The following is a 54,315-nucleotide window of genomic DNA, read 5'->3' as shown; positions in this document are numbered from 1 at the left end:
GCGTCGCCGGCGCCGTGGCCGAGGCTATCGTTGATGCGCGACAGGCGGTCGACGTTAAATAAAAGCAATGCGAGTTGGCTGGCGTCCTGGCGCGCCGCCGCCAGCGCCTGCTGCATGCGGTCGTTGAACAGCGAGCGGTTCGGCAGCTGGGTCAGCACATCGTGGTTGGACAGGAAGTCGAGCTTGTAGTGCGCGGCCTTCAGCGCCGACAGGTCGGTCGAGACGCCGACATAGGCCGTCAGTTCGCCTTCCTCGTTGCGCACCGCGCTGATACTCATGCTGGCCGGATAGATCTCACCGTTCTTGCGACGATTCCAGATTTCGCCGCGCCACTTGCCGTCCTTCTCCAGGCATTTCCACATGCCGGCATAGAAGCAGGCGTCGTGCTGGCCGGATTTCATCATCCTGGGGTTGTGGCCCATCACCTCGGCTTCGCGATAGCCGGTGATTTCCTCGAAAGCCGGATTGACGGCGACGATGGTAGCGTCGGCGTCGGTCATGACGATGGCTTCCTGGGTGCTGTCGAATACCTGGCGCGCCAGCTGCAGGCGGTGCTCGCTGCTCTTCAAGGCCGCGTCGGCGTCGGCGCGCGCCAGCGCTTCCAGCTGCAGCTGGGCGGCGTGGCGCTGGACGACGTCGTACAGGTTCTGGTTCTCGTGCGCCACCGCCAGCTGCGCCGCCAGCGCGGTGGCCCAGCGTTCCTCTTCGTCCGAGAAGGGCGCAGCGTCCGGACCACGTCCGCAATACAGCCAGCCGTGCGGATGATGCAGGTCGTGCACCTGAAGCCCCAGCAGATAGCCGACCGGCGGATGGCCGGCGGGGAGGGTGGCGAGCAGGGCATCGTCGCCGGCGAGGCGCACCGGCGCGCGGGCGCTCAGCAGCATCGCCGGCAGGTCGTCCCCGGTCAGCGCATAATCGTTGAGCAGGGCACCGTCGACGCCCCAGGCGCTCAGGTGGCAGACGCTGCGTTCGGTGCTGTCGAGCAGGCACAGGGCGACGCAGTCGGCGTTCAGCACGCGCCGTGCGGCGTCGACAAAGGCGTCGGCCAGGGCTTCGACCCGCCGTTCGCCCACCAGCGCCAGGCACATGCGTTCCAGTTCCGACAGGCGCGCGCACAGGTCGAACGGCAGCGCACGCTCATTGTCCGCTGCGCTGTCGCCACCCGTCAGGCGGCGCCGTTCGGGCAGCACCGGCGCCGGTGCGCCGCGCGCCGCAGCCAGCTCGGCGTTGACGGCGGCCAGCACTTGGCCGGCATCGGCCGGTTTGCCCAGCACCGTGGTCACGCCGCAGCGCGCCGCCATGGCGATGGTTTCGCGTTCAGAATAGACCGCCGACATGAAAATCACGCGTGTGCCGTGCAATTGCGGATCGGCGCGCACCTGCTGGACGAATTCATAGCCGTCCATGGTCGGCATCAGGATGTCGGTGATGATCAGGTCGGGATGCTCGGCACGGCTCATGGCCAGTGCCTTGGCGCCGTCTTCGGCCTGCAGCAGGCGATGTTCGGAGTAGCCGAGCAGGGCCGCCAGATACGTGCGGTTGCTGGGACGGTCGTCGACAATCAGGATGGTAGCCATCAACACCGCCTTTTCCGGAAAGCGGAGTGCTTACAACAGATATCGAGAACTACCGGCATGGCAACTCCGAGAAATAAAGGCTTCCGCACGCTCCGGATGGGTGCGGTAACGATGCTTTTATCATAATGCACTCGGGGCTTGGCACAGTAGGATGTTGCATCGTAAAAAGCTTTTGCTTAACAATTTACGGTTTTAAAGCCATCGCGGTTGCGTAAGGGCAACAGGCGGCAGGCAAACCAGTGCATTCGGCGCGGCGCTTTTGGTCATCGGCAGCCTCCGAATGCGGTTGAAAGCCTGCAAATCCTTTAAAATAGCGGATTACGCACAACCCCTCCCGTATCAAGGAATCCGTATGTCTATTTCAAGCACCGAGGAAATCGTTGCCGAACTTCGTGCCGGCCGCATGGTCATCCTGGTCGACGAGGAAGATCGCGAGAACGAAGGCGACCTCGTGCTTGCGGCCGACTTCGTCACGCCCGAGGCGATCAACTTCATGATCCGCCATGCGCGCGGCCTGGTGTGCCTGACCCTGTCCGAGGAAATTTGCGACCGCCTGGCGCTGCCGATGATGACCTCGCGCAACGGCACCTCGTTCGGCACCAATTTCACGGTCTCGATCGAAGCGGCCGAAGGCGTCACCACCGGCATCTCGGCGGCCGACCGCGCCCGCACCATCCAGGTGGCCGTGGCCAGGGATGCGTCGCCGGACGACCTGGTGCAGCCGGGCCACATCTTCCCGCTGCGCGCCCAGAAGGGCGGCGTGCTGATGCGCGCCGGCCACACCGAAGCCGGCTGCGACCTGACCCAGATGGCAGGCCTGACCCCGGCCTCGGTGATCTGCGAGATCATCAAGGAGGACGGCACCATGGCGCGCCTGCCGGACCTGATCGAGTTCGCCAAAGAGCACAAGCTGAAGATCGGCACCATCGCCGACCTGATCCATTACCGCAGCCAGAACGAATGCCTGGTCGAGCGCGTGGCCGAGCGCCAGCTGTCGACCGAGCACGGCGAATTCAAGCTGGTCGCCTTCCGCGACGGCCCGAGCGGCGCGGCGCACCTGGCGCTGGTGCACGGCGAATTGTCGCCGGAGAAGGAAGCGCTGGTGCGCGTGCACCAGCCGGTGTCGATCCTCGACCTGCTGGAAAACCGCGCCACCACCCACTCGTGGGACATGGCGTCGGCGATGCGCACCATCCAGGCCAGCGATGCGGGCGTGATCGTGCTGCTCAACTGTGGCGAAAGCGCCGACGAGCTGTTCGCGCAGTTTGCGCCTAGCGATGCCAAGGCCGCCAAGGCGGGCGCACGCGCGGCGTCGATGGACCTGCGCACCTACGGCATCGGCGCCCAGATCCTGCGCGCGCTGGGTGTGGGCAAGATGCAGCTGCTGGCCAATCCGCGCAAGATGCCGTCGATGACCGGGTTCGACCTGGAAGTCACGGGCTACGTGCCGCGCCCGAGCGTCTGAACCGGCCCCGGGCCGGTTCGAACAATCATTTAATACACACAAGATAAAGAGGTCAGCCATGACGGTAGGAACTTTTGAAAGCAATCTGCAGGGCGAAGGCCTGCGCATCGGTATCGTGCAAGCCCGTTTCAACGCCGACGTCGGCCACGGCCTGCTGTCGTCCTGCCTGGCTGAACTGAAGCGCCTGGGCGTGGCCGACGAAGACATCCTGCACATCACCGTGCCGGGCGCGCTGGAAGTGCCGCTGGCGCTGCAGCGCATGGCCGTCACCGAGCAGTTCGACGCGCTGATCGCGCTGGGCGCGGTGATCCGCGGCGAGACTTATCACTTCGAGCTGGTCTCGAACGAGTCGGGCGCCGGCATCACCCGCATCGGCCTGGACTACGGCATGCCGATCGCCAACGCGATCCTGACCACCGAAAACGACGAGCAGGCCGAAGCCCGCATGGCAGAAAAGGGCGCCGACGCGGCGCGCGTGGCGGTCGAGATGTCGAACCTGCTGATCGCGCTCGACGAGCTGGTGCCTGAAGACGAGTAAATAGAAAAGGCAAGAACACAATGACTGACAAGACCACGCACGCCAACCCCAGCAAGAACCGCACGCCGCGCCACCGCGCGCGCGAGTTCGCGCTCCAGGGCCTGTACCAGTGGCTGCTGAACAATGAATCGGCACGCACCGTGTCGACCAACATCCGCGGCGCCCACGGTTTCGACAAGGCCGACGGCGAATTCTTCTCGGCGCTGCTGAATGGCACCATCAGCACCTCGGTCGAGCTGCGCGAGACCATCGCACCGCTGATCGACCGCGCGATCACCGAACTGTCGCCGATCGAGCACGCCGTGCTGCTGCTGGGCGCGTACGAGCTGAAGAACCACCCGGAGATTCCGTATCGCGTCGTGATCAACGAGGCGGTCGAGCTGACCAAGTCGTTTGGCGGGATCGATGGGCACAAGTACGTCAATGGCGTGCTGGACAAGCTGGCGTCGAGGATGCGGCCGGATGAAGTGTCGGCGGATGGGCGTCGCTGATCTGCTTACTGCGTCATGATGAGAAAGCCACCTTCGGGTGGCTTTTTTATTTGTGGTTTTACAACGGAGGATTGCTGCTAACGCTCCGGTCATATTAAAAAATTGACAACACTCGATGCGTGACGATAGATTGGGCTGGCTGTACATACAAAGCCGATCAATGGTCGTCCGTTCAGGGGAGAGCTAGCATGCAGCATTCCGTGGCACCGTTTCGTTTCAGAACAGCAGTCTGTCAGGGCTTCTTGATTGTCGTCTTCATGTTGCTTGCGGGGTGTTCCGGCCCGTTGGTGAAGAGTGCGATCACTTCCAATATCGTGCAGGAAGAGGCGCACAACGCGTTCCTTTTTCTGAATATCATTCGCGCTCAAGAGCGGATGCCGATGCACTTCACTCAGGTGGATACAGTGCGCGCGGGTCCGGGTGGAATTGGTATCGGGAAGCCAAGTCTCGGGTTAGAACTTCCTTTCGGTGGCGGCGCCACTAATCAATTCCAGTTCAAGCCAACATTTGAACTGTCTTCAAACATTGATTCAATCAGCCTGGTGTCTCAGGAATTCATGCGAGGTATTACCACTCCGGTTAATGAGAGACTCATGGTCTACTTCGCCAATCAAGGTTGGCCGCATGCAATGATCCTGCATCTTTTCGTAGGGGCTATCGAAGTCACGGATCGAGACGGAAGGGTAATTTATAGTGCGCATAACAGCGTCTATGATGCCAACACCTTCAACATCTTCAGGCAGGTCGTGAAGGAACTCGATCAATGCACACCCACCTTAATCGAAAAGAAGAATCACACGTTTTATAGCCGCATACTACGTGAAGCCGATTTGAAGCTGGAGGAAATGGCTGCGATGAAGGGGGCTGGTCTCGAACTTGTGGAGGTGGACACGAATGGCAACGCCACAAACGATTTGCCGGTAGTCAGGACAAAGCTCGCGCGATTTGCAACCGTATCTAAAGATTATGTCCTAGCATTTACCGAAACACAAAAGCAGCCAGCAGCAAATCCTGTCGCATGCAGTGTTGGAAATATTGAAAAAGCTGAAACTGAGTTAGATAAGTTGAGGAAAGCGTTTTATGAACAGAACAAAGCTAACTTGGCGTCAAGGTCGTTGGCACCTTCGTCCATGCACGTAAGATTCGTAATGCGTTCAACTCAGTCAATGCTCTATTTTCTAGGTGAGCTGAGTCGGAATCGAAACGCGGAAGCGTTGACGATCCCTATTCGCGGTAACAGAGAGGCTGCGTTGTTCGTAACCACTTGCTGTGACAAGCCTGCTGCAACATCCGTCTCGGTGGAATACCAAGCAAAGCACTATAGCCTTCGTCCAAGTAACTCCACCTTGGAAAATGGTGTTGAAGACCGCAGCTTGCAGACGCTGGCTTTAGTTTCACTAGTGTACGGATTGCAGAACCGAAGCGGCGAGGCGCCATCCATCCGCAACGTCCGCGTCATTCCCTGAGCAGCAGCCCACCAAGCAAAAAAGCCACCGCATAAGCGGTGGCATCCAAGGGCAACTTCAAACCTTGTGTCTTACAGCCCGGCCAGCTCCGGCGTCGAAGCGTGGGTTTCGGCCGCGGTGGCCGCCGGCGCCGGCTTGGCTTCCGGCTTGGTCGCTTGCGGCTCGGCCGGCTTGCTGGCCACCACGGTGGCCGGCGCCGGACGGGTGAAGGTCGGCACGTTCTGGCCCTTCGCCACCTGTTTCAGGCGACGGTATTCGGCCAGCACTTTCGAGCCGTAGCCCGAATCGGTTTCCAGGTCGGCGGCGCCGACGTAGGTCTTCAGGCCGCCTTCGACCGAACCGGTGCGGTTGACGTAATCCTTCAGGATCAGGGCGCCGACACGGATGTTGGCGACCGGATTCAGGGCAGCCTGCGGGCCGCCGACTTCCTCGAACTTGTCGTGATGGACCTTGGCCATGACCTGCATCAGGCCCTTGGCGCCCATCGGGCTTTCGGCGAACGGGTTCAGGCCCGATTCGATCGCCATCACCGCCAGGATCAGCAGTGGGTCGAGCTTGACCTCATGCGCCGTGATGTAGGCGGTCGAGACCAGCATGTTGGCCGCGTCGCTGGCGACGCGGTAGCGCTTCGACAGCCAGTTGGTGACCCATTGCTGCTGCTTGGCGTTGCCGAGCGTCGGATGCGGTTCGCCCGCGTGCATGACGCTGTGCGTGGTTTCCACGGCCACCGCTTCGGCGACAGGCGCCATCACTGGCGTGGCAACTGCGGGTGCGCTGGCCACGACGGCCGGCTTCGGATGCAGCATTTCGGAGACGCGCTTGGCGAAACCTTCGTTGGTGTACAGCACCGCGAGCATCGCGACTGCGGTCAGACCGAAAACGGTCAGGGTGTAACGTGCGGTGTTCATGATACCGCGTGCCGCTTTCATCACGGAAAACCACGTGATTGGCTGGCTGGCCATGGATTGCATGAGCCTTGCGCTCACGATGAAACGATGAAACATCGAATTCCCCTTTGTCGCGGCAAAAGCGGCCCCGTCGGCAGGCTCTAAGCATGTCGTTGGGTAGACTATTGCCGTGCATCAGAAATATCGTCTGTCGCCGTCACGCGGCCGACTAACGCCGTCATTGCTTTGCTTCAGCTGGCTGCCGACCGTAAGTCGGGGACCAGTAGCTCAACAACTGTCTCGGGGGAGTGGGCAGACGCCCGTTGAAAACACTCCTTAAAATGTCATGTGGGGCCCCGACCCCGTAAATGCATGAGAACAGCTAAAATCATGTCAAAAAGACTTGCCTGTCTCATCAAGTAGGACGGATTGTAGGGGCGAGCTTATATCAAGTCAACCCTAGCACGTCCGCGCCTTATTACTTTTAGTTCTGATAGGCTTGAGGTAGAACGGGAATCGCTTGACGAATCAATCACTTGGAGTTGACTTTTAACTAACCTCCAACACTAGAAGAAAAGATCAGAACTTGATGAAATATACAGATTTGCGCGATTTTTTAGCCCAGCTCGACCGCATGGGCGACCTGAAACGGATTGACATTCCGGTTTCGCCCAACCTTGAAATGACCGAAATTGCCGACCGGACGCTGCGTGCGGGCGGTCCGGCGCTGCTGTTCAAGCAGCCGACCGGCCACTCGATCCCGGTATTGGCCAACCTGTTCGGCACGCCGAAGCGGGTGGCGCTGGGCATGGGCGCCGACGACGTGAGCGAACTGCGCCGCATTGGCCACGTGCTCGCGCGCCTCAAGGAGCCGGAGCCGCCCAAGGGCGTGAAGGACATCATGGGCATGGGTTCGCTCGTGAAAGCGGTGTGGGACATGGCGCCGAAGGAAGTAAAGGGCGCGCCGTGCCAGGAAATCGTCTGGGAAGGCGCCGACGTCGACCTCGGCCGGCTGCCGATCCAGCACTGCTGGCCGGGCGACATCGCGCCCCTGATTACCTGGGGCCTGGTGATTACCAAGGGGCCGAACAAGAAGCGCCAGAACCTGGGCATCTACCGCCAGCAGGTGCTGGGGCCGAACAAGGTGATCATGCGCTGGCTGGCCCACCGCGGCGGCGCGCTCGACTTCCGTGAACACGCACTGAGCAATCCGGGCCAGCCGTATCCGATCGCGGTGGCGCTGGGCGCCGACCCGGCCACCATCCTGGGCGCGGTGACGCCGGTGCCGGACAGCCTGTCCGAATACCAGTTCGCCGGTCTGCTGCGCGGCAGCCGCACCACGCTGACCAAGGCCATCGGCAGTGAACTGCGGGTGCCCGCGTCCGCCGAGATCGTGCTGGAAGGGCATATCTATCCGGATGCGAACCACCCGTCCGGCTTCGAGCACGCGCTCGAGGGGCCGTATGGCGACCACACCGGCTATTACAATGAGCAGGACAGCTTCCCGGTGTTCACGATCGACCGCATCACCATGCGCCGCGATCCGATCTATCACTCGACCTATACCGGCAAACCGCCGGACGAGCCGGCCGTGCTGGGCGTGGCGCTGAACGAGGTCTTCATTCCGCTGCTGCAGAAGCAGTTCAGCGAAATCACCGACTTCTACCTGCCGCCCGAGGGCTGCAGCTACCGCATGGCGGTGGTGCAGATGAAAAAGCAGTACGCGGGGCACGCCAAACGCGTGATGTTCGGGGTGTGGAGCTTCCTGCGCCAGTTCATGTATACCAAGTTCATCGTGGTGGTGGACGAGGATGTCAACGTGCGCGACTGGAAAGAAGTGATCTGGGCCATCACGACCCGGGTCGATCCGACCCGCGACACGGTCATGGTGGATAACACCCCGATCGATTATCTGGACTTCGCGTCGCCGATCAGCGGGCTGGGCAGCAAGATGGGGATCGACGCCACCAACAAGTGGCCGGGCGAAACCAATCGCGAGTGGGGGACGCCGATCGTGATGGAGCCGGCGGTCAAGGCGAAGATCGATGCGATCTGGGATCAGCTGGGAATATAAGAAGGCAGGCCGCAATGCGCTCGCCGGCGGTCGGGCAGGCCGCCGGCGGCCAATTTCCCCAAACCTCACGCCGTCAGGTATAATTCACCCCGGCGGGCCCCTGCGCATTGTGGCATGGTTTACCTGGTCAGGTCGGGAACGAAGCAGCCAAAGCCGTTCACCGCAAGTGCCGCAGATCAGGCTCGCCTCTTCCTTTCGCTTCCAGCGTCGCAGTCCCAGCTCTTCCTCAGTTCTCCCGTCGTTCTCAAGTCGTACCATTCCAACAGTCTCCCGCACGATCCCGTGATCCGCGTCCGGCATCGCGACGAACCGCGTTTCAATTCCGCTGTTGCGCCCGCTTATGCGCCCCGGCTCGGCTGCGGATTGTTCGCGGTCGCGGCCAACTGCGGTAAAATCGCTGTATGTCCTATCAAGTCCTCGCCCGCAAATACCGTCCCAAGAACTTCGAAACGCTGGTCGGCCAGGAGCACGTGGTTCGTGCCCTGACCCACGCCCTGCGTACCGGACGGCTGCACCACGCCTATCTGTTCACGGGCACGCGCGGGGTCGGCAAGACTACGCTGTCGCGCATCCTGGCCAAGTCGCTCAACTGCACCGGCCCGGACGGGCAGGGCGAGATCACGGCCGAGCCGTGCGGCGTGTGCGAGGCGTGTCGCGCGATCGATGCCGGCCGCTTCGTCGACTACATCGAGATGGACGCGGCCTCGAACCGCGGCGTCGACGAGATGGCACAGCTGCTGGAGCAGGCGGTGTACGCGCCGAGCAATGCGCGCTTCAAGGTCTATATGATCGACGAGGTGCACATGCTCACCAACCACGCGTTCAACGCGATGCTCAAGACGCTCGAAGAGCCGCCGCCGCACGTCAAGTTCATCCTGGCCACCACCGACCCGCAGAAGATTCCCGTGACGGTGCTGTCGCGCTGCCTGCAGTTCAACCTCAAGCAGATGCCGCCGGGTCATATCGTCGGTCACCTCGAGAACATCCTCGGCCAGGAAAACGTCACCTTCGAACAACCCGCGCTGCGCCTGCTGGCGCAAGGCGCGCACGGCTCGATGCGCGACGCGCTGTCGCTCACCGACCAGGCGATCGCCTATGCCGCCGGCCAGGTGACGCTGGACGCGGTGCAGGGCATGCTCGGCGCGCTCGACCAGTCGTACCTGGTGCGCCTGCTCGACGCGCTGGCCAAACAGGACGGCGCCGACCTGATGGCGGTGGCCGACGAGATGGCCAGCCGCAGCCTGTCGTACAACGGCGCGCTGCAAGACCTGGGCACGCTGCTGCACCGGGTCGCGCTGGCGCAGTCGGTGCCGGGCGCGGTGCCGCAAGACCTGCCCGAACTGGCCGACATCATGCGCCTGGCCACGCTGTTCGAGCCGCAGGAAGTGCAACTGTATTACCAGATCGCCGTCCACGGCCGCAACGAGATCGGCCTGGCGCCGGACGAGTACGCAGGCTTCACCATGACGCTGCTGCGCATGCTGGCGTTCCGTCCGGGACAGGGCGGCGCGGAAGCCTCGGCCGCGCCGCCGGCCGCCGCGCCGATGGCGGCGCCGGGCGCCCGCGCTGCTGCCGCCGCGACCGCCAGCCATGCCGCGGTGACGCCCCGTCCTCCCCCTGCCGCTGCCGCTGCTCCGGCCCGTCCGGCGCAGGGCGGCGCAGCGCATCAGGCGCCGCCTGCACCGGGCGCTCCGCAAGGTGGCGGCCCGGCCCCGGCCCCGGCCCCGGCCCCGGCCGCCGCCGCGCCGGCCGCGCCGGCGATGACTTCGGCCCGCGCCGCGATCAACGCCGCGCTCGAAGCGGCGCGCGCCGCCTCGGGCATGCGCCAGGCGCCGAAGCGTCCGGGCGCGGATGCGGCCGCCGCAGCGCCTGCACCGGCGCCGAGCGCGCCGCCACCACCGCCGCCGCCTGCCGCTCCCGGTCCGTCGGCCTCGATGCCGTCGGCACCGCAGATGCGCCAGGCCGCGCCGGCGGTCGGCCCGTCGGGCACGCCGCCGTGGGACAACGGCCAGCCGCAGGCGATGGCGCGTCCGCAGCCGGCCATGCGCGCGCAGCCGGCGGACGATGAGCCGCCGTCGTGGGTCACCGAGTTTTCCGACGACACCGCCGTCGCCTCCGAAGCGCCGGCCGTGGTGGCGCCGGTGCCGGCCGCGCCGGTGCGTGCGCCGGCCAAGCCGCCGCATGCCTACGTCATCACGCCGGTGCCGCAGATCGGCTGGGACGGCAACTGGCCGGCCTTGGCCGGCAGCCTGCCGCTGCGCGGCGTGGCCCAGCAGCTGGCGCTGCAGACCGAACTGATCGGCTGCACGGCGCAGGACCGCGCCGTCACCTTCCGCCTGCGCGTGCCGGTCGACACGCTGCGCGCCAGCGGCAACACCGAGAAACTGACGGCCGCCCTGCAGGAGCATTTCCCCGATCTGCGCGTGACCGTGGAATCCGAGATCGGCCCGGTGTGGTACACCGCCAGCGCCGAGCAGAAGGCGGCGCGCGAAGAGCGCCAGCGCCTGGCCGAATCGATCGTTGCGGCCGACCCGTTCGTGCAAGAACTGGAGCAGCGTTTCGACGCGTTCGTCGTGCCCGGCTCGGTGAAGGTCGCCTGAGGCGGCAGCGCCTGACAAGATATCACCGGCGCAGTATCGCCACGCAGTGAAGCCAGACTATTAACCATTCGACTTTTGGAGAATCGCACCATGATGAAAAACCAGCTCGCAGGCCTGATGAAGCAAGCCCAGGCAATGCAGGACAATATGAAGAAGGCGCAGGAGCAGCTGGCTCAGATCGAGGTCGAAGGCCAGTCCGGCGCCGGCCTGGTCAAGGTCGTCATGACCTGCAAGAACGACGTCAAGCGCGTCACCATCGACCCGTCGCTGCTGGGCGACGACCGCGACATGCTGGAAGACCTGGTCGCGGCCGCGTTCAACGACGCCGTGCGCAAGGCCGAAGCCACCGCCGCCGAAAAAATGAGCGGCCTGACCGCCGGCATGCCGGGCCTGCCGCCTGGCTTCAAGATGCCTTTCTAATGTGAGGCCACGGTCCCGCCGCCATGCGTGGCGGGACGCACCCTATGTCGACATCGCTCGAATTTCTCATCGAATCGCTGCGGCGCCTGCCGGGCATCGGCCCCAAGTCGGCCCAGCGCATGGCATTCCACCTGCTGCAGCATGACCGCGAGGGCGCCGCGCAACTGTCGCGCGCGCTGTACCAGGCGGTCGACACGGTGCATCACTGCGCCAAGTGCAATACCTTTTCGGACACTGAAGTCTGCGACCTGTGCGCGGACGAGGAGCGCGACCACACGCTGCTGTGCGTGGTCGAGACCCCGGCCGACCAGATCATGATCGAGCAGACGCTGACCTGGCGCGGCCTGTACTTCGTGCTGATGGGACGGCTGTCGCCGCTGGACGGGATCGGTCCGCGCGACCTGCACCTGGACAAGCTGACGGCGCGCGCCACCGACGGCGTGGTCGGCGAAGTGGTCCTGGCGACCAATTTCACCAACGAGGGCGAAGCCACCGCGCACTACATCAGCGAGATGCTCAAGGCGCGCGGACTGAAGGTCAGCCGCCTGGCGCGCGGGGTGCCGGTGGGTGGCGAACTCGAGTACGTGGATGCGGGCACGATCGCGCGCGCGATGCTGGACCGGCGTACTGCCTGAGGCGGGTAAAGTCGGGCGGCTGTGCTGACACGTCAGCACCTGCCCGCATCTTCACGCTGCACGAGCACCACCTACACCTTACCGTTCGCGTTCATGCTGTGCGTGCGCGCAAGCCATCCGCAAATCGCGCTGCTATCGTGGTTTTTTCAGCGGACCGCGTCGCCATGCACCTCGTCGACCTTACGATGTTCTACGCCGCCGAAGGGGGTGGCGTCAGCACCTACCTGAACGCCAAGTCGCGCTGGCTGGCGCGCCAGGGCCGCATGCGCCATACCATCCTCAGTCCCAACGTCGATGCCGCCGAAGCGCCCGCGCGCCTGCGCGTGCCGGGCCTGGCGCTGCCCGGCATCCACGGCTATCGCATGCCCTTGTCGGTGGCCACGATCGCGCGCCGGCTGCGTTCGCTGCGGCCAGACCTGATCGAGGCCGGCGACGCCGGTCATTGCGCCTGGGCCGCGCTGCGCGCGCGCGACCGGCTCGGCGTGCCGGCGGTTGCCTTCTATCATTCCGACTTGCCGCGCCTGCTGCAGAACCGCTTCGGCGGCGCGGCGGCGGCAATGGGCGCGCGCTACCTGGCGCAACTGTACGCGCGCTTCGACCTGGTGCTGGCGCCCAGCCGGCGCATGGTCGAGCAGTTGCAGGCGATGGGCGTGCACGGCGCGCTGCACCAGCCGCTCGGCATCGACAGCGCCGTGTTCCATCCGCGCCGGCGCGACCCCGGCCTGCGCGCGCGGCTCGGACTGGCGCCCGATGTGTGCCTGCTGGTGTATGCGGGCCGCTTCACCGCCGACAAAAAGCTGGATGTGTTACTTGAAGCGATGCGCCGGCTCGGCCGCGGCTACCACCTGTTGCTGGTGGGCGGCGGCGAACCATTGCCGGTGGCGGCCGGCGCCACGCTGCTGCCGTTCCAGCGCGACCAGCGCGCGCTGGCGCGCATCCTCGCCAGCTGCGACTTGCTGGTGCATCCGGGCGACTGCGAAACCTTCGGCCTGATCGTGCTGGAAGCGATGGGCTGCGGCTTGCCGGTGGTGGTCACCACCGGCGGCGGCATCGCCGAACTGGTCGCCGACGATACCGGGGTGCTGGCTGAACCAAACTGCGCCGACAGCCTGGCCGCTGCGGTGCGCACGGCCTGCGCGCGCGACCTGGCCGCGCTCGGCGCGCAGGCGCGGCGCAAGGTGGAAAGCTGTTTCGACTGGAACCGGGTGTTCGCCCAGCTGATGGCGCGCTACGACCACCTGCTGGCAAGCCATGCCGGTACGGGACGGCATAAAGGCCGGGGCAGGCCAGTGTTTTCCGCCGATGCGCCGGCCATCGGCGTCGGCGCCGGCGCCATCGTCAGCGACGATCGGACCGAGATAGGCTTTCGCGGCTGACGCTGCCGTCATCGGCGATGGTGACACGCGCACAGGTGTTCCCAACCTGGTCGCCGGCAAGCCTATCCGGCTTCAAACCGCCTACCAGTACGGCCCCCAATACCCGCCGCCACGCCAGCCACCCGGTCCCCAGCCGCCGTAGTAACTGCTGGCATTGCCCATGCGCTGCAATTCCTCGCGCGTGCTCAGGTGCAGCACGCACTGGCGCCATGGGTCGCTGTTGGCCGCGTAGCCGAGCTGGGCGCAGGCGGGGCCGTAGATGGCGATCAATTGCGTCATCTCGGCCTGCATGCGCGCCGCGCGTTCCTGCGGCGTGGTGCAGGCGCCGGCCAGCAAGGCCAGGCCCAGCACGCTGATGATGTGGATGACGCTGCGCATGATGTCGCTCCTCCCGCCGCTGTGCGCGACGCTGTGCCAGCATAGGTCCGGGGCCGGTCTTGAATCTGCGCTAGATCAATCGTGCGCCCGGCACGGAATCGCCTGTCGCCCCGCCACTAAATAAGGTTTCTCTGGCAAGATACGCCCGCTTGATACGAGGAGACGACATGCGCAAGCGTGGATGGAAGACCTGGACCCTGCGCGGTCTGGGAGCGTTGCTGGCGCTGCTCGCGCTGGCGTGCCTGGCCGCCTGGCTGTACCTGCGCGCCAGCCTGGCCCAGCTCGACGGCGAGCGGCAGGCCGCCGGCCTGACCGGCGAGGTGAGGGTCGAGCGCGACGCCGGCGGCGTGCCGCTGATCAGCGGCGCCAGCCGGCTCGACGTCGCCTATGCCACCGGCTTCGTGCACGCCCAGGAGCGCTTCTTCCAGATGGACCTGCTGCGCCGCACGGCGGCCGGCGAGCTGGCCGAACTGTTCGGTCCCAAGGCCTTGCCGCTCGATCGCGGCAACCGCCTGCACCGCTTCCGCGCCCGCGCGCAGCAGGTGTTCGCGCGCTTGCCGGCGGCGGATCGTGCGCTGCTCGAGCGCTATGCCGCCGGGGTCAACGAAGGCCTGCATGCGCTCGCCGCGCGGCCGTTCGAATACGCGCTGACCGGCTCCACGCCGCGCTCCTGGCGCGGACCCGACTCGCTGCTGGTGATCTGGGCCATGTACATCGACCTGCAGGGCGCCCAGGCGCCGCGCGAACTGGCGCGCGGCTGGCTGCGCGAGCACAGCGACGCCGCCCAGCTGGCCTTTCTGCTGCCCGAAGCGACCGCCTTCGACCTCACGCTCGACGGCGGCGCCGCGCCGGCAGCCGCGCCGTTGCCGCGACGCGCGCCGCAGTGGTGGGGCGCGCAGCCGGCGGCGCCGGTGCGGCTGGCCGGCACGGACTTCGCCGATTCGGTCGGCAGCAACAACTACGCGCTGGCCGGCAGCCGCAGCACGAGCGGCGCGGCGATCGTCTCGGACGACATGCACCTCGGGCTGCAACTGCCGAACATCTGGTACCGGCTGGCGCTGCGCTTCCCGGACCCTGGCGCGCCCGGCGGCCAGCGGCGTCTGGTCGGCGTCACCTTGCCGGGGGCGCCGCCGTCGGTGATCGCCGGCAGCAACGGCCAGGTGGCGTGGGCCTTCACCAACAGCTATGCCGACCTGCTCGACCTGGTGGAGCTGGGCGCCGACCCGGCGCGTCCCGGCCAGGTGCGCACGCCCTCGGGCTGGGAGACGCCGCGCGAGCACGTCGAGCTGATCGCGGTGAAGGGTCTGGAAGCCGAGCGCATGACGGTGCGCGAGACCTCGCTCGGCCCGATCCGCCAGGTCGGCGCGCGCAGCTACGCGGTGCGCTGGATCGCGCACGACCCGGCTGCGCTGAACCTCAATCACATCAAGCTGGAAAACGTCGGCACGGTCGAACAGGCGCTGGCGGCGGCGGCCAGCGACGGCATCCCGGCGCAGAATTTCGTCGCCGGCGACGCCGCCGGCAATATCGGCTGGACTGTCGCCGGCCTGCTGCCGCAGCGTTCCACCGCGCCGCTCGCGGCCAGCTTCCCGCTGGCGCTGGACGGTGGCGTCGCGACCTGGAGGGGCGCGCTGCCGTACGCCGCGCATCCGCGCCTGCTCAATCCCGGCGCGGGCCAGATCACCACCGCCAACAGCCGCCAGCTGATGGGCGACGGCTACGCGCTGCTGGGCGACGGCGGCTACGACCTCGGCATGCGCAACCGCCAGCTGCACGAGGGCTTGCTGGCGCTGGATGGCAAGGCCGGCGTGCGTCAGGTGTTCGACGCTGCGCTGGACGATCGCGCGCTGTTCGTCGGCGCCTGGCGCGAACGCGCGCTGGCTGCGCTCGACGCCGACGCGCTGGACGGGCACCCGCGCCGCGCCGAATTCCGGCGTCTGCTCGAAACCAGCTGGGACGGCCGCGCCAGCGTCGACACGGTGGGCTACCGCCTGGCGCGCGACTTCATGTGGGCGCTGTACGACCTGCTGTACGGCCGCGCCAACGCCGAACTCAAGGAACTCGATCCGAAGGCCAGCGCGGTCGCCGCCAGCCCGCGCTGGCCGGCAGTGGTGGCGCGCCTGCTCGACGAGCGGTCGGCGGGCTGGCTGCCGGCCGGTCACGCCGACTGGAAGGCGCTGCAGGTGGCGGCGGTCGACCGCGTGATCGCGGCGCTCGACGAAGACGGCACGCCGCTGGCTGAAGCGACCTGGGGACGCCGCAATACCGCCAACGTCGCGCATCCGATCAGCATGGCGGTGCCGGCGTTGCGGCCCTTGCTGGGCGCGCCGGGCGACCCGCTGCCGGGCGACGCCCACATGCCGCGCGTGGCGGGGCCGAAGTTCGGCCAGTCGGAACGGCTGACCGTGTCGCCGGGGCGCGAGGAGGAGGGGCTGTACAACATGCCGGGCGGGCAGAGCGGACATCCGCTGTCGCCGTTCTTCCTGGGCGACCACAAGGCGTGGGTCGAGGGCAGGCGGGCGCCGCTGTTGCCGGGGGCGGTGCGGCATACCTTGCGGTTCGTGCCTTGAGGTGACATGCTACGGCGCGCGGAAAGCTTCTTCCGCGCCCGGCCCGTCACTTGGCCGGCAACGCCAGCTGCGCATTGCGCAGCATCTCGGTGATCGCCTCCGCGCTCGACGGATGCCCCAGATAGTAGCCCTGCACCATATCGCAGCCGTACTCCTCGAGCATCAGCAGCTGCTCGCCGGTCTCCACTCCTTCGGCCACCACCACCATTTTCAACCCGTGCGCCATGGCGATGATGGCGCGCGTGATCGCCGCATTCTCGGAATCCTGCGGCAAGCCTGAAATAAAACTGCGGTCGATCTTCAGTGCACGCACGTCGAAGCGCTTCAGGTAATTCATCGACGAGTAGCCGGTGCCGAAATCGTCGATCGACAGGTGCACCCCGATGCCGCGCAGCTGCTCCAGCGTGGCCAGGGTGGCGCGGGCGTCGTCCATCAGCGTGCCTTCGGTCAGCTCCAGCTCCAGCAGACGCGGCTCGAGGCCGGTGTCGTGCAGCGCCGAGAGCACGATCTGCGACAGGTTCTCGTCCTTGAACTGCTTGGCGGACAGGTTGACCGCGACCCGCAGCGTGCGCCGCGTCAGGCGCTGCCAGGCGCGCGCCTGGCGGCAGGCGGTGCGCAGCACCCATTCGCCGATCGGGACGATCAGGCCGGTCTCTTCGGCCAGCGGAATGAATTCGGTCGGCGGCACCAGCCCGCGCTCGGGATGGCGCCAGCGCACCAGCGCTTCGACGCCGACGATCTCGGAGGTGCGCACGTCGCGCTGCGGCTGGTAGACCAGGTACAGCTCGTCGTTCTGCAGCGCTTTTCGAAGCCCGACCTCCAGCTTCACGTGGCTCATGATCTGCATGGTCAGCGAAGAACTGTACAACTTGGCGTTGTTCTTGCCGCAGTTCTTGGCGTGGTACATCGCGGTATCGGCGAATTTGAGCAGCGAGCCGCAGTCGTCGCCATCCTCGGGGAACAGCGAGATGCCGATGCTGGCGGTGACAAAAATCTCGTTGCCTTCGATGAGGAAGGAACGCCGCATCGCTTCCTTGACGCGGGTGGCGACGTTCAGCGCGTGCTCGACCCGTTCCAGGTCGGGAATCAGGATCGTGAACTCGTCGCCGCCCAGGCGCGCGAGGTTGCTGGCGCCGCCGGCATCCGCCGGGCCATCCCCGCGCGACACCAGGTCGCTCGGCCGCGTGGTCTCGCGCAGGCGTTCGGACACCATCTTGAGCAGCTGGTCGCCGGCGTTGTGGCCGAGCGTATCGTTGATGCGCTTGAACGCGTCCAGATCCATGAACAGCACCGCGAACTTCTTGTTGCCGATCCTGGCCCGCTGCAGTTCGCGTTCCAGCGTTTCGAGAAAGGCCTGGCGGTTGGGGATGCCGGTCAGGCTGTCGCAGTAGGCCAGGCGCCGGATCTGTTCCTCGGCGCGTTTGCGTTCGCTGATGTCGCGCACCAGACCCAGCACCTGCGAGGCGCCGGTGGCGACCAGGCGCGCCTCGTAATGCTGGACTTCGCCGCAGTCGAGCAATTCGTATTCGACCGAGCGCACCTGCTGGGTGGCCAGCACCGCCTTCATCTGCTCCAGCATGCGGGTGGCGATCTCGCTCGGCAGCACGTCCGAGATGTGCTTCCCGATGAACTGGCTGGCGCCGGACGGCGCCGCCGCATGCACGGTCGGGCAGCCGGGGCCGGGGCCAGAAGCGGGGCGGTCCTGGCCCGGCTCGTAGTCGAGATAGAAGCCGTCGGCGTCGAGCCGGAAGAAGGTGTCGGGGATCGCTTCCAGCACCGCGCGGTTCTGGGCGTCGGCAATGCGCAGGCGCGCGATGGCGTCGCTGGCGCGCAGCACGTACAGCACGCGGTGGCCGAGGATAGGCCAGTTGATCGGCTTGGAGACGAAGTCGGTGGCGCCCACTTCGTAGGCGTGGGTGACGGCTTCGATGTCGTCGCTGCCGGTGACCATCACGATCGGCACGCAGGCGCCGTCGCGCTCGGCCTTGCGGATCGCGCCGCAGGCCGCGAAGCCGTCCATGCGCGGCATGTCGACGTCCATCAGCACCAGGTCGGGCTTTTTCGACTGGGCCAGGGCCACGGCCTCGATGCCGTCCTGCGCTTCGATCGCGTCCAGCCCTACCTGGGCCAGCATCTCGAGCATCAGCAGGCGCATCACCGGGTCGTCGTCCGCGACCAGGACCGTGCCGCGCGCGGGTTGGGAAGAAGCGGGCATCTCAGGATTCCTTTTCAAGCAGGGCATGCAGCGACTGGCGCACCGACACGAATTCGCGCTCCATGTCGTAGAGGAGGGGGGCGGCGCCGTCGACGCTGCCGGCGCGTCCCAGCTGTTCGAGCTCGCGGCACAGCGTCGCCAGGCGCGCCGCGCCGATGTTGGCGCTGCTCGACTTGAGGCTGTGCGCGACCCGGCGCACGCTTTCGGCGTCCAAGCCGCCCAGCGCCTGGCGCAGCGCGTGCAGGTGGCGCGGGGTGTCGCCCATATAGGCGGTGACCACTTTGTGCACCAGGGCGTCGCCGCTGTCGCGGCTGAGCGAGCGGATGTTGTCGAGGGCGCTGCGGTTGACGGCGTCGGGCTGCTCGGCCGCGACCGCGGGCGATCGCGCCGGCGCTGCCTGGGGACGAGCGACAGAGACCGGCCGCGAAGACAGCGGCATCGCCGGCGCCACCTCGAGCGCCAGCTCCTCGGCCAGGCCGGATGCCGAGGCTGGCGCCGACGGCAACGCCACCCAGCGCCGCATCACGGCCGCCAGCTGCTGCTGGGTGAACGGTTTCGACAGGTAGTCATCCATGCCGGCCGCCAGGCAGGCTTCGCGGTCGCCCTGCAGCGCGTTGGCGGTGATCGCGATCACCGGCAAGGTGCGCGCGCGGCCGAGCTCGCGCTCATGGCGGCGGATCTCGGAAGTGGCCGCGAAGCCGTCCATCACCGGCATCTGGCAATCCATCAGCACCACGTCCCAGCCGCCTTCCTGCACCGCGTTCAAGGCTTCCTCGCCGTTGCGCGCGCAATGCGTTTCCAGGCCCAGGCTTTCCAGCATCGCCCGCGCCACCTCGACGTTGACCGGATTGTCCTCGGCCAGCAGCACGCGTTTGGCGCGGCGCGGACCGGTTTGTGCGCGCGTGCCATGGGCATGTGCGCTGACGGGCGACGCCGGCGCATGGGGGGCTGTCGCCGGCCCGTGCAGCCGCGCCGCGCGCACCGCCAGGCAGGCATACAGGTCGGCCGCGCGCGCCGGCTTGACCAGCTGGTACGCGACGCCCGCTTCGCGCCGCTGCACCGGATCGGCGGCCAGCCGTTCGGGCGAGAGCAGGATCAGGTGCGTGCCGCGCGCCAGCGGTTCGGCGCGGATCGCGGCGGCCAGCGCCAGGCCGCTGGTCTGGGCCAATTCCATGTCGAGCAGGGCGGCGTCGTACGGCTTGCCGGCGCGCGCCGCGCCCATCAGGCGCTCGAACGCGCTGTTGGCGCTGGCCACGCCGTCGCAGCTGGCGCTCCAGGCTTCCAGCTGGTGCACCAGGTCGTCGCGGCTGGCGTCCTGCTCTTCGACCACCAGCACGCGCAGGCCACCCAAGGTATGCTCCTGGTGGCCCGGCGCATCCGGGTCGACACGGCGCTTGTCGAAGGCCAGCGTGAACCAGAAGATCGAGCCGCGCTGCTGCGCGTTCTCGACCCCGATCGTGCCCTTCATGAGTTCCACCAGCTGTTTCGAGATCGCCAGCCCCAGGCCGGTGCCGCCGAACTTGCGGGTGGTGGAGTCGTCGGCCTGCGAGAAGGCATCAAAAATGCGCGCACGCGCCTCGCGCGAGATGCCGATGCCGGTGTCGTGCACCTCGAAGCGCAGCTCGACCTTCTGCGCATCCTCGCCGGCCACGCGCACGCGCGCCATGATGCGGCCGTTCTCGGTGAACTTGATGGCGTTGCCCAGCAGGTTGGCCAGGATCTGGCGCAGGCGGTTCGGGTCGCCGCAGATCGCCACCGGAATATCGTTGGCGATGTCGAAGTCGAAGCCCAGGCCCTTGTTGGCGGCCTGCGGCGTGTAGACGTTGTGGATGTCGTCCAGCAGGTCCCACAGGTTGAAGTTGATGTACTCGATGGTCAGCTTGCCGGCCTCGATCTTGGAAAAGTCGAGGATGTCGTTGATGATCACCAGCAGGTGTTCGCCCGAGCGCTTGACCAGGGTGGTGTAGTTGCGCTGGGCCTCCGAGAGTTCGGTGGCGAGCAGCATCTCGGTCATGCCCAGCACGCCGTTCATCGGGGTGCGGATCTCGTGGCTCATGGTGGCCAGGAAGCCGCTCTTGGCGCGGCTGGCCGCTTCGGCTGCGTTCTTGGCCTTTTCCAGCTGTTCGGTGCGCACGCCCACCTGGCGTTCCAGTTCGTCGCGGTGGTGCAGCAGGGCTGCGCCGCGGTCCTCGATCTGGGCCAGCATGGTGTTGAAGCTGTCGATCAGCGTGCCCAGTTCGTCGCGCCGCTGGTGCGGCACGCGCAGGCCGTAGTTCTGGCTGGCCGAGACCTTTTGCGCGGCCTGGATCAGGCACGCCACCGGCTCGGCGATGCTGCGTTTCAGGCTGCCCGCCAGCCCGAGCGACACCAGCAGCGACGCCCCCATCGCCAGCCCGATCACGCACAAGCTGGCCACGATGTCGATCCACATCGGCAGCGAGTCGGCCTCGATCATCACCACCCCGACCACGATGTCGCCGTGGCGCACCTCGTGCATCACGCGCATGTAGCGCGCCAGCAGGCGCCGGCCTTCCTGGTTGGCGCGCTCCAGCGCTTGCGGCTCGACGCTGTCGAGCGCCTGCAGCACGGCGTCGGCGCGCGCCCTGGACCCATATGCCGCCAGCGGCCGGCCGAAGCGGTCGTACAGCACCGCCGCCGAAATCCCGCGCTGGGCGTCGAGCGCGGCCAGGGTGCCGGAAGCCCTGGTGCGGTCGACCAGCATCAGGTCGGCCGCGCTGGCGGCGCCGATCACGCGCGCGAACGAGGCCAGCTGCATGGCCTCGGCCTGGCGCCCGTTGACGACCGAGGTGACGGCGAAGGCCACGAACACGAACAGCAGGGCGGTCGCCGTCGTGAGCAGCGAGATCAGGGTCAGTTTCTGGTTCAGGCTCGAGCGCTCGAAGTTCGGCATCGCGGCTTTCGGCTGGAGGACACTGCGGAGATGGCGGAACGGACCGGCTGCGACGCGGGTCCTCCTTGCGGGCAACTTCCCGCAGGAAAAAAATATACGGCGCGGGGAAAGGCGCAGCCTTGCGCCATCGCAAGCGTGGCAGGCAATACAACAGTTGGCAGCGAGATCATCCGGCCCGTAGGGTTGGCGGCTGTGCCGCCGACGCGGTGATTCCTATCGGCTCCGATACCGGACCGGATGATCTTGCTGCAAACGATCACCGCGTCGGCGGCGAAGCCGCCAACCCTACGACGATAAAAAAGGGACGCCGCAGCGTCCCTTCGTTCAAGCCTCTCGCCGCATCAGCAGCACGACGCCCGGCTCCCCCCATAGCGCGCCTCCTGGCGCTCGCGGAAGAACTCCTCGTAGCTCATCGGCGCCTGGTCCGGATGGGTCTTCTCCATGTGCGCCAGATAGGTGTCGTACTCGGGCAGGCCGACCATCAGCCGCAGGCTCTGCCCGAGATACTTGCCGGCCTGTGCCAGGGTGCCGAACATCACGGCACCTGAGCGGTCGGCATGGCGACGTACGGCGACTCTTTCGCGCTCGGCCCTGACTTCTCGCGCGCCGCCAGCACGGTGCGGATACCGTACAGCAGCACCGCCAGCACCACGAAGATGAAGAAGCCCGCCAGCGTGGCGTTGACGTAGTCGTTGAAGATGATGCGCTCCATGTCGGCGATCGACTTGGCCGGGGCCAGGATGGTGCCCGCGTCGTGCGCCGCCTGGTACTTCTGGGCGTGCGCCACGAAGCCGACTTTCGGATCGCTGTGGAAGATCTTCTGCCAGCCGGCGGTGAGCGTACAGGCCAGCAGCCACACGGTCGGCAGCGCGGTGACCCATGCGTACTTGGCGCGCTTCATCTTGAACAGCACGCAGGTGCCCAGCATCAGCGCGATCCCGGCCAGCATCTGGTTGGCGATGCCGAACAGCGGCCACAGGGTGTTGATGCCGCCCAGCGGATCGACCACGCCCTGGTACAGGAAGTAGCCCCAGGCCGCCACGCACAGGGCGGTCGCCAGCAGGTTGGCCGGGAGAGAATCAGTGCGCTTGAGCGACGGCGCGAACGCGCCCAGCAAATCCTGCAGCATGAAGCGGCCGGCACGGGTGCCCGCGTCCACCGCGGTCAGGATGAACAGCGCCTCGAACAGGATCGCGAAGTGGTACCAGAACGCCATCATGGCCGGGCCGCCCACCACGTTGGAGAGGATGTGGGCCATGCCCACGGCCAGGGTCGGGGCGCCGCCGGCGCGCGAGATGATGGTGTGCTCGCCGACGTCGCGCGCCATCTGCTCGAGCGACTCGGGCGTGATCACGAAGCCCATCTTCGATACCGCTTCGGCCGCGGTCTGCGCGGTGGTGCCGAGCAGGGCGGCCGGGCTGTTCATGGCGAAATAGACGCCCGGGTCGATGGTCGATGCCGCCACCAGCGCCATGATGGCGACAAACGATTCCATCAGCATGCCGCCGTAGCCGATGAAGCGGGCGTGCGACTCGTTCTCGATCATCTTCGGCGTGGTGCCCGACGAGATCAGCGCGTGGAAGCCCGACACCGCGCCGCAGGCGATGGTGATGAACAGGAACGGGAACACATTGCCCGACCAGACCGGGCCGGAGCCGTCGATGAACTTGGTCACGGCCGGCATCTTCAGGTCCGGCGCCACGACCAGGATGCCGACCGCGAGGGCGACGATGGTGCCGATCTTGAGGAAGGTGGACAGGTAATCGCGCGGCGCCAGCAGCAGCCACACCGGGATGGTGGCGGCAACGAAGCCGTAGCCAATCAGCATCCAGGTCAGTTCGGTGCCGGTGAAGGTGAACATCGGGCCCAAGGTCGGCGAATCGTGCACCCACTGGCCGCCGATGATGGCCAGCATCAGCAAGACGAAGCCGATCAGCGAGATCTCGCCGATGCGCCCGACGCGCACGTAGCGCGAATACAGGCCCATGAACAGCGCGATAGGGATCGTCGCCATCACGGTGAAGGTGCCCCACGGCGAGCCGGTCAGGGCCTTCACCACGATCAGCGCCAGCACCGCCAGGATGATCACCATGATCATGAAGGTGCCGAGCAGGGCGATCATGCCGGGGATCTCTCCCATCTCGGACTTGATCAGGTCGCCCAGCGAGCGGCCGTCGCGGCGGGTCGACATGAACAGCACCATGAAATCCTGCACCGCGCCGGCGAACACGACGCCGGCCAGGATCCACATCATGCCCGGCAGGTAGCCCATCTGGGCCGCCAGCACCGGGCCGACCAGCGGGCCGGCGCCGGCGATCGCGGCGAAGTGGTGGCCGAACAGCACGTACTTGTTGGTGGGGACGTAGTCGAGGCCGTCGTTGAACTTGTAGGCCGGGGTCTGGCGCGTGGCGTCGAGGCCCATCACCTTGGTCGCGATGTACAGCGAATAGAAGCGGTATGCGATCAGGTAGACGCAGACTGCGGCCATGACGATCCAGATGGCATTGATGGTTTCGCCGCGCTTGACCGCGATGAATCCGAGCGAGAACGCGCCCAGGATGGACAGCGCGATCCATCCGAGCATGCCGGATAAACGTTTCATTGTGACTCCTCCGATGTGGATTGGTGCTTGTGGCGCAGCGGTTGGTTCCGGCACCGTTTATTAACTACATATGCACTTGCTGGTTGAGTATCTTGCACTATTGCCAGCACCGCAAGCGCAAGATTACGCAGCGACTACGTAGTAGTACGCAGGCTACTGCGCGCCGCCCGACGTAGAATGCTGGGTTGCTATTTCCTTTCATGCGGACGGCATATGCGCCTCAGACAAAAAGTGATCGTGCTGGCGGTGGCGCCCCTGATCGTGGCCCTGTGCGCGATCGCGCTCTATGTGCGCCAGGGCGCGGTCACGCTGGCCCAGCAGCAGCGCGCCACCATCGAGCGCGCCTACCTGGACAGCAAGGAAGCCGAGCTGCGCCACTACGTGCAGCTGGCCACCCATTCGATCGCCCACCTGACCAGCTCGGGCCGCAGCGACCCGGCGACGCGCGAAGAAGCCAAGCGCATTCTGGCGACGCTCAGCTATGGCGGCGACGGCTACTTCTTCCTGTACGACCTCAAGGGCCGCAACCTGATGCACCCGCGCCAGCCGGAACTGGTCGGCACCGACATGTGGAACTGGGTCGACGCCGCCGGCGTGAAATCGATCCAGGCGCTGATCGAGCGCGCAAAGCAGGGCGGCGGCTTCCAGCGCTACCACTGGGTCAAGCCGTCGCTTAAGCGCGCCGCGCCCAAGCTCGGCTACGTGGTGCCGGTGGCGAACTGGGGCTGGGTGATGGGCACCGGCATCTACCTCGACGACGTCGACGCTGCGCTGGCGCAGGTGGCCGACCAGCAGTCGCGCAACATCCAGGACACGCTGCTGTGGATCGCCGGTCTTGCGATCCTGGCCGCCACCGGCGTCGCGGTGGGCGGGCTGGCGCTCAACATCAGCGAGCACCGCGTGGCCGACGCCAAACTGAAAGTGCTGGCGCAGCGCGTGGTCGAGTCGCAGGAAGAAGAGCGGGCGCGCCTGTCGCGCGACCTGCACGACGGCATCAGCCAGGCGCTGGTCTCGGTCAAGCTGCAGCTAGAGGCGGGCATCATCCGCCTGGACGGCGACGAGGCGCGCCGGCAGCAGGCGCGCGCCGGCCTGGAGCGCACGGTGGAGCAGATCAAGACCGTGCTGGGCGACGTGCGCCGCATCTCGCACGACCTGCGGCCAACCCTGCTGGACGACCTGGGCCTGGCGCCGGCGCTGGACCACCTGGCCAGCGAGTTCGGCGAACACGCCGGCACCCCGGTGCGCTTTCGCGCCGTGGGCGCGGTCGACGCTCTGAGCGAAGTGGCGGCCACGGTGCTGTTCCGCATCGCGCAAGAGGCGCTGACCAATGCCGAGCGCCACGCCGGCGCGCGCAGCATCGAGATGCTGCTCGAGCGCATGGGCGGCGCGGTGGTGCTGAGCATTGTCGACGACGGCGTCGGTTTTGATGCCGACAGCGTTGCCGTGCATCCCAAGCGCGGGATCGGATTGCGCAATATGATGGAGCGGATGGAGGCGATCGGCGGCCGGCTGGCGATCGTCTCGTCCGCCGCCGGCACCCGGGTGGTGGCCAGCATCGACGTCAAGGATTGAACATTAAAGAAGGATGAATGCGGTGAACCAAGAACCCAAGGTGGTAAGGATCCTGCTGGTGGACGACCACCCGCTGGTGCGCGATGGCTTGCGCGCGCGGCTGGAAGCCTCGCCCCACCTGCACGTGGTGGCCGAGGCCGGGTCTAGCGAGGAAGCGATCGAGCAGGCCGGCGAATGCCAGCCCGACCTGGTGCTGATGGACGTGAACATGCGCGGCGGCAGCGGCATCGAGGCCACGGCGCGCCTGACCCAGCTGCACCCCGGCGTGAACGTGCTGATCCTGTCGATGCACGACAAGCCCGAATACGTGAGCCAGGCGATGCAGGCCGGCGCGCGCGGTTACGTGCTGAAGGACGCGCCGGGCAAGGACATCGTGCTGGCGATCGAGACCGTGATGGGCGGCGGCATCTACTACAGCGCCGCGCTGGCGCGCCAGCTGGCCAGCCCTGCCGCGCCAAGCGACCAGCTCACCGCGCGCGAGCACGAGGTGCTCAAGCACATCGCGGCCGGTCAGTCGAACAAGCAGATCGCGCGCGACCTCGACCTGTCGGTGCGCACGGTCGAGACCCACCGCCTGAACATCAAGCGCAAACTCGGCATCGAAGGGCAGGCTGAACTCATCCGTTTCGCGGTCCAGCGCGCAGGGACGGATTGAGGGCAGTAACCGGCAGTTCAAGGTGAATATCCACTAGGAAACATTGTGGTTGCTTTAAAACAATTGGTGCAATAAGATTGTTTGAATATCACTGAAAGCACCTCCATGGCAGCGCAGGGCATGTATCCGTTGGTAGCAATCGATCCGGTCGCGAACGCGCAGAACGAATGGGTGGCCTTGCGCCTGCGGCTGCCGGGTGGAGCGGGCGCCGACGGGGAGGCGGGTTTGCTGGCGCTGTTTGGCCAGCCCGACCTGCTGGCGGCGATCGCGCCGCTCGACGGCCTGCTGGTGCTGAAGAATCTCGCGACGCTGACGCCGCAAGTGGCGGCACTGCTGCCGGCCAACCGCATCGGGCTGCTGATCGACGCCGCCGCGCTGGCGCAGGAGTACGCGCCGCGCCTGGCCGAACTGCACGGCGCCGGCTACCGCATCTGGCTCGACGGCGACATCCCGTCTGGCGTCACCCCGCCGCCGGCCCTGCGCTGCGTGGCGCGCGACTGCCGCCACGACGCGCCGCCACCTGGCCAATTGGTGGCCCTGTTCGGACCGCACCTGGCGCATGGCGTCGACAGCGCGCGCCGCTTCACCGAGTGCGAGATTGCCGGCTTCGACTGGTTCTGCGGCGACTATCCCTATGATCCGCTGTCCGCCCCGCGCCCGGACGATGACGGCAGCTCGCGCCGCCGCATCATGACCCTGCTCGGACTGCTGGCGCGCGACGCCGATTCGCACGAGCTGGAACAGCAGATCAAGCAGGATCCGGCGCTGTCGTACCACCTGCTCAAACTGGTCAATTCGGCCGCGTTCGCGGTCAGCACCCCGATCACCAGCTTCGCCCAGGCGATCGCGGTGCTGGGCCGGCGCCAGCTGCAGCGCTGGCTGCAGCTGCTGCTGTACGCGCGTCCGCAGCCGGACGGCCTGCCAAACTTGCTGCTGCCGCTGGCCGCGCGCCGCGCCGCGCAGGTGGAAGCCTTGTGCCGCCAGCACGGTGGCGAGCGTGACGCGCAAGACCTGGCATTCATGACCGGCGTTTTCTCGCTGCTAGACCGCCTGCTACGCATGTCGATGGAAGACATCGCGCGCGAGCTGCAGCTGCCGCCCGATGTCGCAGCGGCCCTGGTGCACCGCGGCGGCCAGCTGGGAGGCTGGCTGCGGCTGGCGGAGGGCGAACCAGGCACCGACGACCTGGCGGCGGCCGGCGTGACGGCGCATGACTGGTGGAAGAGCCAATTGGCGGCCTACCACTGGGCGATCCAGGTAGGCCGCAATGTCTGAGCCGCGCGTCGCCATGCCGCTCGACCTTTCTCTCGATCCGCAGAGCGCCTTGCCGGTGGACTTCATCGGCGGCACCACCGCTGTCTGCGACGCTGTGCTGCGCCTGCGCGGCGAGGCGCTGGCGCAGGAACTGGGCCGGCTGGCGCGCGATCTGCTGGGTAGTCCCGACGGACGCTACGTGCCCGGTCCCGGCCTGGTGGAGCCGGGCCTGTCGCCGGCCGGCGTGCTGCGCTGTGCGGTCACGGCCGGCATCGAGCAGTTCGGCTGGTACGAGGTGAGCGGCCCTGCCAGCTATGGCGACGATGCCCAGCGCCGTCTGGGCTCGCTGGCGCATCTGACGGCCAGCCTGATGCAGATGCACGCGCTGGCGCAGCGCTCCACGCACGCCTATGCGCAGATGGAAGCGCAACTGGCACACCAGTCGCAGATCCTGGACCAGATCCACGAATCGGTGCTGACCATGGACCAGATGGGCTACATCACCAGCTGGAACCGCGGCGCCGAAGCGCTGTTCGGCTACAGCGCACTGGAAGCCATCGGGCGCAACATCCTGTTTTTATACGCCGACGAAGACGAATCCGTGAACGACTCGTTCGCGGAGCAGGGCGGGCGCATGATGGAAGTGCGGCGCCGCAAAAAATCGGGCGACGTGTTCTGGGCCAGTCTGTCGCTGTCGCCGCTGCGCGACCTGGCCGACCGCCCGACCGGCCTGATCGCCTATCTGACCGACATCACCGAGCGCAAGCGCGCCGAAGAACAGCTGCACCACCTCGCCTATTACGACGAGCTGACCGGCCTGCCGAACCGCACGCTGTTCGCGCGCCTGGTTGACCAGGGCTTGACCGTCGCCCAGCGCAACGACGGCATGGGCGCGGTGCTGTTCGTCGACCTGAACCGCTTCAAGCGCATCAACGACACGCTGGGCCGGCGCATCGGCGACGAGCTGCTGCGGCAGGCCGCCCAGCGTTTTCGCGACACGCTGCGCGAAGAAGACGTGGTGGCGCGCCTCGGCGGCGACGAATTCGCGGTCGGCCTGTTCGACTTCCGCCAGCACTTCGAAGCCACCACGGTGGCGCAAAAGCTGCAGGCGGCGCTCGACGCGCCGTTCATGATCGGAGGCCACGACCTGCGCGTGGGCGCCAGTATCGGCATCAGCGTGTTCCCGCAGGACGGCGGCGACGCCGAGACCCTGCTCGGGCTGGCCGACATCGCGATGGAACGGGCCAAGGCCACCGACGCCGATCCGGACCGCAGCGTGGCGTTCTACAGCCAGGACATGAACAAAGGGATGCAGGAGCGCATGCGCATCGAGTCGGGCCTGCGCCACGCGCTCGGCAACGGCGAGCTGGTGCTGTACTGGCAGCCCAAGTTCGAGATCGCGAGCGGGCGCATCGTCGGCGCCGAAGCGCTGGTGCGCTGGATCCATCCGCAGCGCGGCATCGTGCCGCCGGGCGAGTTCATTCCGCTGGCCGAGAGCAGCGGGCTGATCGTGCAGGTGGGCGAATGGGTGCTGGAGCAGGCCTGCGCGCAGGCGGCGATCTGGCAGCGGGCTGGGCTGGCGCCGTTCCGGCTGGCGGTGAACGTGTCGGCGCGCGAGTTCACGGCGGCGCTGCCGGTGCGGGTGGCGGATACGCTAGCGCGCTATGGGCTCGATCCGTCGTGGCTGGAGCTGGAGATTACCGAGAGCACGCTGATGCATGACTTCGAGCGGGTGACCGGGATCATGGATCGGATCACGGCGCTGGGCGTGGCGTTGTCGCTGGACGATTTCGGGACCGGGTATTCGAGCCTGTCGTACCTGAAGCGGTTTCCGATCCATACGCTCAAGATCGATCGCTCGTTCACGACCGGGATTCCGAAGGATGCCAGCGATTGTGCGATCGCGGGGACGATCATCAGCATGGCGCGGCAGTTGTGTCTGCGGGTGATTGCGGAAGGGGTGGAGACGCTGGATCAGCTGGAATTCCTGCGCGAGGCCGGGTGTGATGAGGTGCAGGGGTATCTGTATGCGGCGCCGTTGCCGGCGTACGAGTTTGAGCGCGGGTTGCGGGAGAACTGGTTGTTGGTTGGGTGAGTGCGGTAGCCGGTTAAGCTGAGCAGTCCGTCGCCGTCAGGCAGATCGCCACCCTCAAAACCGTCGTTCCCGCGCAGGCGGGAACCCAAGTTCGCTCGACCTGTCGCGACTGTGTGACCTTCCGCCCCGGCCCGCGCATCGCCAAAACACCCTTACCGCCACAGATGAATTATGTATAATGCCGGTTCCTCCAAGGAAGCGTGGCCGAGTGGTTGAAGGCAGCAGTCTTGAAAACTGCCGACGGGTGAAACCGTTCGTGAGTTCGAATCTCACCGCTTCCGCCAAAATTCCAAAATAAGCCGTTGATTTTCGACGGCTTTTTTTGTTTCCAGACTCATCATTTTCTCGCGCTAGGTTTAACAATCTGGGGCCATCAATTTACAAGTTGCGGAGACGATCTCCGCAACTCCCGCCTTACCTCGTCGGCTTGACGACCTCTCCCACCCGCCTGTAGACCTTCTGCGTGATCTGCTTATCCGTGTGCCCGAGCAGCTTGCTGGCGTCGTCCAGACTTGCAATTTCGCTGGCCGCCTTGGGCCGAATGTCGCGGAACTGGAACGCCTTGATCCGGCACGCCAAGTCTTCGTTGCGCTCCCTCTCGGCCTGGGCAGCGGCGGCCGCGCGCGCGGCGTCGAATCGATCTCGCAGCATCTTCGCGGTCAGGGCCTGGCCCTCCTCGGTGCACACCAGCGCGCCGCTCATCGCCTTCACCGGCCGCGCCATGAGGCGGTCGACGCACACGCCAAGCTGCGTCGGCACGCCGTCGATATGCAGGCGGATCCGCAGAGCATGCCGCGTCTTGTTTTGCAGGACGTGCAGCTCGTCGTTCCGGATGTCGACCTGGCGCATCTTCAGGACGTCCGCCGGCCGCTGGCCGGAGAGGTAGGCCAGGTCCATCGCATCGCGCAGCGCCTGGCTGCCGGCGCCATACACCGCATCCCAGACGTCGGCCTCGGCGTAATAGTCGCGCGGGGCTTCCTTATTCTTCCGGACGCCGCGGCATGGGTTGTCCTTCTGGGTGAAGCCCCATTCGCGCGCCATGTTGAAGACGTGGGAGAGCAGGGCAATCTCGCGGTTCGCGCGCACTGGCGCCGACCGCGCGTCACGATACCGGGCGATGTGCTGCGGCAGGACTGAATCGATCGGCGCACTATCGAAGACGGGCCGCAGCTTCGACAGGCAGAGCATGTTCTCGCGCTGCGTCGACGGCTTCTTCTTCGGAAGGATGTCGCGCACGTACTGGTCGAACACATACTTCATCAGCGAAGCATCCGACGGTGTCTCGGCGCACTCGAGCTCGGCCCATTTTCGTTTCGCGGCGACCAGGTCGGTGCCCAGTGGGATCTCGATCCGCCGGCCGTCGGGCGCTCGGCCGTTGTAGTAGTAGCCGACCCACACCTTACCGGATTTGAGTGTTTTCTTTCGCGCTAACATGCGCGGCGGCAATTTCTTGCCGCTCGTTTTCGGTCTCATTGCCTACCTGTTATTGAACCTTCGAGAAATCAGGCTGCCAACCCCCTTCGCCAGCCGGCGCCGCCAGCAGCGCCGGATTGATGCCAGCGAGCTTCAGGCGCGCGTACAGCCGTCCGATAATAGGCATTCCTGCGCGATTCAGGATGAAAAGCCACCCGTTTCGCTTCAGCCATTCGACCTGGTCGTTTGCGCGCTTGCAGCCCGATATGTCGGTCACCTCGTCAGGCGTCAGCGTCTCGGACGGGAGCGATAGTTCAAATATTGCGCTCATGCGCATTCTCCTTGTTAATATTCTCGGCCATGGCCGTGTAGCACTTGCCATGGAACGCCCGCTTCGCCGCGCGCCCGCCGCCCGGCACCTGGGCGCGCACGTACCGCTCGCCGGCGTGCACGGTCAGGCCGCAGCCGGCGCACTGGTGCTGGCGCCGCGCGGTGTGCGTGATGTTGCTCAGGTCGATCATCACGGCTCCGACACACAGAGCTTGCCCATCGAGCACCCTGGCTCGCGCCGGTACGAAAGGCAGTTCTTGTCGCAGAATTCCTTCGCCGCCCGGTATGCCGCCACCGCATCGCGCTGGCCCTGGCGGTACTGCTCGGCGGTGAACAGCGGCTCGCCCGGTCCCGACAACACGCTGGCGCGCCGGTAGCCGTTCTGCACATATGCGCGCGCCGACGCGGCCGGCAGCGGCGGCAGCCCTTCGTCGTCCACCTCAGCAGGGCGAGAAGCAAGGACGGCGCGAGCCTGCCAAGCCGCCCAAGAGTTATTGGTGTAGTCGCTCCAGTACTCCAGCCCTCGCTTGTCGCCACCGTGATGAGCCTGCGCGCGGTGAACGTGCACCCCGAAATGGCTGTGATGCCACGCCTCGAATGCTGCGCGCTCGTCCACCTCACTGGTTAAACGGCTGTTATACGCCTCGCCGTTTTCTCGATTCGCGAATTGCGAAGACTCGGGCGCGGTGCTGGGCGATGGCGGGGTGGCGCGCTCGACGCGCAGCACGTGGTTGATGATCTCGCGGATCTTGCGCAGAGTCGGGCCCGAATAGACGCCTGGCCCGCGCCAGCCCATTATGCCGGCGATCTCGGCGTCGGTGATATTGCCCTTGTCATGGGAGGGGTTAGCCATGGTCGGCTCCTTGGAATTGAAGAAGTCCAGCAAGTTCAGCCTCGCAGACGGCCACGTGAGAAATGTCCTCATTCTTCAGCTTGCCTCCAACGAGATCGGCGAATGCGCGCTTTAGTAGTGCCGGAGTCGCTGCCGCGATCATGACTTGGTCGCCCTCATTCGACCCGATCATAATTGCGTGCATCAGGGCAGCGGAACCGTTCTTCGAGAATGTCGTGCTCATGCCTTTTCTCCCTCTCCCTGGCCGCCGTCGAGCTGGGCGGCGCGCAGCACTTCCTCGGCATACTGCATTTCAGCCCAAGCGAAATTCTCGTCCGTGGCGTCGCTATGAATGCGGACGATCGACATTAGCTCGCGTAGCGCCTTTTCGATCTCGGCCGGCGCTTCCGGTGTGCCGGGGGCGCTAGGGGCGGCCACTCTGCCGGTTCCACTGCACGCGTTACAGCGAAGCGAGGTCAACAGGCCGATCAGGCCGCGTCCATTGCACTGATGGCACAAAGGGCGATGCTCACGGATTTTCGGCGCGCCAGGTGCTGCGGCTTGCTGGGCGGCCGGCGCTTCGGCCTTCGCGGCAAGAGCGGCGCGGCGCTGTTTCTCAAGTTCCAGATTGGTGCGCGTCCCGTACACTGCCATGGTCAGCGGCGGAACTTCATCATCAACCGCCTGCGCGCCTTGGGACTGAGCGGCGAGCGATTCGATAATGCGGACCAACACACCCGCTTGCGTACGCCAATCGCGGTGCTCGACCGGGAATGCGGTGGACCCGTCTTCAATTTCGCGCAGGTCTTTGATGACAGCGCCCACATTCTCTGGTGTCAGGTGATGCGCGCCGCTCTCTGCATGCCCACATTCCGGGCAGGGCTCCATTACCGGCGCGTTGCCGTCTTCTGCGCTACCGCTGTTCCCGTAGCTGTATTGGCCGCTTCCGCCGCAGGTATCGCACCGTGCGCCGCTCTCTGCATGCTGGGCGGCTGGCTGATGCGCAACATAGTGCGCAATCGCGGCTTGCAGCGCCTTGTAGACGTGCGCATGCCCGATCGACGTGAGACTGCCGGGCGGCATGGCTTCGCTAAAACACGCATGCGCGCCAGTGATCCGGCCGTTCAACGCCGTGGCTTGCGATGCTTCGCCCTCTGGCTTGCTGGCTGGCGGCGCGCTTTCAATCGCTTCCAGCGCCTCATGCCATGGGCAGTTGGTGTTGCTGTGCTCGCCGATGTAAGCATCGAAATGCTTGCTGATTGCCTCCGCCAGCTTGTCGGCCCATTCGTGGTAGGTGTCGCGGTCACGCAGCGTTTCGTCCCACAGGTTATCGTCGGTCGGGCGTGCTTCGCCCTCTGGCTTGGCGCGGAGAGCAAGGGCGATTAGGGCCAGCACTGCGGCAGGGTTGGCGGCGGCGATCCAGCGGCCATTAGCTTCGCCTTCCGGCTTGCTGGTCTGCGTCGCGCTGGCAATAATCCAGCCAGGGCTGGCGACAGGCCGGACGATGTGAGTGTAGGCGTCCGAGTCTTCTTGGTAGGCCCATGGGCCAGGCGTTGCCGCGCGCGCCAGCGCTTCCAGGTGGTCGAGGTCCGGCAGTTCAGGGGATGCGGTAGGCTGGCTCATTTCGATTCCTTTGCTGGCGATGGGGCGGGACGACCGGTCAGTGCGGCCAACAGGGACGCAGCCTCGGCCATCAAGCCGCGTACTTCGTCGCTCTCATCGACGCCAGCTGCGATCAGCCGCTCCTGAACATCATGACTCCATTCGATATCAGCTTGTCCCGGCACCGCTACCTGACCGGCTTGTGCCGCGACAGGGGCGGCCGCGCGCATCGCGTCGAACACGTCGATGGCGACGTTCCGGCCGATCGGGGCGCCGTGATCGCATTCAATGGCCGCGCCGGCGGCGATCTGGTCGTTCGTCAGGAAGTTGGCGCCGGCCTGGGTGTTCTGTTCGTTGCTCATCACTTCTCCTCGTCTTGTCGGTATGTGCGGCGCGGCGCTGCGGCCGCTGCCAGTTTGTTTTCGGCCTTGGCGCGCAAGGCTTGCTCCATCGTGTGCAGCGCCTGGCAGGCGGCCAGCTGCGCGAACAGGTCGCGCGCCATCTGTTCCGGGCACTGGTAGGTGACCCGCAGTTCTTCGAACGTCACGGCCGCGCTCCGTAGAAGGCGGCTGCCGCGCGCGCTGCTGCTTCGTCGTCGGCGCGCTGCACTTCGGCCACGATGATCAGGAAGGCCAGCACGAACACCAGTGCCTGGGCGATGCGGCGGATCATTGCGGCAGCCCGGTGAGGATTGCGGTGGTGCACGCTGCGACCCAGGTCAGAACCCAGGCGACATGGCACCCGACGGCGCGCAGCGGGGGCTGGCTCATGACAGCTCCTTGAACTCGCAGGCGACAGCGCGCATGTTGGCGATGGCGGCGCCGGCGGCGCGTTGGATCGTGTCCAGCCGCGTGCGCGCCATGGCGACGTGCGCGATCGGCGCGCGCACCAGATCGTCAACCGGGACGGTGAACAGGATCCGCAGCTCGTAGCGCGCGGCGTCGGCCTGGACGTCGAGCAGGTGCTCCTTCGTCCGGATCTCGTGCCAGTGCACCGGCAGCGCATTGCGGATGCGGCAGAAGTACACCACGCTGGAGCCATCGAAAGGCGTGCCCTCATCGCCCCAGTCCAGCGGGCGGCCGGAAAAGGCGTGGTCATCGAAGCGGCGCTGCGGAACTTCCGGCGCCGGTGCTTGCGTGCTGGCGGTCATGTTCATTTTTTCGTGTCGTCCGGTTGGGTGGATGGGGTCTTGTCGTCGATCGCTTTCAGGTCGCGGTAGTAGCGCTGCGAACCGCGGTTCGCCCGGTAGTTCTTGATCGCGTCCAGATCGGCCTGCGTCATGCCCTGGCTATCGGCGCTGGACGCGCGCCAGACGCGGCGCTTTGCTCGGGCCATGGTTAGTCCTCGCAAATGACCGTGACGCCCAGGGCTCCGCCTTCGTACGCGGCGTCCTGCAGGGCATCGCGGTCGCCGATGGCGGTGTACGTGACCGGCGCGGCGTCGGCGGCGGTGCAGATGGTGATGCGGTAACGCATGTCGTCCTCACTCTTTCGTTTTTGCCCGGGCGCGGGGCTGGCGGCTCGACTTCGAGCGGGTAGGGTTGAGCGCCGCAGCTTCATCGCGCTGCTCGATCAGCAACTGGATCGCGGCGCGGGTGATCGCGGCCATAGTGGCGGCAGCGACGTCAGGGTGCTCGCCGTAGAACTCGGTGACCGCGCGCCGGCTGCTGCCGTAGGAAGCCGACACGCTGTAGTCGTCGTGGTCGTGCTTTACGTTCACGCCGCGGCGGATCGCCAGCTCGCCGGCGTCGCGCGGGTTGCGGCGGTAGCGCGGCAGGTCGACCGAGTGCAAACCGCCATACATCCCGACCAGCGACCCGCGCGCCACCTTCTGGTGCACCGGCACGTCGAAGTAGAGGCTGCGCGGCTTGAGGCCTTTCAGTTTCTTGTCGAGCATTGCCAGCTCGATCTCTTCGTCGATCGCCTGGCTGAGGTACTCGGTGTCGTATTGCTGGGCCATGCCCGGATCCTTTCGTTCGTGCCGGCGCTCCGGCGGTGTTGGTTGCGGCGGCCAGCAGGCCTCGTACTTCAAAAAGCGACGCAGAACGCTTGAGTCCTGCCAGCTACCACACAGCGCGGCTCGCTCCTTCGAAACACCGGTTGATGGGCACTTCGCAAACCGCGCTGTTTGGACACTTCCTGCTCTTCACTACAACCATAGGTTACAGCATCAAAAATGCGATTGCAAGAAAAAGTTGTAGTCAGCGGCGAAAGCAGGTAGGGCGCAACTTTCGACAAAGGCAGCTGACTTCTTGCCCGAGATGCGGGCGAAAAAATACCCGCGCTGGGCGGGGTCTACACGGAGTTCCCGCTATGGCGGGAACGATCGGCGATGAGGAATTCTAGGGGATAAAGATTGCGGGGCGGTGTCTCCGCCAGAACGATGCTTTGCCGGGGGTGCTACCCAGAGTTTCGCAGGCGCGAATATAACACCGCTCAAGTAGGCCTGGATGCGCGGCCGGTTCGGACGCCTCAATCTCATTGCAGCGAGCGCACCACGTATTGAGGTCCGCTTCGACAAAGCTGCGCTCACCTCGCGCCTCAATGTCGCGCTCGAGCAGTGCCCATTCTGAGCTGCGCTTTGCACTGTCTCGAGCCTTTGTGCCAAACCCGAACACTAGTGAGGCGGCGGTGTTGGCCGTAATTACCACCGCGCACCATTGCACAATTTGCGGATCGGCGACCTTTGCCAGCGCCGCAGAGCCAGCGAGTAGGGAAACAACTTTTACTAGACCCTCGCGCAGCTCAAATATCCGCTGGCGCTCCTGGTAGTACATTCGATTCATCAGCGCGCGCAAGCGGATGTCGCTTCGACGATTGCAAAAATGCTTCCAAAGATCAGGGTCTAGTGTGGTCATTTCCGCTCAGGTGGAGGAGGGGGAGGGCGATGCTCCGCCGGCCGAGGAACGTGATTCTTTTCTTCCCGTGGCGGTGGCGACGTCGGTTGTGTTGCCATATGCTATCTCCTTTTCCCTTTGTTTACAATCTCAGCAACTTGGCGTGCTGATTCGCCTTCAAGCTATCACTTACAGCTTCCAAAATTGCCGTGACAATTTTTAGGACTCTTCGCAGAGTTCTGCCCATTTGTCTCTAAATATTTCAGCTACGGCAAATTCCGTTATTTGATCTTTGGAAGGGTGCTCAAACTCAGCAGCGGTAAATCGCTTCATAATCACAATCTCCTTGTCCATTCGGGCGATCATGTCGTCCGTTGACTCCTCTCCAATGCGGCCGGCACCTTCGATATAGTTCGCCCCTGGCGCTACGGATATAAATTTCTTGAATCCGACATACCCGCCCATAGAATTTTTCGAATTCACCTCGCCACAAAGTACGCCTAACTTGGTCAACTTCTCATTTCGAAATTGAGCACTGGAGGGGTCGCGGAGCGCTGATTGAATAGCCTCGCGAGCTTTGGGAATTTTTATCCAGTCCTCGAATTTCCAGATAAAAATTCCTGCAAATACAACTATTATCGCCAATACTGCGCTAGAAAGTACCGCTGTCAATTTCTTCACTCAAGCCTCTTAAATATGTGTGCTCTCTTTTCTTACGACCTTCCCGATTACGATGCATTCGGCGCCTTTGCACAGCTTCCGGTGAAATCTGCGTTGGTCCGCATTGTCTGAGGCCAGCCACCACATTCCAGAATCCCGCACCATCCGCTTTACTACCACCTCGCCTTCGTAATTGACGGCATACACGGACCCATCTGTCAGTTTCTTGTCGGCCGTGTTCACAACGATCACGTCGCCGTCGTATAGGGACGGCTCCATGCTTTCGCCCTTCACAACAATTGCATACAGGTCCGACATCACCAGGCGCTCGCCGCGCACCCAGCTCGTCGGTACGCCCATCGTTTCACCGTCGTGATGCTCGGGCTCGACCTGGAACCCGGTGATGCCGGCCTGGACTTTGATGCGCACCTTCATAATTTGGGTCAGGCTCGGGTCGTCCGGCTCGACGCCGCGGACCGGAATCATGCCCGGGAAGGTCTGCGCTGCAGCGCCTGCTGGCTGGTCAAGGGCGATCCCGAACTTCAGGTGCGCCGGTGTGACGCCTAAAAATTCCGCCGCCAAGTCGAGATTCTTCCCGCGCGGCTCGGACTCGCCAGCCACCCACTTCTGCACAGCCTGCGGACTCACGCCGATGTAGCGCGCCATCTCGGATTGGTTGCCGCCGTTTTTGTCCGACAGAAGCTTCTCGATTCTCGTTGCCATAGTTTCCATTCGACCATCTTACAAGCAACCGTTGTAGATAGCACTGCAAAAATAAGTTGTAGAAGATCGCTCGTTACTGTAACCTATGGTTGTAACCAACAACGAGACCTAAGCCATGGAAACCGGTATTGCTAAAGCGATTCGACTTGCGGGAAGTCAGACCGCCCTCGGAGATCTCCTCAACCTGACCCCTCAAGCAATCCAGAAGTGGGCTGCTCACGGGGTCGTGCCAGGCGACCGATGCCGTGAGGTCGAAGCGCTGTTCGACGGTCAGGTCACGCGCTACGAGCTGAACCCAGCCGTATTTGGTGATCCATCAGAAGCCTGAGCCGGCGAGTTTCCATAACAGCATTGTCACGCACTCGATATTTCCACGCCTCATTTGTTCCCAGGAATGACACATGAACTACAAAGACGCCTTCCACCGTACCGTGCACGAAGCCCCTGGCGGCTGCGAGGCTCTGGCCGTGCGCCTGGGCTACACCGCGGGCCTGCTGCGCAACAAGGCCAACCCGAACAGCACCACCAACGTCCTGACGATGGACGACGCCTCGCGGGTGATGGAGATCACCGAGAACTACGACGTGCTGCACGCCCTGGCGCGCCAGCACGGCTTCGTGTGCACGAAGCTCGATGAGGCACCGGCCTGCGACATGGCGGTACTCGAGTCGGTTACCGGACTGTGGTCGAAGCTTGGCACGTTCGGCAACGAGATCCACCAGGCGCTGGCCGATGGCAAGGTAGACGCCAAGGAGGTAGCGGCGGTCGATAAGGCGCTGTTCAACCTGCTGCAGAAGGCGATGCAGCTGCGCTCGCGCTTCAAAGGGATGGCCGAGAAATGAACGCTCCGAGCGCCCGCCCGCCAGCCGCTGTGATGCGCGACATGCTCCTGGAGTGCCTGCGGTCCGGCCTGGAGTTCTCGACCGACATCAGCAAGCGCATCAACCTCCCTGTCGACATGATCTCCTGCCGCCTGCACCACATGCGCGCCAAGGGGCTTGTCACCAGCACGCCGTGCGCTGACAACGTGCGCGGCGGCAAGCTCAATCGCTGGCACCTCAGCACCAAGCCCACCGCCGACCAGATCGCCACCGACGACTACCCGCGTCCGCGCCGCAAGGAAACCGACGTCCGGATCGTCATCCAGCGCACGACCTACCCGGCGATCGGCATGCGCGACCCGCTCGTCGCTGCGCTGTTCGGCGCGCCGGCGGCAGCACCAGAAAGGAACCTCCCATGATTGACCAGATCATTTCCGTCGCCGGCTACGTCACCCGCGGCATCGAAGCCTATTACCGTGGCGCCGCGCGCGACGCGCACCACATGGACCCAGACGCGCCGGGCTTGGTGCACTGGCTGGCCGGCTACGACCAGGCCGCAGCTGCGAACCTGCTCAAACAACAGGCCGAGATCGTGAAGGCCGCGCCATGAGCAGGAACGTCAGCATCCTGAAATGGCTGGGGCAAGAGGGCGAGCCGCTCTCGCCGGAAGACATCCAGTTCACCACCAAGCCGGCCAAGAGCTGCCGTGGTTGCCTGTTCGAGCACCAACGCTCGGCAGTGTGCGATCGCGCCTGCCAGGCCGCGCAGCGCGCGGAGCTGGCGCACTGTGAACGCGGCTTCGTCTACGTGGCCAAGCCGGTCGACACGCGCCAGTTCTCGATCATCGAAGGGGCGCACTGATGGCCAACGGTATCGACTGGTTCCGCTGGCACCACGGCAGCGTGAACGACCCCAAGTTCGGCTTGGTGGCCAGGAAGGCGGCCGCGCGCGTCGGCGACGTCATCGCCGTGTGGGCGCTGATCCTCGAGCAGGCCAGCGCGAGCGCGGAGCGGGGCGTGTTCGGCGCCATCGACTGCGAGGCAACCGACTTCTTGCTCGGCGCCGACGACGGCACCACGGCGCGCATCCTCGACGCGATGCAGGGCCGCGCCTTGGTCGACGGCAGTCGCGTCACGCGCTGGGAAGAGCGCCAGCCGAAGCGCGAGCGCGTGGACAACACCGCGGCGGAGCGGAAGCGTGAACAGCGTGAGCGTGACCGTGAACAACGCGAGCGTGACAGTGCAAACAATGGTTCCGGTGCTGGCGTCACGCCAAGTCACGCCATGTCACACCAAGTCACGCCTAGAGAAGAGGAGAGTAGAGAAGAGAAGAACAACGACGACAACAGCGCAGGCGCGACGGCTACCGCCGCCGCTGTCGTCGTCGTCGATGCCCAGCCCCACGAACTCGACAACCCACGCGCTGCCCTGATGCCGCCGCTCGAACAGCTGCCGCAAGATCCTGCGCCAGCTATCGCCCTGTCGGTCGCCCTGCGCAAGTTCGGCGTCGACGCCAAGTTCACGCATCCCGCTGTGCTGGACTGGGCGACCCAAAAAATCCCGATGGAGGTGCTGCACGCGGCGATCGTCACTGCTCGCGAGCAGAAGGGGCCGACGGCCAAGATCGCGCCGAACTACCTGGTGCCGATCATCCGCGACCTGATGAACCCGCCTGCCGGCCCGGTGCCAGCCTATGGCAAGCCCGCGCCACCGATCCAGGTGCGCAAGCCCCAGGGGATGGACCCGAAGGGCACCGACGAAAGCTACGAAGAATACGACGCCCGCATTCGCGCCGCCGAGGCCGCGCGCCGCGCCGGCGGCAACCCATGATCACGAGGAGACGCACCATGCTGACACTGCACACCCCTGGCGCCGAAGCGACGATGTCGAGCCGCGAGATCGCCGAAATCTGCGAAGCGCGCCACAACGACGTCATCGCGACAATCGAGCGCCTGATCAACGAAGGGGTTTTACGACTTGGTCGTAATACCGCCCGGCTGCAGGCGCCCGGCGTCGCCGGCGGCCGCCCGACCATGGTCTACGACCTGGCAAAGCGTGACTGCCTGATCGTGATCTCCGGCTACAGCGCCGCGCTGCGCGCCAAGATCATCGACCGCTGGATGGAGCTGGAAGCCGCTGCACCGGCGCCAGCGCTGCCACAGTCGTTTGCCGAGGCGCTGCGCCTGGCCGCCGACCAGCAAGACGTGATCGCGGCCCAGGCCGAGCAGCTCGCCGCCGCGGCGCCGGCCGTGGAGTTCGTCGAGCGCTACGCCGACTCGACCGGCACGAAGGGCTTCCGGCAGGTGGCCAAGCTGCTGAACGCGAAGGAGAACGAATTCCGCGAGTTCCTGCTCGACTCGAAGATCCTCTACCGCCTGTCCGGCGAGCTCACGCCGCACGCGCAGCACATCGACGCCGGCCGCTTCTGCGTGAAGGCCGGCACCGCCCAGGTCAGCGGCCACGCCTACAACGCCGCTCGCTTCACCCCGAAGGGCGTGACCTGGATTGCAGGCGAGTGGGCGAAGCACCAGGTGGCGCTGCGCCAGCGCGCCGGCGCCGAGGTCGCGGCATGACCAGCGAGCACGACCCCTGCGCCATGTGCGCGTATTTCCGCCTGCCAGCCGACGGCTCGCCAACTGGCCGCTGCGTGGTCTGGGCGCGCCCGACACCCTGGAACGGCCAGATCGGCGTGCTGTTCAAGGAAGCGAAGGACCGGGCGCCGCGTGCGCGGTATGTGGCGCAGCAGCAGGAACAACAATAAGGAAACGGAGAAATGAATGAGTTGGCACTTTTCGCAGGCGCTGGTGGAGGAATACTTGCGGGCCACCTGCTTGGATGGCGCACTGCCGCCGCGGTGGAAATCAATGCCTTCTGCGCCCGACGACTCATGCAGCGACAGACTGAAGGGCACCTCGCACCATTCCCCATTTGGGACGATGTACGTACCTTCGACGGACGCCCATGGCGCGGCCATATTGACGTGGTTTCGGCGGGATTCCCTTGCACCGATATCAGCGCAGCCGGGAAGAAAGCAGGCATCGAGGGCGAGCAAAGCGGTCTCTACGTGGAGGTTGGACGGATCGTTCGCGAGGTTCGACCGCGCTTCGTCGTGCTGGAGAACTCGTCAATGCTGCCTCATCGAGGGCTCGGCGCCGTTCTCGGACTCCTGGCCTCGCTGGGGTTCGATGCTCGATGGGGAGTGCTTGGATCTGACGATCTGGGCGCCGATCACCAGCGCGAAAGGACGTGGATCGTGGCCGACTCCATGCCATGGCTCAAGCCACTGGGGTGGCACCTTCCAGGAGGTTGGGGGAAGCAAAAACAAGTTGCGCAACACCCCAACCGGGAAATTGTATGTCAACCCGGATTTCTGGGAAAACCTGATGGCATGGCCGATCGGATGGACCGGAACCGCGCCATTGGCAACGGACAAGACCCGCTCGTGGCGGCAACTGCATGGGAGCTTCTAGCATGACGCTCAACCGCTCCCCCATCGCCCGCACTGGCACCCTCAAGCAGGGCAAGCCGCTGGCGCGCAAGACGCCGATGCGCCGAACCAGCTTCAAGGCGCCCGCCGCCGGCGCCGGCCTGCTGCGCGTCGCCGCGGTGCAGCTGAAGGCCCGCAAGCCGATGAAGAAGTCACGCGCCAAGTCGACGCCAGCCCGGCGCGCCGCGCGCGGCCGCGACTGCACGCTGATGATCCCGGGCGTGTGCAACCGCGACCCGGCCACCACGGTGCTGTGCCACTCCAACCGCCTGGCCGACGGCAAGGGCATGGGCCTGAAGGCGCCGGACAGCGCGGCGTGCTTCGGCTGCAGCGACTGCCACGACGTGCTCGACGGTCGGCGCCCGCTGCCCGGCTGGATGACGCGCCAGCAGCTGGAAGACACGTTCGACCGCGCCACCGCCATCACCCAGGAACAACTGAAACAGGAAGGAATCACCGCATGAACGTCGTGTTCAACATCCCCGGCCAGCCGGTACCGAAGGGCCGCCCGAAGTTCGCGCGGCGCGGCGCGCACGTGTCCACCTACACGCCCGCCAAGACCGTCAACTACGAGAACCTGGTGAAGATGGCAGCCACCCAGGCCATGGCCGGCGCCGAGCCGAACGCCGGGCCGGTGGCGCTCTCGCTCACGCTCAACCTGCAGATTCCGGCCAGCTGGTCGAACAAGCGCCGCGCCATGGCCGCCGCCGGAACGATCGCGGCCACAAAGAAGCCCGACGCCGACAACGTCCTGAAGGGCATCAAGGATGGCTGCAACGGCATCGTGTGGCGCGACGACGCCCAGGTGGTGCGCATTCACATTGAGAAGCGGTATTCGGAGACGCCCGGCGTGCTGGTGAAGGTGATGACGGCCGGCGGGGAGGCGGCGTGAGTGCGCCGCTAGCCGCGCGGCTTAAACGTATAGGGTCTCGAAAATGCTTCTGGAGCAGTCGACTGAAGAGTCAGCAGAACTTCGTGAGCAATAGCCCTGATTGTCGCCGCAACAGCGCCAGTAAGTGGATCTCCTCGCTCATGGCCAAGTGTAATTTTTAAAGATTTCTGATCCAATTTGCCACACATCCCAAGAAATTCACCATCCTTGAATGCAATGTAATCCGCATCAAGAGAGCCATCTACGTGCGCACCGCCGTCTGTATCAGTGACTTTACGGACGACATCCATGCGAGAGAAAGCGACGCGGCGTGCATGGTTATAGGCGATTGGCTCGGTCCACCAATTAACAAAAGGAATGCGGCGAAGGCCGCGATCAAGGCCGCTCAAGTAGGGGAATGATTGCAGAGATAAAGCAGAGCTTCCGTCGGGCCCGATTTCAGCATGGACTAACACTCCAATCAGCGTGCATGTGATTGGGTGAGAGCGAGGATCCCCAAGGGCAGCCACTGAGCGCCAACGGCCATTTCGAAGACCTAGGTGATCGGTGAGGGCGATAGTGTTGCTGTTCTTTTGCGCAGATGTATGCAGCAGTATGCGGAGAACTGTGGCCATCGGCTTCGCGAGCATTGTTTTCCCGTCGTCAAAGTTCTCGCAATAGAACGTGAGAAGGTCAATCTGCTCACGTAGCCGCATCACTAACTCGCTGCGGGTTTGAGATCGTTTCGCCATTTTCACCCCCGCGCACTTTGCCGAAGACATAGTCAAAAATGCATCCTAACATCGCCAGGTGTTCACTTGCCACAGTTCACTTAAAAGAAAAATTCAATTCGGAAATTTCTTGACGGCATGTGCTACGCTGGCTCGGTCGTCCTTTAGGAGAACCCCATGACCACCGCAACGCTCGGCCTTTTCGCAGGCTCGACCCTCCGCCGAGTTCGCAAGGCGGAGGTCGTGCAATCCACCATCAACAAGCCTGACCCGTACACCATGCTGATGGCGTGCTGGGGCGACTACATGCGGGTGCCCAATCTCGACCTGGGTGGCCGCGGCATGAAGCTGGTCGGCGACGCGCCGCCCGACGCGAACGTGCACGAGGCGCAGTACATCGCCGACCTGAAGCTGGGCGAGTGCGTCAACGCGATGGTCGACAGCCTGCCGATGCGCGACCGCTGGGCCATCTACAAGAGCCAGGGCATCGCCTCGGCCTGGCGCTATCCGAATGCCAACTACGAGAGCGTGCTGTTGGAAGCGCGCGATGAACTCGAAAAGAAGTTGCGCAACAATGTTGCAACTCGGCTGTATTGGGCGTAAACTGCGCGCATGGGTGGATTCGCACGCCCGGAGAAAAGCTGATCAGCCCACCACATGGTGGGCTTTTTCGTTTACGCCGCGATGGAGGCGAACCATGAAGAACTAGATGCCACCCGGCCTGGTCACCACGTAGAAGCGCAACGAAATGTGCACGGGACCTGATCTGCCCGAGAAGTGCCGGAGCGCCCGCCCGGCGAGACTTCGAAGACGGCGCCCACGATTACGAGAACGCGAACTGGCATCGGCCAGAACAGTCGAGCGCACCCAGCGCGCACCGACGCCGGACGCTGTAACCGGCAGCCCGCCGCCCACTTGGCATATAGCCCTGGGGCTGGCCGCCTGACTGCCGTAAGCAGTCCCCGAGTCTCCTCGTCCAGCTCCAGCAGCTGGCGTTCGCCGCCCCTCGCAGCAATGCGCCGGGCGGCTTTTCTTTTTCCGAGGTATGCCATGTCCCGTGAAGTGTTCATCAAGTACAGCTCGCTGCCGCCGCGCCTGCCCATTCTGTTCGCGGCTGTGGCCTGGCTGCTGCTGGATCGGCTGAACGCGCCAGACTGGGCGCATGGCGTGCTGTGGACGTTGGTGGCGATCCTGGTGCTCGTGTTCATTCAGCGCGTCTACAAGGGCACGTTCAAGGATGTGCCCGGCTTCGGGGAGAAGTAGCGTGAGCGTCGAATCCGAGATCGTCTGGATGCGCATGCTCGTGCAGTTCGCACGCGAGCAGCTGCTCATTGCGAACGCGCCATGACCACCGCTACCTGCTACCGCCAGCAGATCGTCCGCGCCGTCACCGGCACGCGCCCGGCCATCACCTGGAACATCACGAACAGTGGCGCCCTCGATCGCATCTGCGCACGCCTGGTCGAGGCCGAGCGCGCGGCCGAGATCCTGCAGGCCAAGGGCTACGGCAAGCCGGGCCTGCTGCTGCACGAAGTCGCTGCCCTGGTGCCGGCCAAGATATGAAGCTGACCACCCTGAAGACGCGCCTGCAGTCCGCCGGCGCGCGCCTGCCCACGCTCACCGAGCGGCCGGGCGTGGTCGAGCGCAAGCGCGGCTATGCCGGCGTGCTGGACCGCAAACGCATTCGCGAGCGCGACTGCGGCCTGTGCCAGCAATGCCTACGCGAGGGGCGCACCACCGTCGGCCATCCGGTCGACCACATCGTGCCGCTCTGGGAGGGTGGCACGGACGACGACGACAACAAGGAAACGTTGTGCGTGCCGTGCCATGACACCAAGACGGCGCGCGAGGCCAAGCGGCGCGCCCGAGGCTGACCATTGCCCTGGGCGCGCCGCCTGCCCAATCCGCAGGCAGTTGCGCCCATGCAAGGGGGGGGCATCGAAAGTCCCCGGCCCCTGAGGTCCGACACCGACCTGTACCCCACGCGCAAAAAAGACCCCCTTTTCAAATGGAATTCAAATGGCCGGAGTGAAAGGACGCAGCGGCGGTGCCCGCGCTGGCGCCGGCCGCAAGCCGAACCCGGAGAACGTCGGGTCCGAATACGCCCCCTCAACCGAGGGGATGACGCCGCTCGATGCGCTCGAAACCTTCATGAATGACCCGGCGCTGCCGGCAGCGCTGCGGCTCAAGGCCATGGGCCTGGCTGCGCCGTTCCGGCACAAGAAGATGGGCGAAGGGAAGGCTGACCAGAAGGGTAGCGGCGCTGGCGCCGAGCCCTCCGGCCGATTCGCGCCGCGACAGGGGCCGCGAGGAGCGGTCAAGCATTAGGAGTTGATCAATGGATTACACGACGGCGTGTCCAGACTGGGAGCGCCGGATCGTGGCGCGGGAGTCGCTGATTGCGGCCCCGCCATTGTTCCCTGATGTGGCGGCCGAGGCCTGGGCGATCTGCAGTAGCTTCATCCTGGTCGACGTCGCCGGCCAGCCAACGGTGGGCGAGTCCTCGCTACCCTGGCTGCGCGAGTTCGTCGAGGCGGTGTTCGGCGCCGAAGACCCGGAGGCGGGTCGGCGCCACATCAACGAGATCATGCTCATGGTGAGCAAAAAGAACGCCAAGAGCACGATCGCCGCGGCCATCATGCTGTGCGCGCTGATCATGAACTGGCGACCGTCCGCCGAGCTGCTGATCCTGAGCCCGACCAAGGAAATCGCGGACAACAGCTACAAGCCGATCCGAGACATGATCAAGGCGGATCCGGAGCTTGAGGCCCTGTTGAAGGTGCAGGATTACTTCCGCACCATCACGCACAAGACCACCGGCGCGACGCTGAAGGTTGTCGCCGCTGACAGCGACACTGTGTCGGGCAAGAAGGCGTCGTTCGTCTTCGTCGACGAGCTGCATGAGTTCGGCAAGAAGGCCCATGCATCGAACATGTTGCTTGAGGCGACTGGCGGCCTGACGTCTCGCCCGGAGGGCTTCGTCATCTACGCGACCACGCAGTCGGCCGAGCCGCCGGCGGGTGTGTTCAAGGCGAAGCTGGACTACGCGCGCAAGGTGCGCGACGGCCTGGTGGTGGATCGCAAGTTTCTGCCGGTGATCTACGAGTTTCCGACGGCGATGCTCGAGGCGAAGGCCTACGAGGATCTGGAGAACGCCTACGTCACCAACCCGAACTGGGGCGCCTCGGTCGATATCGAGCGAATCACGCAGCTGCGCAGCCAGGCCAAGGAGGCCGGCGAACAGGAGTTCAAGGAGTTCATGGCCAAGCACCTGAACGTCGAGATCGGCTTGAACCTGCGGTCGGACCGCTGGGCCGGCACCGACTTCTGGGAGGCTGCGGTCGATCGTTCCATCACCCTGGACACGCTGCTCGAGCGGTCGGAGGTGGCGGTGATCGGCATTGACGGCGGCGGCCTGGACGACCTGCTGGGCCTGTCTGTTCTGGGGCGCGAGCGCGAAACCGGCAAGTGGCTCCTCTGGTGCCACGCCTGGGCGCACAAGATCGCGCTAGAGCGGCGCAAGGAAATCGCGCCGCGGCTGCTGGACTTCCAGCGTGAGGGCGACCTGACCATCGTGGCGCAGCCCGGCGACGACGTCATGGCGGTGGCGGATCTGATCTGCTACGTGCGCGACTCGGGCCTGCTGCCGGAAGAGAAGGGCATCGGCGTCGACGCAGCCGGCATCGGCGACGTCGTCGACGAGCTGATCACCGAGGCCCGCGGCATCGACATGAAGCAGATCATCGCGATCTCGCAAGGCTACCGCCTGAACGGCGCGATCAAGACCACCGAGCGCAAGGTCGCCGGGCGCGAGCTGCTGCACGGCGGCCGCGCGATGATGGCCTGGTGCGTCGGCAATGCTCGCGTCGAGGACAAGGGCAATGCAATCCTGATCACGAAACAGGCCTCTGGCAAGGCCAAGATTGACCCGCTGATGTCCGCGTTCAGCGCGGTGTCGCTGATGGCGCTGAACCCCGTCGGGGCGGCGGCGCCGGAAATTTACGTATTGGACTTCTGATGACCGGACAACTATTGAACCTGGAGGCGAACCAGCACCGCTCGCGCGTGCTCGACTCCTGGATCGCCGGTCGCGATGGCGCTGCCGAACGAACTGGCGTCGTCGCCCTGGGCGAGAATTCCAGCGGCAGCCTCACCATGAGCGAGCTGGCTAACCTGATTGGCGCAGCGCACCGCTCGTCGTCCGGCTCCCAGGTGACGGCCGAGACCGGCATGCGCGTGTCGGCCGCCTACGGCTGCATGTCGTTGATCGCCGGCGCAATCGCCACGCTGCCGCTCGGCATCTACGAGCGCAAGGGCAATGATCGCGACTCGGCGGATCATGAGTACTGGTGGATGCTCAACGAAAAGGCCAGCGACGGCTGGTCGGCCTCTGCAGCCTGGGAGGCGCTGATCCTGTCGAAGTTGTCTCACGGCGATGGCTTCGGCGAGTGGATCCGTCCAAGCCCGTTCAGCAATCGCGTAACGGGGTGGAAGCCGCTCAAGCGGCAGACGGTCCAGCCCTTCAAGGACGGCAAGGAAGTCTATTACCGGATCACTCCGGACGACGGCCCTGTGTATGTACTGGACCGCGCAGACGTCATCCACCTGCCAAGCTTGGGCTTCGACGGCCTGACCAGCCCTAGCCCGCTGACCTATGCGGCGCTGGAGGCGATCGGCACCGCGCTGGCAGCTCAGGAATACACTGGACGCTTCCTCGCCGGCGGCGGCAACTTCGATTACGCGCTGAAGACGGCGTCGAAGCTGGATAAGACCCAACTGGAGCAGTTGAAGGCATCGCTGATCGCGCGCGCGCAAAACGGCGGGCGCGGCCCACTGATCTTGTCGGGCGGCCTGGAACCGGCGCAGCTGAGCGTGAACTCAAAGGATGCCGAGATCCTGGCTACCCGCCTTTTCACGGTGGAGGAAATCTGCCGCATCTTCGGCGTGCCGCCCTTCATGGTCGGCCATACCACCAAGACCACCTCCTTTGGCTCTGGCATCGGCGAAATGGGTATGGGATTTGTCCGCTACACGCTGCAGCGACACCTGACCCCCATTACGCAGGAGGTGAACAGCAAGCTGTGGCCAGTGCGCCAGCGCTTCTTCGTGGAGCACATCACGGCGGCGCTGGAGCGGGGTGATATTAAGGCCCGCTACGAAGCATATCGCACAGCCCTGGGTCGCGCCGGCGAACAGCCATTTATGGACGCTACCGAAATCCGCCGGTTGGAGAACATGCCGCCCAACGCAAAATTGAACCTGAATGGAGGCACGAGTGCCGAACAGCCTGACCAAGCTCCTGGCGAGCAACAAGAAGCGCCCTGAGCGCGTGCCGCAGTCGAAGATTGTCGCCAAGGATGGCGGCGACACCGAAATCTACATCTACGACGCGATCGTGGCCGACGAGGACACCGCGTACTGGTGGGGCGGCGTGTCGGCCGAGGCCCTGGTGCCCGAGATCCGCGCGATCAAGGGCGGCACGATCCGCCTGCGAATCAATAGCCCGGGCGGCGACGTGTTCGCGGCCCAGGCGATCTGCCAGGCCATCCGCGACACCGGCGCCAAGGTCGTTGCGCACATCGACGGCTACGCCGCCAGTGCGGCGACCGTCATCGCCACCGCGGCCGACGAGGTCGAGATCTCGGACGGTGGCTTCTTCATGATCCACAACGCCTGGACCTGGGCAATGGGCAACGCGAGCGACCTGACGGCGACGGCGACGCTGCTGTCGAAGGTCGACGCCTCGCTGGCCGGCCAGTACGCGAAGAAAAGCGGCATGAGCGTCGACGACGTGAAGGCCGCCATGGACGCTGAGACCTGGTACACCGCCGACGAAGCGGTCGCAGCCGGCCTGGTCGACCGCATTGCCGAAGGCAGTAAGGTCGAGGCATCGTGGGACCTGAGCGCCTACGCGAAGGCGCCGAAGCCGGCGCCGACCAACCAGATCGACCCAGCCGCTACGGAGGAGCACCGCGCTCGCCAGCGGCAGCGCATCACCACGATGGCGCGCCTCCAAGTTAGCTGACGCTCTCGCGCCGACTAAACCAGCCACCTCCGGGTGGCTTTTTTTATGCCCACCGGCCGCGAGAGCGGACCACCCCATTCGAAAGGTTCTACATGACCAAGCTCGCACAACTGCGCGCGCAACGCGACACCGTGGCCAAGAAGGCTCACGACCTGAACAACAAATACCCGGCCGACCAGCGCATGCCGGCCGCCGAGGCCGAAAAGCTGGACTCGATCCTGGCTGAAATCGCTGACATCGATGCCGAGATCAGCCGCGAAATGCGCGTGGCTGAGCTGGCTGGCGACAATCCCGAAGCGCAGCACCGCGCAGCCGTGGAAGCGGCTCAACGCCAGGGCACTGGCGCAACCGACGAAGGCACTGCGCTGCGCGCCATGCTGGCCGGTGGCTTGTCGAACCTGACGGCCGAGCAACGCAATGCAATGCGTGCGCGTGTCAACCAGGACATCCAAGGCGCGATGTCGACCACGACCGGCTCGGAAGGCGGCTACACCGTGGCGACCGAGTTCAGCCGTTCGCTGATCCAGGCGATGAAGGCGGCATTCGCGGTTCGCAGCGTGGCAACCGGCATCCAGACGTCGACCGGCGCCCAGATGCTCTTCCCGACTGCCGATTCCACCCAAGAAGAGGGCGAGATCGTCGGCCAAAACTCCGGCGCCAGTGCGGGCGAAACCGGCTTCGGCTCGGCATCGATGGACGTGTACAAGTATTCGTCCAAGTCGATCGCCTTGCCGTTCGAACTGATCCAAGACTCGATGTTCAACATCGAAGCCTACATCGTCGAGCTGCTGCGCCTGCGCCTGGGTCGCATCCAGAACCGTCACCACACCGTCGGCACCGGCGCCGCCCAGCCGCGCGGTGTTGTCACCGCCTCCGCCGCCGGCAAAGTGGGCGCGACCGGCTCGGCCACGACCGTCAGCTACGAAGACCTGGTCGACCTCGAGCACTCGGTTGATCCGTTCTACCGCCCGGCAGGCCGTCTGATGATGCACGACGACAGTCTGCGCTCGATTCGCAAGATCAAGGACGGCCAGGGCCGCCCGATCTTCGTTCCTGGCTACGAGCAGGGTAACCCGGGTGGCGCACCCGATCGCCTGATGGGTCGCGAGATCGTGATCAACCAGCACATGGCGCCGATGGGGGCGAATGCGAAGTCGATCCTGTTCGGCGACTTCTCCAAGTACCTGATCCGCGACGTGATGGACGTCACCCTGTTCCGCATGACCGACTCGAAGTACACCGAGAAGGGCCAAGTCGGCTTCCTGGCGTTCTGCCGCTCTGGCGCGAACATGGTCGACGTGGGCGGCGCGATCAAGCACTTCCAGAACAGCGCGACCTGATCGTAATCGGCGGGCCGGCCTGGCGCCGGCCTCCATCCACCACTGGAGAAAACCATGGCAGAAGCCAAAAAGAAGAAAGCGCGCGTGCTCGTCGCGTGCGAGTTCGGTCAACCGAACGATGTCGTCGAGATCGATGCGGCCCAGGAAAAGGGCCTGGTCGACGTGATCGACGCCTCGCCGGAAGCGGTCGCCTACGCGGAATCGCTGGCCGCCGGCCAGTAATCCATGAGCCCCGGTACCGCCGCCTGGCTCGCAAGCCTGCGCGCTGAGGCGGAGGCAGCGGGGCCAACCGCAACCACCGTTACCGGCACCGTCCGCGGTCGACCGGTGCGGGCGGTCATCTTCTCAGACGAATTTGTCGGCAAGTCCGACGAGGAGTTGCTGGCGCTCGTGCGCGAGCGTCTTTTGAACCCCTGACCGGTAGGCCGCTACATGATCAAACTCGACCGCGCCGCCGGCAACCAGTCAATCAGCACGCCTGACCACGTGGTGCTGGTTTTCCCGAACGGTGACTGGCTACTGCTTGCCATTGTCGGCTTCGACGGCGTGGTAGCCGGGAACGTCACGCAATACCATTTCTCGTCGGGCGCTTTCGGTGCGTCAGGCTCACTGAATGTCGTGCACTACGGCGACGGCGTGTCCGGCACCACGCTGCGCAGCCGCATCGCCGTCTACGCCGACACACTGTCCAATGCAAATGCGCCGGCGCTGCTGAGCACCACGCAGTTCACCGGCGGCCGCCACCTGATCGCTGTGCAGCGCAGTGGCGGCACGCAGTCACCTCTTGCTACTCTGTACAGCTGCCCGGTCTTGGCGACCGCGCCGATCGACGATAGCGCCGTGATCACGGAGGCGACGACGACCAATGCGGCCATCCTCAAGGAGCTGAACGGCAGCGGCTTCATGTTCGGCTCGCGCGTCGACAATACGGCGGACCGCAAGAGCGATGGGTCTTATTCGCGCATGTTGCGCCTCAACCGCGCGCTCACGAAATTCGAAATCGCCCAGCTCGCAGCCGGCAAGGAGATCTCGGACCTCGGCTACACCCCGGTGCTCTATGTGCGCGGCAGCGACATCGCCGACATCGCGGACCGCGGCCCGAATGCGCTCCCGTTCACGCTGGCCGGCTCGCCGACCACCAGCGCGGAGCCGACGTTTGCCTACAGGGAGGGCGTCAGCGAGCCGCCGGCGGCGGCTGACGCGGTGACCGTCAGCAACGCGGAGCCGCTGCAGGTGGTGCCGTCTACCGGCACTGGCGCGACGGTGACGTTCACCGGCGCACTGAGCGGTACCCAGCCAACTGGCGTCGAGGTGCGCATGATCGCGCCCGATGGCGCGCCTGGTAACTGGGTGGCGCTCCAGTCGGCGACTATCGGCGCGACTGCGTACAGCGGAGTGCGTGCAGTACCAGACGGCGGGCCGTACCAGTTCCAGGCCCGCACGAAGAGCGGCAGCGCCGTGCTGGCGGAAAGCCAGTATTCGACTGCCAAGATCCTGGTCGGCGACGCGTGGATCAACTGCGGCTCGTCCAGCTCGGATTACCTGTTCACCGACAAAAGCGGCACTGGCTTTACGGTGGCGCCCGATACCGCGGTGATGAGCGGCACCACGCCGGCCTGGTCGGCGATGAGCAGCACCGGCGCGGCAACGCGCATGGCGGACGAGCTGGCGACCGTGGCCGGCAAGCCAATCGCGTGGCTCAACTACGGCGTCGCCGGCACCACGCTGCGCACGTGGCTGGACCCGAACAGCACGCAACGCAAAGACTTGGCACGCGCAGTGGCGGCCGTCAAGGGCAAGATTTTCGGCGCGTACATCACCGTGGGGGCGAACGACGCCTACAACGGTTGGATCACGTCGAGCGCGCAGCACGAAGCGGACATGCAGGCACTGATCGAAGTCCTGCGCACGCTGACTGGCAACCCCGATCTCAAGATCATATGGGTCGGCTCGCCGCCGCGGCAGCTGCTCAATCCGGTGCAAGCCGATCGACTGCGCCAGGCTGAAAGCAGGATCGGGAACTATCCCGGCGTGGTGCAGGTGCAGGCGCTGCAGTTCGCGCCGGCGTCGGACAATGTGCACCTGGCGCCGAGCCTCGACGGATACGCCGCCTGTGGCTCGATGGCGATGCATCAAGCCGGCCGCGCCTTCTACCTCGGGGAAGACCCGAAGATGGTGCGCGGCCCTCAGCTGGCGTCGATGACGTATGCCGGCACCAAGGTTCGCTGCGTGGTCACCACGCGGGATGGGACGAGCTTCAACCCGGCTGCGCCTGGCGGCTTCACCGTCCAGAACAAACAGCTGGACGGCAGTTACGTGACGCTGAGCGGAATCACGGCGCAGCGCGTCAACGCCGGCCTGATCGAGATCGAGTGCGGCGTGGCGCTGGTCGAGCCGATCGTGAAGTATCTGTCCGGGTCGGCGCCGAACATGACCAACGCTGTTTTCAGCAACGGCGCGCTGCCGTTGCCGATGACGGTGGAAACCGAAATGGTGGCGACGCAGGCTGCGGCCGTGCCAGATACCACGGCGCCGGTGATGAGCGGCGCGATCAGCATCACGAATGTCACCACGAGCGGCGCCACGCTGTCCTTCCAGGCGGCGACGGACGACGTCGGTGTGGCGGGCTACGAGTACAGCATCAACGGCGGCACGAGCTATGTGAATGCCGGGCTGTCGCGGTCGTTCACTGTATCGGCGTTGACCGCGTCGACAACGTACCCGGTGCGCGCGCGGGCCTACGACGAAGCCGGCAACCGCTCGGCGCCGCTGTCGGCCAGCTTCACCACCCTGGCCAGCGAGCCGCCGGTGGAGATCGTCATCGACGCCAGCAAGATCCCGGCCAGCCGCAAGGTCGTGTTCCC

The 54,315-nt window shown here is 65.4% G+C and carries 61 protein-coding genes, 1 tRNA gene and 1 other RNA gene (1 of these 63 only partly in view); 39 read left to right on the top strand and 24 right to left on the bottom strand.

The window, feature by feature from the left end; all coding sequences use genetic code 11:
- On the bottom strand, nt 1-1,577 hold the 5' portion of the coding sequence (locus QPK27_RS16880; RefSeq protein WP_290419413.1) for an EAL domain-containing protein. It extends 1,123 nt beyond the left edge of the window; 1,577 of the gene's 2,700 nt are visible here — the first part of the coding sequence; the start codon lies at nt 1,575-1,577; its stop codon lies off the left edge, out of view.
- A gap of 352 nt (nt 1,578-1,929) precedes the next feature.
- On the opposite strand from QPK27_RS16880, the gene ribBA reads away from it, so the two are divergent.
- The 4 genes from ribBA to QPK27_RS16860 all read left to right on the top strand — a co-directional run bounded on the left by ribBA (nt 1,930) and on the right by QPK27_RS16860 (nt 5,537).
- Nucleotides 1,930-3,042 (top strand): bifunctional 3,4-dihydroxy-2-butanone-4-phosphate synthase/GTP cyclohydrolase II, encoded by a 1,113-nt coding sequence (gene ribBA, locus QPK27_RS16875; protein ID WP_290419412.1) that lies wholly within the window; start codon nt 1,930-1,932, stop codon nt 3,040-3,042.
- Between the two features lie 58 nt (nt 3,043-3,100).
- Entirely contained in the window at nt 3,101-3,580 is a 480-nt protein-coding gene (gene ribH / locus QPK27_RS16870; RefSeq protein ID WP_290419411.1) for a 6,7-dimethyl-8-ribityllumazine synthase, read from the top strand.
- 20 nt (nt 3,581-3,600) lie between these two features.
- Entirely contained in the window at nt 3,601-4,071 is a 471-nt protein-coding gene (nusB, locus tag QPK27_RS16865; protein WP_290419410.1) for a transcription antitermination factor NusB, read from the top strand.
- A 188-nt stretch (nt 4,072-4,259) separates the two neighbouring features.
- Nucleotides 4,260-5,537, top strand: a complete 1,278-nt coding sequence (locus QPK27_RS16860; RefSeq protein WP_290419409.1) for a hypothetical protein — start codon at nt 4,260-4,262, stop codon at nt 5,535-5,537.
- 71 nt (nt 5,538-5,608) lie between these two features.
- Here QPK27_RS16860 and QPK27_RS16855 read toward each other — a convergent pair whose 3' ends face one another.
- On the bottom strand, nt 5,609-6,445 hold the full coding sequence (locus QPK27_RS16855) for a transglycosylase SLT domain-containing protein (protein ID WP_290419408.1): 837 nt from the start codon (nt 6,443-6,445) through the stop codon (nt 5,609-5,611).
- 568 nt (nt 6,446-7,013) lie between these two features.
- Here QPK27_RS16855 and ubiD point away from each other — a divergent pair.
- The 6 genes from ubiD (at nt 7,014) to QPK27_RS16825 (ending at nt 13,529) form a co-directional block, all read left to right on the top strand.
- The gene (gene ubiD / locus QPK27_RS16850; protein WP_290419407.1) at nt 7,014-8,498 is read left to right on the top strand and encodes a 4-hydroxy-3-polyprenylbenzoate decarboxylase; all 1,485 of its coding nucleotides are present in this window, start codon (nt 7,014-7,016) and stop codon (nt 8,496-8,498) included.
- A 91-nt stretch (nt 8,499-8,589) separates the two neighbouring features.
- Nucleotides 8,590-8,688, top strand: an RNA gene (gene ffs / locus QPK27_RS16845) — signal recognition particle sRNA small type.
- Between the two features lie 211 nt (nt 8,689-8,899).
- Nucleotides 8,900-11,098 carry a DNA polymerase III subunit gamma/tau gene (locus QPK27_RS16840; RefSeq protein ID WP_290419406.1) on the top strand — a complete coding sequence of 733 codons (2,199 nt, stop codon included), beginning with the start codon at nt 8,900-8,902 and terminating at the stop codon, nt 11,096-11,098.
- Between the two features lie 90 nt (nt 11,099-11,188).
- Complete coding sequence (locus QPK27_RS16835) at nt 11,189-11,518, top strand: YbaB/EbfC family nucleoid-associated protein (protein WP_005671283.1); 330 nt, start codon at nt 11,189-11,191, stop codon at nt 11,516-11,518.
- Between the two features lie 44 nt (nt 11,519-11,562).
- Entirely contained in the window at nt 11,563-12,153 is a 591-nt protein-coding gene (recR, locus tag QPK27_RS16830) for a recombination mediator RecR (protein WP_290419405.1), read from the top strand.
- 164 nt (nt 12,154-12,317) lie between these two features.
- A complete protein-coding gene (locus tag QPK27_RS16825) occupies nt 12,318-13,529 on the top strand; it encodes a glycosyltransferase (RefSeq protein ID WP_290419404.1) in 1,212 nt (403 codons plus the stop codon).
- Between the two features lie 81 nt (nt 13,530-13,610).
- Here QPK27_RS16825 and QPK27_RS16820 read toward each other — a convergent pair whose 3' ends face one another.
- Entirely contained in the window at nt 13,611-13,907 is a 297-nt protein-coding gene (locus tag QPK27_RS16820) for a hypothetical protein (protein ID WP_290419403.1), read from the bottom strand.
- A gap of 167 nt (nt 13,908-14,074) precedes the next feature.
- Between QPK27_RS16820 and QPK27_RS16815 the strand changes: the two genes are divergently transcribed.
- Nucleotides 14,075-16,477, top strand: coding sequence for a penicillin acylase family protein (locus tag QPK27_RS16815; protein WP_290419402.1), 2,403 nt, complete (start codon nt 14,075-14,077; stop codon nt 16,475-16,477).
- Between the two features lie 46 nt (nt 16,478-16,523).
- On the opposite strand, the gene QPK27_RS16810 is transcribed toward QPK27_RS16815, so the two are convergent.
- The 4 genes from QPK27_RS16810 to QPK27_RS16795 all read right to left on the bottom strand — a co-directional run bounded on the left by QPK27_RS16810 (nt 16,524) and on the right by QPK27_RS16795 (nt 24,205).
- Complete coding sequence (locus tag QPK27_RS16810; protein ID WP_290419401.1) at nt 16,524-18,692, bottom strand: bifunctional diguanylate cyclase/phosphodiesterase; 2,169 nt, start codon at nt 18,690-18,692, stop codon at nt 16,524-16,526.
- Between the two features lies 1 nt (nt 18,693).
- Nucleotides 18,694-21,603, bottom strand: a complete 2,910-nt coding sequence (locus QPK27_RS16805; RefSeq protein ID WP_290419400.1) for a response regulator — start codon at nt 21,601-21,603, stop codon at nt 18,694-18,696.
- A gap of 341 nt (nt 21,604-21,944) precedes the next feature.
- A complete protein-coding gene (locus QPK27_RS16800; RefSeq protein WP_290419399.1) occupies nt 21,945-22,139 on the bottom strand; it encodes a YbdD/YjiX family protein in 195 nt (64 codons plus the stop codon).
- Complete coding sequence (locus QPK27_RS16795) at nt 22,139-24,205, bottom strand: carbon starvation CstA family protein (RefSeq protein ID WP_290419398.1); 2,067 nt, start codon at nt 24,203-24,205, stop codon at nt 22,139-22,141. Before QPK27_RS16795 ends, QPK27_RS16800 begins: the two co-directional genes overlap by 1 nt.
- Nucleotides 24,206-24,418: 213 nt before the next feature.
- Between QPK27_RS16795 and QPK27_RS16790 the strand changes: the two genes are divergently transcribed.
- From QPK27_RS16790 to QPK27_RS16770, 5 genes are all read left to right on the top strand, one after another.
- Nucleotides 24,419-25,777, top strand: coding sequence for a cache domain-containing protein (locus QPK27_RS16790; RefSeq protein ID WP_290419397.1), 1,359 nt, complete (start codon nt 24,419-24,421; stop codon nt 25,775-25,777).
- 13 nt (nt 25,778-25,790) lie between these two features.
- Entirely contained in the window at nt 25,791-26,432 is a 642-nt protein-coding gene (locus QPK27_RS16785) for a response regulator (protein WP_374047082.1), read from the top strand.
- 105 nt (nt 26,433-26,537) lie between these two features.
- Entirely contained in the window at nt 26,538-27,707 is a 1,170-nt protein-coding gene (locus QPK27_RS16780) for an HDOD domain-containing protein (protein ID WP_290419395.1), read from the top strand.
- Nucleotides 27,700-29,781 (top strand): bifunctional diguanylate cyclase/phosphodiesterase, encoded by a 2,082-nt coding sequence (locus tag QPK27_RS16775; RefSeq protein ID WP_290419394.1) that lies wholly within the window; start codon nt 27,700-27,702, stop codon nt 29,779-29,781. Before QPK27_RS16780 ends, QPK27_RS16775 begins: the two co-directional genes overlap by 8 nt.
- 194 nt (nt 29,782-29,975) lie before the next feature.
- Nucleotides 29,976-30,065 (top strand) — tRNA-Ser (locus QPK27_RS16770).
- 130 nt (nt 30,066-30,195) lie between these two features.
- Here the strand turns inward: QPK27_RS16770 and QPK27_RS16765 are convergent.
- From QPK27_RS16765 to QPK27_RS16690, 16 genes are all read right to left on the bottom strand, one after another.
- On the bottom strand, nt 30,196-31,254 hold the full coding sequence (locus tag QPK27_RS16765) for a tyrosine-type recombinase/integrase (protein ID WP_290419393.1): 1,059 nt from the start codon (nt 31,252-31,254) through the stop codon (nt 30,196-30,198).
- Between the two features lie 10 nt (nt 31,255-31,264).
- Entirely contained in the window at nt 31,265-31,525 is a 261-nt protein-coding gene (locus tag QPK27_RS16760) for a DUF4224 domain-containing protein (RefSeq protein WP_290419392.1), read from the bottom strand.
- Entirely contained in the window at nt 31,509-31,715 is a 207-nt protein-coding gene (locus QPK27_RS16755; protein ID WP_290419391.1) for a hypothetical protein, read from the bottom strand. The genes QPK27_RS16760 and QPK27_RS16755 overlap by 17 nt, the downstream gene beginning before the upstream one ends.
- Nucleotides 31,715-32,377, bottom strand: coding sequence for a hypothetical protein (locus tag QPK27_RS16750; RefSeq protein WP_290419390.1), 663 nt, complete (start codon nt 32,375-32,377; stop codon nt 31,715-31,717). The genes QPK27_RS16755 and QPK27_RS16750 overlap by 1 nt, the downstream gene beginning before the upstream one ends.
- On the bottom strand, nt 32,370-32,600 hold the full coding sequence (locus QPK27_RS16745) for a hypothetical protein (RefSeq protein ID WP_290419389.1): 231 nt from the start codon (nt 32,598-32,600) through the stop codon (nt 32,370-32,372). Before QPK27_RS16745 ends, QPK27_RS16750 begins: the two co-directional genes overlap by 8 nt.
- Nucleotides 32,597-33,979, bottom strand: a complete 1,383-nt coding sequence (locus QPK27_RS16740; protein WP_290419388.1) for a hypothetical protein — start codon at nt 33,977-33,979, stop codon at nt 32,597-32,599. The genes QPK27_RS16745 and QPK27_RS16740 overlap by 4 nt, the downstream gene beginning before the upstream one ends.
- A complete protein-coding gene (locus tag QPK27_RS16735; protein ID WP_290419387.1) occupies nt 33,976-34,320 on the bottom strand; it encodes a hypothetical protein in 345 nt (114 codons plus the stop codon). The genes QPK27_RS16740 and QPK27_RS16735 overlap by 4 nt, the downstream gene beginning before the upstream one ends.
- Entirely contained in the window at nt 34,320-34,505 is a 186-nt protein-coding gene (locus tag QPK27_RS16730) for a hypothetical protein (RefSeq protein ID WP_290419386.1), read from the bottom strand. Before QPK27_RS16730 ends, QPK27_RS16735 begins: the two co-directional genes overlap by 1 nt.
- Nucleotides 34,502-34,630 carry a hypothetical protein gene (locus QPK27_RS16725; protein ID WP_290419385.1) on the bottom strand — a complete coding sequence of 43 codons (129 nt, stop codon included), beginning with the start codon at nt 34,628-34,630 and terminating at the stop codon, nt 34,502-34,504. The genes QPK27_RS16730 and QPK27_RS16725 overlap by 4 nt, the downstream gene beginning before the upstream one ends.
- A gap of 94 nt (nt 34,631-34,724) precedes the next feature.
- A complete protein-coding gene (locus tag QPK27_RS16720; protein WP_290419384.1) occupies nt 34,725-35,114 on the bottom strand; it encodes a hypothetical protein in 390 nt (129 codons plus the stop codon).
- On the bottom strand, nt 35,111-35,293 hold the full coding sequence (locus QPK27_RS16715; RefSeq protein WP_290419383.1) for a hypothetical protein: 183 nt from the start codon (nt 35,291-35,293) through the stop codon (nt 35,111-35,113). Before QPK27_RS16715 ends, QPK27_RS16720 begins: the two co-directional genes overlap by 4 nt.
- Before the next feature lie 2 nt (nt 35,294-35,295).
- Nucleotides 35,296-35,433, bottom strand: a complete 138-nt coding sequence (locus QPK27_RS16710; RefSeq protein WP_290419382.1) for a hypothetical protein — start codon at nt 35,431-35,433, stop codon at nt 35,296-35,298.
- 7 nt (nt 35,434-35,440) lie between these two features.
- Complete coding sequence (locus QPK27_RS16705) at nt 35,441-35,917, bottom strand: hypothetical protein (protein ID WP_290419381.1); 477 nt, start codon at nt 35,915-35,917, stop codon at nt 35,441-35,443.
- A 382-nt stretch (nt 35,918-36,299) separates the two neighbouring features.
- The gene (locus tag QPK27_RS16700; RefSeq protein ID WP_290419380.1) at nt 36,300-36,815 is read right to left on the bottom strand and encodes a hypothetical protein; all 516 of its coding nucleotides are present in this window, start codon (nt 36,813-36,815) and stop codon (nt 36,300-36,302) included.
- 198 nt (nt 36,816-37,013) lie between these two features.
- Entirely contained in the window at nt 37,014-37,475 is a 462-nt protein-coding gene (locus QPK27_RS16695; RefSeq protein ID WP_290419379.1) for a hypothetical protein, read from the bottom strand.
- 9 nt (nt 37,476-37,484) lie between these two features.
- Complete coding sequence (locus QPK27_RS16690) at nt 37,485-38,177, bottom strand: S24 family peptidase (RefSeq protein WP_290419378.1); 693 nt, start codon at nt 38,175-38,177, stop codon at nt 37,485-37,487.
- Between the two features lie 115 nt (nt 38,178-38,292).
- On the opposite strand from QPK27_RS16690, the gene QPK27_RS16685 reads away from it, so the two are divergent.
- From QPK27_RS16685 to QPK27_RS16635, 11 genes are all read left to right on the top strand, one after another.
- Nucleotides 38,293-38,505, top strand: a complete 213-nt coding sequence (locus QPK27_RS16685) for a YdaS family helix-turn-helix protein (protein WP_290419377.1) — start codon at nt 38,293-38,295, stop codon at nt 38,503-38,505.
- Between the two features lie 73 nt (nt 38,506-38,578).
- Nucleotides 38,579-39,019, top strand: a complete 441-nt coding sequence (locus QPK27_RS16680) for a phage regulatory CII family protein (protein ID WP_290419376.1) — start codon at nt 38,579-38,581, stop codon at nt 39,017-39,019.
- Between the two features lie 32 nt (nt 39,020-39,051).
- The gene (locus QPK27_RS16675; protein ID WP_290419375.1) at nt 39,052-39,417 is read left to right on the top strand and encodes a hypothetical protein; all 366 of its coding nucleotides are present in this window, start codon (nt 39,052-39,054) and stop codon (nt 39,415-39,417) included.
- Nucleotides 39,414-39,608: a hypothetical protein gene (locus QPK27_RS16670; RefSeq protein ID WP_290419374.1), complete on the top strand. Its 195-nt coding sequence runs from the start codon at nt 39,414-39,416 to the stop codon at nt 39,606-39,608. The genes QPK27_RS16675 and QPK27_RS16670 overlap by 4 nt, the downstream gene beginning before the upstream one ends.
- On the top strand, nt 39,605-39,859 hold the full coding sequence (locus QPK27_RS16665) for a hypothetical protein (RefSeq protein WP_290419373.1): 255 nt from the start codon (nt 39,605-39,607) through the stop codon (nt 39,857-39,859). The genes QPK27_RS16670 and QPK27_RS16665 overlap by 4 nt, the downstream gene beginning before the upstream one ends.
- Entirely contained in the window at nt 39,859-40,827 is a 969-nt protein-coding gene (locus QPK27_RS16660; RefSeq protein WP_290419372.1) for a hypothetical protein, read from the top strand. Before QPK27_RS16665 ends, QPK27_RS16660 begins: the two co-directional genes overlap by 1 nt.
- Before the next feature lie 17 nt (nt 40,828-40,844).
- Nucleotides 40,845-41,570 carry a phage antirepressor KilAC domain-containing protein gene (locus QPK27_RS16655; protein ID WP_290419371.1) on the top strand — a complete coding sequence of 242 codons (726 nt, stop codon included), beginning with the start codon at nt 40,845-40,847 and terminating at the stop codon, nt 41,568-41,570.
- Nucleotides 41,567-41,758 (top strand): hypothetical protein, encoded by a 192-nt coding sequence (locus QPK27_RS16650; RefSeq protein ID WP_290419370.1) that lies wholly within the window; start codon nt 41,567-41,569, stop codon nt 41,756-41,758. The genes QPK27_RS16655 and QPK27_RS16650 overlap by 4 nt, the downstream gene beginning before the upstream one ends.
- 12 nt (nt 41,759-41,770) lie before the next feature.
- Nucleotides 41,771-42,472 carry a DNA cytosine methyltransferase gene (locus QPK27_RS16645; protein ID WP_290419369.1) on the top strand — a complete coding sequence of 234 codons (702 nt, stop codon included), beginning with the start codon at nt 41,771-41,773 and terminating at the stop codon, nt 42,470-42,472.
- Entirely contained in the window at nt 42,469-42,948 is a 480-nt protein-coding gene (locus QPK27_RS16640; RefSeq protein WP_290419368.1) for a nuclease domain-containing protein, read from the top strand. Before QPK27_RS16645 ends, QPK27_RS16640 begins: the two co-directional genes overlap by 4 nt.
- Nucleotides 42,945-43,376, top strand: a complete 432-nt coding sequence (locus QPK27_RS16635; protein ID WP_290419367.1) for a RusA family crossover junction endodeoxyribonuclease — start codon at nt 42,945-42,947, stop codon at nt 43,374-43,376. The genes QPK27_RS16640 and QPK27_RS16635 overlap by 4 nt, the downstream gene beginning before the upstream one ends.
- Before the next feature lie 8 nt (nt 43,377-43,384).
- On the opposite strand, the gene QPK27_RS16630 is transcribed toward QPK27_RS16635, so the two are convergent.
- The gene (locus QPK27_RS16630; RefSeq protein ID WP_290419366.1) at nt 43,385-44,143 is read right to left on the bottom strand and encodes a hypothetical protein; all 759 of its coding nucleotides are present in this window, start codon (nt 44,141-44,143) and stop codon (nt 43,385-43,387) included.
- A 186-nt stretch (nt 44,144-44,329) separates the two neighbouring features.
- Between QPK27_RS16630 and QPK27_RS16625 the strand changes: the two genes are divergently transcribed.
- The 12 genes from QPK27_RS16625 to QPK27_RS16570 form a co-directional block, all read left to right on the top strand.
- On the top strand, nt 44,330-44,689 hold the full coding sequence (locus tag QPK27_RS16625; protein ID WP_290419365.1) for a hypothetical protein: 360 nt from the start codon (nt 44,330-44,332) through the stop codon (nt 44,687-44,689).
- 447 nt (nt 44,690-45,136) lie between these two features.
- A complete protein-coding gene (locus tag QPK27_RS16620; protein WP_290419364.1) occupies nt 45,137-45,349 on the top strand; it encodes a hypothetical protein in 213 nt (70 codons plus the stop codon).
- An 81-nt stretch (nt 45,350-45,430) separates the two neighbouring features.
- Nucleotides 45,431-45,649: a hypothetical protein gene (locus tag QPK27_RS16615; RefSeq protein ID WP_290419363.1), complete on the top strand. Its 219-nt coding sequence runs from the start codon at nt 45,431-45,433 to the stop codon at nt 45,647-45,649.
- Nucleotides 45,646-45,960 carry an HNH endonuclease gene (locus QPK27_RS16610; protein ID WP_290419362.1) on the top strand — a complete coding sequence of 105 codons (315 nt, stop codon included), beginning with the start codon at nt 45,646-45,648 and terminating at the stop codon, nt 45,958-45,960. Before QPK27_RS16615 ends, QPK27_RS16610 begins: the two co-directional genes overlap by 4 nt.
- Nucleotides 45,961-46,105: 145 nt before the next feature.
- On the top strand, nt 46,106-46,414 hold the full coding sequence (locus tag QPK27_RS16605) for a hypothetical protein (RefSeq protein ID WP_290419361.1): 309 nt from the start codon (nt 46,106-46,108) through the stop codon (nt 46,412-46,414).
- 10 nt (nt 46,415-46,424) lie between these two features.
- Nucleotides 46,425-48,104, top strand: coding sequence for a terminase large subunit (locus QPK27_RS16600; RefSeq protein ID WP_290419360.1), 1,680 nt, complete (start codon nt 46,425-46,427; stop codon nt 48,102-48,104).
- Complete coding sequence (locus tag QPK27_RS16595) at nt 48,104-49,411, top strand: phage portal protein (protein WP_290419359.1); 1,308 nt, start codon at nt 48,104-48,106, stop codon at nt 49,409-49,411. The genes QPK27_RS16600 and QPK27_RS16595 overlap by 1 nt, the downstream gene beginning before the upstream one ends.
- The gene (locus tag QPK27_RS16590; RefSeq protein WP_290419358.1) at nt 49,362-50,111 is read left to right on the top strand and encodes a head maturation protease, ClpP-related; all 750 of its coding nucleotides are present in this window, start codon (nt 49,362-49,364) and stop codon (nt 50,109-50,111) included. Before QPK27_RS16595 ends, QPK27_RS16590 begins: the two co-directional genes overlap by 50 nt.
- A gap of 92 nt (nt 50,112-50,203) precedes the next feature.
- Nucleotides 50,204-51,451, top strand: coding sequence for a phage major capsid protein (locus QPK27_RS16585; RefSeq protein WP_290419357.1), 1,248 nt, complete (start codon nt 50,204-50,206; stop codon nt 51,449-51,451).
- Nucleotides 51,452-51,505: 54 nt separating this feature from the next.
- Complete coding sequence (locus QPK27_RS16580; RefSeq protein WP_290419356.1) at nt 51,506-51,673, top strand: hypothetical protein; 168 nt, start codon at nt 51,506-51,508, stop codon at nt 51,671-51,673.
- A gap of 3 nt (nt 51,674-51,676) precedes the next feature.
- Nucleotides 51,677-51,868, top strand: coding sequence for a hypothetical protein (locus QPK27_RS16575; protein WP_290419355.1), 192 nt, complete (start codon nt 51,677-51,679; stop codon nt 51,866-51,868).
- 15 nt (nt 51,869-51,883) lie between these two features.
- Nucleotides 51,884-54,315 (top strand): sialate O-acetylesterase (locus QPK27_RS16570; protein WP_290419354.1); only part of this gene is annotated, 2,432 nt, incomplete at its 3' end.

This window comes from Massilia sp. YIM B02443 (assembly GCF_030411955.1).
GTDB lineage: Bacteria > Pseudomonadota > Gammaproteobacteria > Burkholderiales > Burkholderiaceae_D > Telluria.
Note: the sequence above shows the minus strand (reverse complement) of the source record. Positions and strands in the feature narration are given on the sequence as shown.

What these genes read in the sequence shown, in the direction of transcription:
- ribBA (WP_290419412.1), top strand. Translation starts at nt 1,930, where the DNA reads ATGTCTATTTCAAGCACCGAGGAAATCGTTGCCGAACTTCGTGCCGGC.
- ribH (WP_290419411.1), top strand. Translation starts at nt 3,101, where the DNA reads ATGACGGTAGGAACTTTTGAAAGCAATCTGCAGGGCGAAGGCCTGCGC.
- nusB (WP_290419410.1), top strand. Translation starts at nt 3,601, where the DNA reads ATGACTGACAAGACCACGCACGCCAACCCCAGCAAGAACCGCACGCCG.
- QPK27_RS16860 (WP_290419409.1), top strand. Translation starts at nt 4,260, where the DNA reads ATGCAGCATTCCGTGGCACCGTTTCGTTTCAGAACAGCAGTCTGTCAG.
- QPK27_RS16855 (WP_290419408.1), bottom strand. Translation starts at nt 6,445, where the DNA reads ATGAACACCGCACGTTACACCCTGACCGTTTTCGGTCTGACCGCAGTC.
- ubiD (WP_290419407.1), top strand. Translation starts at nt 7,014, where the DNA reads ATGAAATATACAGATTTGCGCGATTTTTTAGCCCAGCTCGACCGCATG.
- QPK27_RS16840 (WP_290419406.1), top strand. Translation starts at nt 8,900, where the DNA reads ATGTCCTATCAAGTCCTCGCCCGCAAATACCGTCCCAAGAACTTCGAA.
- QPK27_RS16835 (WP_005671283.1), top strand. Translation starts at nt 11,189, where the DNA reads ATGATGAAAAACCAGCTCGCAGGCCTGATGAAGCAAGCCCAGGCAATG.
- recR (WP_290419405.1), top strand. Translation starts at nt 11,563, where the DNA reads ATGTCGACATCGCTCGAATTTCTCATCGAATCGCTGCGGCGCCTGCCG.
- QPK27_RS16825 (WP_290419404.1), top strand. Translation starts at nt 12,318, where the DNA reads ATGCACCTCGTCGACCTTACGATGTTCTACGCCGCCGAAGGGGGTGGC.
- QPK27_RS16820 (WP_290419403.1), bottom strand. Translation starts at nt 13,907, where the DNA reads ATGCGCAGCGTCATCCACATCATCAGCGTGCTGGGCCTGGCCTTGCTG.
- QPK27_RS16815 (WP_290419402.1), top strand. Translation starts at nt 14,075, where the DNA reads ATGCGCAAGCGTGGATGGAAGACCTGGACCCTGCGCGGTCTGGGAGCG.
- QPK27_RS16810 (WP_290419401.1), bottom strand. Translation starts at nt 18,692, where the DNA reads ATGCCCGCTTCTTCCCAACCCGCGCGCGGCACGGTCCTGGTCGCGGAC.
- QPK27_RS16805 (WP_290419400.1), bottom strand. Translation starts at nt 21,603, where the DNA reads ATGCCGAACTTCGAGCGCTCGAGCCTGAACCAGAAACTGACCCTGATC.
- QPK27_RS16800 (WP_290419399.1), bottom strand. Translation starts at nt 22,139, where the DNA reads ATGTTCGGCACCCTGGCACAGGCCGGCAAGTATCTCGGGCAGAGCCTG.
- QPK27_RS16795 (WP_290419398.1), bottom strand. Translation starts at nt 24,205, where the DNA reads ATGAAACGTTTATCCGGCATGCTCGGATGGATCGCGCTGTCCATCCTG.
- QPK27_RS16790 (WP_290419397.1), top strand. Translation starts at nt 24,419, where the DNA reads ATGCGCCTCAGACAAAAAGTGATCGTGCTGGCGGTGGCGCCCCTGATC.
- QPK27_RS16785 (WP_374047082.1), top strand. Translation starts at nt 25,791, where the DNA reads ATGAATGCGGTGAACCAAGAACCCAAGGTGGTAAGGATCCTGCTGGTG.
- QPK27_RS16780 (WP_290419395.1), top strand. Translation starts at nt 26,538, where the DNA reads ATGGCAGCGCAGGGCATGTATCCGTTGGTAGCAATCGATCCGGTCGCG.
- QPK27_RS16775 (WP_290419394.1), top strand. Translation starts at nt 27,700, where the DNA reads ATGTCTGAGCCGCGCGTCGCCATGCCGCTCGACCTTTCTCTCGATCCG.
- QPK27_RS16765 (WP_290419393.1), bottom strand. Translation starts at nt 31,254, where the DNA reads ATGAGACCGAAAACGAGCGGCAAGAAATTGCCGCCGCGCATGTTAGCG.
- QPK27_RS16760 (WP_290419392.1), bottom strand. Translation starts at nt 31,525, where the DNA reads ATGAGCGCAATATTTGAACTATCGCTCCCGTCCGAGACGCTGACGCCT.
- QPK27_RS16755 (WP_290419391.1), bottom strand. Translation starts at nt 31,715, where the DNA reads ATGATCGACCTGAGCAACATCACGCACACCGCGCGGCGCCAGCACCAG.
- QPK27_RS16750 (WP_290419390.1), bottom strand. Translation starts at nt 32,377, where the DNA reads ATGGCTAACCCCTCCCATGACAAGGGCAATATCACCGACGCCGAGATC.
- QPK27_RS16745 (WP_290419389.1), bottom strand. Translation starts at nt 32,600, where the DNA reads ATGAGCACGACATTCTCGAAGAACGGTTCCGCTGCCCTGATGCACGCA.
- QPK27_RS16740 (WP_290419388.1), bottom strand. Translation starts at nt 33,979, where the DNA reads ATGAGCCAGCCTACCGCATCCCCTGAACTGCCGGACCTCGACCACCTG.
- QPK27_RS16735 (WP_290419387.1), bottom strand. Translation starts at nt 34,320, where the DNA reads ATGAGCAACGAACAGAACACCCAGGCCGGCGCCAACTTCCTGACGAAC.
- QPK27_RS16725 (WP_290419385.1), bottom strand. Translation starts at nt 34,630, where the DNA reads ATGATCCGCCGCATCGCCCAGGCACTGGTGTTCGTGCTGGCCTTCCTG.
- QPK27_RS16720 (WP_290419384.1), bottom strand. Translation starts at nt 35,114, where the DNA reads ATGAACATGACCGCCAGCACGCAAGCACCGGCGCCGGAAGTTCCGCAG.
- QPK27_RS16715 (WP_290419383.1), bottom strand. Translation starts at nt 35,293, where the DNA reads ATGGCCCGAGCAAAGCGCCGCGTCTGGCGCGCGTCCAGCGCCGATAGC.
- QPK27_RS16710 (WP_290419382.1), bottom strand. Translation starts at nt 35,433, where the DNA reads ATGCGTTACCGCATCACCATCTGCACCGCCGCCGACGCCGCGCCGGTC.
- QPK27_RS16705 (WP_290419381.1), bottom strand. Translation starts at nt 35,917, where the DNA reads ATGGCCCAGCAATACGACACCGAGTACCTCAGCCAGGCGATCGACGAA.
- QPK27_RS16700 (WP_290419380.1), bottom strand. Translation starts at nt 36,815, where the DNA reads ATGACCACACTAGACCCTGATCTTTGGAAGCATTTTTGCAATCGTCGA.
- QPK27_RS16690 (WP_290419378.1), bottom strand. Translation starts at nt 38,177, where the DNA reads ATGGCAACGAGAATCGAGAAGCTTCTGTCGGACAAAAACGGCGGCAAC.
- QPK27_RS16685 (WP_290419377.1), top strand. Translation starts at nt 38,293, where the DNA reads ATGGAAACCGGTATTGCTAAAGCGATTCGACTTGCGGGAAGTCAGACC.
- QPK27_RS16680 (WP_290419376.1), top strand. Translation starts at nt 38,579, where the DNA reads ATGAACTACAAAGACGCCTTCCACCGTACCGTGCACGAAGCCCCTGGC.
- QPK27_RS16675 (WP_290419375.1), top strand. Translation starts at nt 39,052, where the DNA reads ATGCGCGACATGCTCCTGGAGTGCCTGCGGTCCGGCCTGGAGTTCTCG.
- QPK27_RS16670 (WP_290419374.1), top strand. Translation starts at nt 39,414, where the DNA reads ATGATTGACCAGATCATTTCCGTCGCCGGCTACGTCACCCGCGGCATC.
- QPK27_RS16665 (WP_290419373.1), top strand. Translation starts at nt 39,605, where the DNA reads ATGAGCAGGAACGTCAGCATCCTGAAATGGCTGGGGCAAGAGGGCGAG.
- QPK27_RS16660 (WP_290419372.1), top strand. Translation starts at nt 39,859, where the DNA reads ATGGCCAACGGTATCGACTGGTTCCGCTGGCACCACGGCAGCGTGAAC.
- QPK27_RS16655 (WP_290419371.1), top strand. Translation starts at nt 40,845, where the DNA reads ATGCTGACACTGCACACCCCTGGCGCCGAAGCGACGATGTCGAGCCGC.
- QPK27_RS16650 (WP_290419370.1), top strand. Translation starts at nt 41,567, where the DNA reads ATGACCAGCGAGCACGACCCCTGCGCCATGTGCGCGTATTTCCGCCTG.
- QPK27_RS16645 (WP_290419369.1), top strand. Translation starts at nt 41,771, where the DNA reads ATGAATGAGTTGGCACTTTTCGCAGGCGCTGGTGGAGGAATACTTGCG.
- QPK27_RS16640 (WP_290419368.1), top strand. Translation starts at nt 42,469, where the DNA reads ATGACGCTCAACCGCTCCCCCATCGCCCGCACTGGCACCCTCAAGCAG.
- QPK27_RS16635 (WP_290419367.1), top strand. Translation starts at nt 42,945, where the DNA reads ATGAACGTCGTGTTCAACATCCCCGGCCAGCCGGTACCGAAGGGCCGC.
- QPK27_RS16620 (WP_290419364.1), top strand. Translation starts at nt 45,137, where the DNA reads ATGTCCCGTGAAGTGTTCATCAAGTACAGCTCGCTGCCGCCGCGCCTG.
- QPK27_RS16615 (WP_290419363.1), top strand. Translation starts at nt 45,431, where the DNA reads ATGACCACCGCTACCTGCTACCGCCAGCAGATCGTCCGCGCCGTCACC.
- QPK27_RS16610 (WP_290419362.1), top strand. Translation starts at nt 45,646, where the DNA reads ATGAAGCTGACCACCCTGAAGACGCGCCTGCAGTCCGCCGGCGCGCGC.
- QPK27_RS16605 (WP_290419361.1), top strand. Translation starts at nt 46,106, where the DNA reads ATGGCCGGAGTGAAAGGACGCAGCGGCGGTGCCCGCGCTGGCGCCGGC.
- QPK27_RS16600 (WP_290419360.1), top strand. Translation starts at nt 46,425, where the DNA reads ATGGATTACACGACGGCGTGTCCAGACTGGGAGCGCCGGATCGTGGCG.
- QPK27_RS16595 (WP_290419359.1), top strand. Translation starts at nt 48,104, where the DNA reads ATGACCGGACAACTATTGAACCTGGAGGCGAACCAGCACCGCTCGCGC.
- QPK27_RS16585 (WP_290419357.1), top strand. Translation starts at nt 50,204, where the DNA reads ATGACCAAGCTCGCACAACTGCGCGCGCAACGCGACACCGTGGCCAAG.
- QPK27_RS16580 (WP_290419356.1), top strand. Translation starts at nt 51,506, where the DNA reads ATGGCAGAAGCCAAAAAGAAGAAAGCGCGCGTGCTCGTCGCGTGCGAG.
- QPK27_RS16575 (WP_290419355.1), top strand. Translation starts at nt 51,677, where the DNA reads ATGAGCCCCGGTACCGCCGCCTGGCTCGCAAGCCTGCGCGCTGAGGCG.